This is a genomic window from Salmonella sp. NW177, from assembly GCF_051811585.1.
In the GTDB taxonomy this organism is placed as follows: Bacteria; Pseudomonadota; Gammaproteobacteria; order Enterobacterales; family Enterobacteriaceae; genus Salmonella; species Salmonella enterica.
Map to the genome: position 1 here is coordinate 672,536 of NZ_JAMMZV010000002.1, position 51,964 is coordinate 724,499.

At 50.5% G+C, this 51,964-nt stretch carries 57 protein-coding genes, 2 pseudogenes and 1 other annotated feature (1 of these 60 only partly in view); of the genes and pseudogenes, 42 read left to right on the forward strand and 17 right to left on the reverse strand.

Features of this window, described 5'->3' with window-relative positions; all coding sequences use genetic code 11:
• Nucleotides 1–1,170 carry the 5' portion of a DNA repair protein RecN gene (gene recN / locus NA986_RS09980; RefSeq protein WP_000880958.1) on the reverse strand. Its footprint begins 492 nt before the window's first position, so the window shows 1,170 of its 1,662 coding nt (coding positions 1–1,170); its start codon is at nt 1,168–1,170; its stop codon lies off the left edge, out of view.
• An 85-nt stretch (nt 1,171–1,255) separates the two neighbouring features.
• Nucleotides 1,256–2,134: an NAD(+) kinase gene (nadK, locus tag NA986_RS09985; protein WP_001059155.1), complete on the reverse strand. Its 879-nt coding sequence runs from the start codon at nt 2,132–2,134 to the stop codon at nt 1,256–1,258.
• Nucleotides 2,135–2,257: 123 nt separating this feature from the next.
• Between nadK and grpE the strand changes: the two genes are divergently transcribed.
• Nucleotides 2,258–2,848, forward strand: a complete 591-nt coding sequence (gene grpE / locus NA986_RS09990) for a nucleotide exchange factor GrpE (RefSeq protein WP_001518875.1) — start codon at nt 2,258–2,260, stop codon at nt 2,846–2,848.
• Between the two features lie 34 nt (nt 2,849–2,882).
• Here the strand turns inward: grpE and NA986_RS09995 are convergent, their stop codons facing one another.
• The 3 genes from NA986_RS09995 to NA986_RS10005 form a co-directional block, all read right to left on the reverse strand.
• Nucleotides 2,883–3,488: a DUF6630 family protein gene (locus tag NA986_RS09995; protein WP_001287923.1), complete on the reverse strand. Its 606-nt coding sequence runs from the start codon at nt 3,486–3,488 to the stop codon at nt 2,883–2,885.
• A gap of 120 nt (nt 3,489–3,608) precedes the next feature.
• The gene (locus NA986_RS10000; RefSeq protein WP_127172650.1) at nt 3,609–4,895 is read right to left on the reverse strand and encodes an HlyC/CorC family transporter; all 1,287 of its coding nucleotides are present in this window, start codon (nt 4,893–4,895) and stop codon (nt 3,609–3,611) included.
• 19 nt (nt 4,896–4,914) lie between these two features.
• Nucleotides 4,915–5,706: a cytochrome C assembly family protein gene (locus tag NA986_RS10005; RefSeq protein WP_001537507.1), complete on the reverse strand. Its 792-nt coding sequence runs from the start codon at nt 5,704–5,706 to the stop codon at nt 4,915–4,917.
• Between the two features lie 165 nt (nt 5,707–5,871).
• Between NA986_RS10005 and ffh the strand changes: the two genes are divergently transcribed.
• The 5 genes from ffh to rplS all read left to right on the forward strand — a co-directional run bounded on the left by ffh (nt 5,872) and on the right by rplS (nt 9,501).
• Nucleotides 5,872–7,233 carry a signal recognition particle protein gene (gene ffh / locus NA986_RS10010; protein WP_000460052.1) on the forward strand — a complete coding sequence of 454 codons (1,362 nt, stop codon included), beginning with the start codon at nt 5,872–5,874 and terminating at the stop codon, nt 7,231–7,233.
• A 252-nt stretch (nt 7,234–7,485) separates the two neighbouring features.
• Nucleotides 7,486–7,734 (forward strand): 30S ribosomal protein S16, encoded by a 249-nt coding sequence (gene rpsP / locus NA986_RS10015; RefSeq protein ID WP_000256453.1) that lies wholly within the window; start codon nt 7,486–7,488, stop codon nt 7,732–7,734.
• A gap of 18 nt (nt 7,735–7,752) precedes the next feature.
• Entirely contained in the window at nt 7,753–8,301 is a 549-nt protein-coding gene (rimM, locus tag NA986_RS10020) for a ribosome maturation factor RimM (protein ID WP_000043266.1), read from the forward strand.
• 44 nt (nt 8,302–8,345) lie between these two features.
• Complete coding sequence (trmD, locus tag NA986_RS10025; RefSeq protein ID WP_000469813.1) at nt 8,346–9,113, forward strand: tRNA (guanosine(37)-N1)-methyltransferase TrmD; 768 nt, start codon at nt 8,346–8,348, stop codon at nt 9,111–9,113.
• A gap of 40 nt (nt 9,114–9,153) precedes the next feature.
• On the forward strand, nt 9,154–9,501 hold the full coding sequence (gene rplS / locus NA986_RS10030; protein ID WP_000065257.1) for a 50S ribosomal protein L19: 348 nt from the start codon (nt 9,154–9,156) through the stop codon (nt 9,499–9,501).
• A gap of 156 nt (nt 9,502–9,657) precedes the next feature.
• On the opposite strand, the gene dgcN is transcribed toward rplS, so the two are convergent.
• Together dgcN and NA986_RS10040 are read right to left on the reverse strand one after the other, a co-directional pair.
• The gene (gene dgcN / locus NA986_RS10035; protein WP_001030985.1) at nt 9,658–10,878 is read right to left on the reverse strand and encodes a diguanylate cyclase DgcN; all 1,221 of its coding nucleotides are present in this window, start codon (nt 10,876–10,878) and stop codon (nt 9,658–9,660) included.
• Nucleotides 10,871–11,389 carry a YfiR family protein gene (locus tag NA986_RS10040; RefSeq protein WP_001212379.1) on the reverse strand — a complete coding sequence of 173 codons (519 nt, stop codon included), beginning with the start codon at nt 11,387–11,389 and terminating at the stop codon, nt 10,871–10,873. The genes dgcN and NA986_RS10040 overlap by 8 nt, the downstream gene beginning before the upstream one ends.
• Nucleotides 11,390–11,828: 439 nt before the next feature.
• Here NA986_RS10040 and aroF point away from each other — a divergent pair, with 439 nt between their 5' ends.
• The 3 genes from aroF to NA986_RS10055 are packed head-to-tail and all read left to right on the forward strand — an operon-like array spanning nt 11,829 to nt 14,996.
• Nucleotides 11,829–12,899: a 3-deoxy-7-phosphoheptulonate synthase AroF gene (gene aroF, locus NA986_RS10045; protein WP_001168062.1), complete on the forward strand. Its 1,071-nt coding sequence runs from the start codon at nt 11,829–11,831 to the stop codon at nt 12,897–12,899.
• A 9-nt stretch (nt 12,900–12,908) separates the two neighbouring features.
• A complete protein-coding gene (gene tyrA, locus NA986_RS10050; RefSeq protein ID WP_000225185.1) occupies nt 12,909–14,030 on the forward strand; it encodes a bifunctional chorismate mutase/prephenate dehydrogenase in 1,122 nt (373 codons plus the stop codon).
• Nucleotides 14,031–14,087: 57 nt separating this feature from the next.
• Nucleotides 14,088–14,996, forward strand: a complete 909-nt coding sequence (locus tag NA986_RS10055) for an SMP-30/gluconolactonase/LRE family protein (RefSeq protein ID WP_000210993.1) — start codon at nt 14,088–14,090, stop codon at nt 14,994–14,996.
• Here NA986_RS10055 and pheA read toward each other — a convergent pair.
• The 4 genes from pheA to NA986_RS10075 form a co-directional block, all read right to left on the reverse strand.
• The gene (gene pheA / locus NA986_RS10060) at nt 14,957–16,117 is read right to left on the reverse strand and encodes a bifunctional chorismate mutase/prephenate dehydratase (RefSeq protein ID WP_023181675.1); all 1,161 of its coding nucleotides are present in this window, start codon (nt 16,115–16,117) and stop codon (nt 14,957–14,959) included. The genes NA986_RS10055 and pheA overlap by 40 nt on opposite strands.
• Before the next feature lie 22 nt (nt 16,118–16,139).
• Nucleotides 16,140–16,265, reverse strand: a sequence feature (Phe leader region).
• The gene (gene pheL, locus NA986_RS10065; protein WP_010989056.1) at nt 16,217–16,264 is read right to left on the reverse strand and encodes a pheA operon leader peptide PheL; all 48 of its coding nucleotides are present in this window, start codon (nt 16,262–16,264) and stop codon (nt 16,217–16,219) included. (Overlaps the previous feature by 48 nt.)
• A gap of 162 nt (nt 16,266–16,427) precedes the next feature.
• Entirely contained in the window at nt 16,428–17,420 is a 993-nt protein-coding gene (locus NA986_RS10070) for a phage integrase (protein ID WP_024132356.1), read from the reverse strand.
• Between the two features lie 66 nt (nt 17,421–17,486).
• Nucleotides 17,487–17,792: a helix-turn-helix domain-containing protein gene (locus NA986_RS10075; protein ID WP_000185337.1), complete on the reverse strand. Its 306-nt coding sequence runs from the start codon at nt 17,790–17,792 to the stop codon at nt 17,487–17,489.
• Between the two features lie 97 nt (nt 17,793–17,889).
• On the opposite strand from NA986_RS10075, the gene NA986_RS10080 reads away from it, so the two are divergent.
• The 5 genes from NA986_RS10080 to NA986_RS10100 are packed head-to-tail and all read left to right on the forward strand — an operon-like array spanning nt 17,890 to nt 22,082.
• On the forward strand, nt 17,890–18,228 hold the full coding sequence (locus tag NA986_RS10080; protein ID WP_000661531.1) for a Cox family DNA-binding protein: 339 nt from the start codon (nt 17,890–17,892) through the stop codon (nt 18,226–18,228).
• Nucleotides 18,229–18,253: 25 nt separating this feature from the next.
• Nucleotides 18,254–18,586, forward strand: coding sequence for a hypothetical protein (locus NA986_RS10085; protein ID WP_000645096.1), 333 nt, complete (start codon nt 18,254–18,256; stop codon nt 18,584–18,586).
• Between the two features lie 9 nt (nt 18,587–18,595).
• Complete coding sequence (locus NA986_RS10090; protein ID WP_000681787.1) at nt 18,596–19,165, forward strand: 3'-5' exonuclease; 570 nt, start codon at nt 18,596–18,598, stop codon at nt 19,163–19,165.
• Nucleotides 19,166–19,167: 2 nt separating this feature from the next.
• A complete protein-coding gene (locus tag NA986_RS10095; protein WP_000922120.1) occupies nt 19,168–19,386 on the forward strand; it encodes a ParE family toxin-like protein in 219 nt (72 codons plus the stop codon).
• A 38-nt stretch (nt 19,387–19,424) separates the two neighbouring features.
• The gene (locus NA986_RS10100; protein ID WP_000994501.1) at nt 19,425–22,082 is read left to right on the forward strand and encodes a toprim domain-containing protein; all 2,658 of its coding nucleotides are present in this window, start codon (nt 19,425–19,427) and stop codon (nt 22,080–22,082) included.
• 27 nt (nt 22,083–22,109) lie between these two features.
• Here the strand turns inward: NA986_RS10100 and NA986_RS10105 are convergent, their stop codons facing one another.
• Genes NA986_RS10105 through NA986_RS10115 form a run of 3 tightly spaced genes read right to left on the reverse strand, consistent with a single transcriptional unit; the run spans nt 22,110 to nt 25,233 of the window.
• On the reverse strand, nt 22,110–22,379 hold the full coding sequence (locus NA986_RS10105) for an ogr/Delta-like zinc finger family protein (protein ID WP_001264830.1): 270 nt from the start codon (nt 22,377–22,379) through the stop codon (nt 22,110–22,112).
• A gap of 53 nt (nt 22,380–22,432) precedes the next feature.
• On the reverse strand, nt 22,433–23,452 hold the full coding sequence (locus tag NA986_RS10110; protein WP_000746494.1) for a phage portal protein: 1,020 nt from the start codon (nt 23,450–23,452) through the stop codon (nt 22,433–22,435).
• Nucleotides 23,449–25,233 carry a terminase large subunit domain-containing protein gene (locus tag NA986_RS10115; protein WP_001151938.1) on the reverse strand — a complete coding sequence of 595 codons (1,785 nt, stop codon included), beginning with the start codon at nt 25,231–25,233 and terminating at the stop codon, nt 23,449–23,451. The genes NA986_RS10110 and NA986_RS10115 overlap by 4 nt, the downstream gene beginning before the upstream one ends.
• A gap of 210 nt (nt 25,234–25,443) precedes the next feature.
• On the opposite strand from NA986_RS10115, the gene NA986_RS10120 reads away from it, so the two are divergent.
• The 25 genes and pseudogenes from NA986_RS10120 to NA986_RS10240 all read left to right on the forward strand — a co-directional run bounded on the left by NA986_RS10120 (nt 25,444) and on the right by NA986_RS10240 (nt 45,065).
• Nucleotides 25,444–26,280: a capsid scaffolding protein gene (locus NA986_RS10120; protein ID WP_023375469.1), complete on the forward strand. Its 837-nt coding sequence runs from the start codon at nt 25,444–25,446 to the stop codon at nt 26,278–26,280.
• A gap of 34 nt (nt 26,281–26,314) precedes the next feature.
• Complete coding sequence (locus NA986_RS10125; protein ID WP_001176503.1) at nt 26,315–27,343, forward strand: phage major capsid protein, P2 family; 1,029 nt, start codon at nt 26,315–26,317, stop codon at nt 27,341–27,343.
• A gap of 11 nt (nt 27,344–27,354) precedes the next feature.
• Nucleotides 27,355–28,053 (forward strand): phage terminase small subunit, encoded by a 699-nt coding sequence (gpM, locus tag NA986_RS10130; protein WP_001177276.1) that lies wholly within the window; start codon nt 27,355–27,357, stop codon nt 28,051–28,053.
• 98 nt (nt 28,054–28,151) lie between these two features.
• Nucleotides 28,152–28,604 (forward strand): head completion/stabilization protein, encoded by a 453-nt coding sequence (locus tag NA986_RS10135; RefSeq protein WP_000491223.1) that lies wholly within the window; start codon nt 28,152–28,154, stop codon nt 28,602–28,604.
• Nucleotides 28,601–29,083, forward strand: coding sequence for a phage tail protein (locus tag NA986_RS10140; protein WP_000080871.1), 483 nt, complete (start codon nt 28,601–28,603; stop codon nt 29,081–29,083). Before NA986_RS10135 ends, NA986_RS10140 begins: the two co-directional genes overlap by 4 nt.
• A complete protein-coding gene (locus tag NA986_RS10145) occupies nt 29,080–29,784 on the forward strand; it encodes a hypothetical protein (RefSeq protein ID WP_000606933.1) in 705 nt (234 codons plus the stop codon). Before NA986_RS10140 ends, NA986_RS10145 begins: the two co-directional genes overlap by 4 nt.
• A complete protein-coding gene (locus NA986_RS10150; protein WP_000220184.1) occupies nt 29,781–30,908 on the forward strand; it encodes a DUF2586 domain-containing protein in 1,128 nt (375 codons plus the stop codon). The genes NA986_RS10145 and NA986_RS10150 overlap by 4 nt, the downstream gene beginning before the upstream one ends.
• Complete coding sequence (locus NA986_RS10155; RefSeq protein ID WP_000166745.1) at nt 30,905–31,360, forward strand: phage protein; 456 nt, start codon at nt 30,905–30,907, stop codon at nt 31,358–31,360. The genes NA986_RS10150 and NA986_RS10155 overlap by 4 nt, the downstream gene beginning before the upstream one ends.
• 12 nt (nt 31,361–31,372) lie before the next feature.
• The gene (locus NA986_RS10160; RefSeq protein WP_001154426.1) at nt 31,373–31,669 is read left to right on the forward strand and encodes a phage holin family protein; all 297 of its coding nucleotides are present in this window, start codon (nt 31,373–31,375) and stop codon (nt 31,667–31,669) included.
• The gene (locus NA986_RS10165) at nt 31,666–32,007 is read left to right on the forward strand and encodes a M15 family metallopeptidase (RefSeq protein ID WP_000175558.1); all 342 of its coding nucleotides are present in this window, start codon (nt 31,666–31,668) and stop codon (nt 32,005–32,007) included. The genes NA986_RS10160 and NA986_RS10165 overlap by 4 nt, the downstream gene beginning before the upstream one ends.
• The gene (locus NA986_RS10170) at nt 32,007–32,339 is read left to right on the forward strand and encodes a hypothetical protein (RefSeq protein ID WP_000376378.1); all 333 of its coding nucleotides are present in this window, start codon (nt 32,007–32,009) and stop codon (nt 32,337–32,339) included. The genes NA986_RS10165 and NA986_RS10170 overlap by 1 nt, the downstream gene beginning before the upstream one ends.
• Nucleotides 32,266–32,499, forward strand: coding sequence for a hypothetical protein (locus tag NA986_RS10175; RefSeq protein ID WP_001747519.1), 234 nt, complete (start codon nt 32,266–32,268; stop codon nt 32,497–32,499). Before NA986_RS10170 ends, NA986_RS10175 begins: the two co-directional genes overlap by 74 nt.
• Entirely contained in the window at nt 32,486–32,743 is a 258-nt protein-coding gene (locus NA986_RS10180; protein ID WP_000411500.1) for a putative phage tail assembly chaperone, read from the forward strand. The genes NA986_RS10175 and NA986_RS10180 overlap by 14 nt, the downstream gene beginning before the upstream one ends.
• 47 nt (nt 32,744–32,790) lie before the next feature.
• The gene (locus tag NA986_RS10185; protein ID WP_371061717.1) at nt 32,791–32,934 is read left to right on the forward strand and encodes a DUF6890 family protein; all 144 of its coding nucleotides are present in this window, start codon (nt 32,791–32,793) and stop codon (nt 32,932–32,934) included.
• Nucleotides 32,931–34,898, forward strand: coding sequence for a phage tail tape measure protein (locus NA986_RS10190; protein WP_000811100.1), 1,968 nt, complete (start codon nt 32,931–32,933; stop codon nt 34,896–34,898). The genes NA986_RS10185 and NA986_RS10190 overlap by 4 nt, the downstream gene beginning before the upstream one ends.
• Nucleotides 34,895–35,224 carry a DUF2590 family protein gene (locus tag NA986_RS10195; protein WP_001002797.1) on the forward strand — a complete coding sequence of 110 codons (330 nt, stop codon included), beginning with the start codon at nt 34,895–34,897 and terminating at the stop codon, nt 35,222–35,224. Before NA986_RS10190 ends, NA986_RS10195 begins: the two co-directional genes overlap by 4 nt.
• Nucleotides 35,221–36,405: a baseplate J/gp47 family protein gene (locus tag NA986_RS10200; RefSeq protein ID WP_000136927.1), complete on the forward strand. Its 1,185-nt coding sequence runs from the start codon at nt 35,221–35,223 to the stop codon at nt 36,403–36,405. The genes NA986_RS10195 and NA986_RS10200 overlap by 4 nt, the downstream gene beginning before the upstream one ends.
• Nucleotides 36,398–36,985 (forward strand): phage tail protein, encoded by a 588-nt coding sequence (locus NA986_RS10205; RefSeq protein ID WP_001001824.1) that lies wholly within the window; start codon nt 36,398–36,400, stop codon nt 36,983–36,985. Before NA986_RS10200 ends, NA986_RS10205 begins: the two co-directional genes overlap by 8 nt.
• Before the next feature lie 9 nt (nt 36,986–36,994).
• Nucleotides 36,995–37,960: pseudogene (locus NA986_RS10210) on the forward strand (phage tail-collar fiber domain-containing protein); the annotation flags it as partial.
• Nucleotides 37,961–38,005: 45 nt separating this feature from the next.
• Nucleotides 38,006–39,007: pseudogene (locus NA986_RS10215) on the forward strand (phage tail protein); the annotation flags it as partial.
• Nucleotides 39,008–39,009: 2 nt separating this feature from the next.
• The gene (locus NA986_RS10220; protein ID WP_001215677.1) at nt 39,010–39,540 is read left to right on the forward strand and encodes a tail fiber assembly protein; all 531 of its coding nucleotides are present in this window, start codon (nt 39,010–39,012) and stop codon (nt 39,538–39,540) included.
• Nucleotides 39,530–40,255: a hypothetical protein gene (locus tag NA986_RS10225; RefSeq protein ID WP_000267954.1), complete on the forward strand. Its 726-nt coding sequence runs from the start codon at nt 39,530–39,532 to the stop codon at nt 40,253–40,255. Before NA986_RS10220 ends, NA986_RS10225 begins: the two co-directional genes overlap by 11 nt.
• Nucleotides 40,227–40,772 (forward strand): hypothetical protein, encoded by a 546-nt coding sequence (locus NA986_RS10230; RefSeq protein ID WP_000200791.1) that lies wholly within the window; start codon nt 40,227–40,229, stop codon nt 40,770–40,772. Before NA986_RS10225 ends, NA986_RS10230 begins: the two co-directional genes overlap by 29 nt.
• Nucleotides 40,772–42,475, forward strand: coding sequence for a hypothetical protein (locus tag NA986_RS10235; RefSeq protein ID WP_000977529.1), 1,704 nt, complete (start codon nt 40,772–40,774; stop codon nt 42,473–42,475). The genes NA986_RS10230 and NA986_RS10235 overlap by 1 nt, the downstream gene beginning before the upstream one ends.
• Before the next feature lie 1,117 nt (nt 42,476–43,592).
• On the forward strand, nt 43,593–45,065 hold the full coding sequence (locus NA986_RS10240; RefSeq protein WP_000777801.1) for an ATP-dependent nuclease: 1,473 nt from the start codon (nt 43,593–43,595) through the stop codon (nt 45,063–45,065).
• A 135-nt stretch (nt 45,066–45,200) separates the two neighbouring features.
• On the opposite strand, the gene NA986_RS10245 is transcribed toward NA986_RS10240, so the two are convergent.
• From NA986_RS10245 to bamD, 3 genes are all read right to left on the reverse strand, one after another.
• Nucleotides 45,201–45,587 carry a hypothetical protein gene (locus tag NA986_RS10245; RefSeq protein WP_001156921.1) on the reverse strand — a complete coding sequence of 129 codons (387 nt, stop codon included), beginning with the start codon at nt 45,585–45,587 and terminating at the stop codon, nt 45,201–45,203.
• 157 nt (nt 45,588–45,744) lie between these two features.
• On the reverse strand, nt 45,745–46,083 hold the full coding sequence (gene raiA / locus NA986_RS10250) for a ribosome-associated translation inhibitor RaiA (RefSeq protein ID WP_000178449.1): 339 nt from the start codon (nt 46,081–46,083) through the stop codon (nt 45,745–45,747).
• Between the two features lie 271 nt (nt 46,084–46,354).
• The gene (gene bamD, locus NA986_RS10255; RefSeq protein ID WP_000197660.1) at nt 46,355–47,092 is read right to left on the reverse strand and encodes an outer membrane protein assembly factor BamD; all 738 of its coding nucleotides are present in this window, start codon (nt 47,090–47,092) and stop codon (nt 46,355–46,357) included.
• 131 nt (nt 47,093–47,223) lie between these two features.
• On the opposite strand from bamD, the gene rluD reads away from it, so the two are divergent.
• From rluD to clpB, 3 genes are all read left to right on the forward strand, one after another.
• Nucleotides 47,224–48,204 carry a 23S rRNA pseudouridine(1911/1915/1917) synthase RluD gene (gene rluD, locus NA986_RS10260; protein ID WP_023216379.1) on the forward strand — a complete coding sequence of 327 codons (981 nt, stop codon included), beginning with the start codon at nt 47,224–47,226 and terminating at the stop codon, nt 48,202–48,204.
• Nucleotides 48,201–48,932: a purine nucleoside phosphorylase YfiH gene (gene yfiH, locus NA986_RS10265; RefSeq protein ID WP_000992639.1), complete on the forward strand. Its 732-nt coding sequence runs from the start codon at nt 48,201–48,203 to the stop codon at nt 48,930–48,932. Before rluD ends, yfiH begins: the two co-directional genes overlap by 4 nt.
• Before the next feature lie 129 nt (nt 48,933–49,061).
• Nucleotides 49,062–51,635: an ATP-dependent chaperone ClpB gene (gene clpB / locus NA986_RS10270; RefSeq protein ID WP_001235092.1), complete on the forward strand. Its 2,574-nt coding sequence runs from the start codon at nt 49,062–49,064 to the stop codon at nt 51,633–51,635.
• The last annotated feature ends 329 nt before the right edge of the window (nt 51,636–51,964 follow it).

Consider the following 51,964-nt stretch of genomic DNA (forward strand, 5'->3'; position numbering starts at 1 on the left):
GTGCGGCATCGAAAGTAAATGCATACTTTCAGTGATCAACTGCCCCAGCTCCTGGGCATAAAACTGACGCTGTTGATGCAGCGCTTGCGCCGTTTCCAGCGCTTGTTGGTGATGCTTATTAACCGCCAGCGTTAGCGTTTCCAGCGAATCGGCCTGATCGTCGAGCTGCTGCTGTTCTTCGAGCAGTGACTGATAAAGCTGCGGCAGCGCTTCCGGGCTGACATGATGTTTTCGCGCCAGCGAAATTTGTTTAGCGATGCGCTGTTCAAGTTCAAACAGGCGATTGGGGTCTAAATCCAGACGCTCGCAATAGTGGCGTAATTCATCGCTGGCTTCGGTGAGTTGGATAGTGGCTTCTTCCAGCATATCCAGGATGCCGGAAAGCTTGCTGTCCATACCTACCAGCTCGCTAACCAGTTGTTTTGCGCTATATAACTGGCTTTGCAGGTTAACGTCTTCGCCGTCCGCGAGTAGCGCCAGAGCGTTCTGGCTGGTCGTAAGCAACTGCCCACTGTTGGCCAGCCGTTTGTACTCTTCGTCAATTTGCTCGAATTCGCCGGCCTGCGGATTAAAGTCGTTCAACTCTTTTAACTGATATTGCAGCAGTTCCGCGCGCGCGGCGCGTTCCTGGCTTTGTTGCTGGTGATGGGCGAGATCGCGGCAGCTTTGATGCCATAATTGGTAGCGAGCAGCCATCTGCTGCGCTAAAGCGGCTTCGTTGGCATAGCTATCCAGCAGCGATTTTTGCTGTTCGGGTTTGGTAAGCTGCTGGTGCGCATGTTGACCGTGAATTTGAATCAGCAACTGACCGAGCTCGCGCAATTGAGACAGGGGCACAGCGGTGCCGTTAATAAAGCCCCGTGAGCGACCATCGCTGCTGATAACGCGGCGAAGTAAGCATTCGCGCCCTTCTTCAAGCTGGTTTTCTTCCAGCCAGCGCAATGCCGCAGGCGTGTCTTTCAGCGCAAAGCGGGCACACAAATCGGCACGGGTCGCTCCGCTACGGACCATATCGGCCTCAGCGCGACCGCCCAGACACAGACCCAGGGCATCAATCGCAATAGATTTACCCGCGCCGGTTTCACCAGTAATGACGGTCATTCCGCTCTGAAAATCGATCTCAAGCTCACGAACGATAGCAAAATTGCTGATGGTCAGTTGCGCCAACATAGCTGTTTTCCTGTATGAAAAACCATGACTGTAATTAAATACAGTATAAACTGGTTTTTTATACAGTAAAGAGGCTAACGTAAAATTAGAATAATTTTTTTGACCAACCGAGTTTTGTGCTTAATGTATTGAAATAGCTATAGTCTTTGGGATGTATGAGGTTGAGATGGTAATCGCAGCGGCGAATCAGCACATCTTCTCCTTCCTGAATAGGCAGCGCTATCTGGCTGTCGCAGCTAATTTCCAGATCGCTACGGCGATGCGAAAAACGCAGACGAATCGTGCTACTGCTGTTAATGACTAACGGGCGCGCCGACAAGGTATGCGGGAACATCGGCACCAGGGTGATTGCATCCAGTGAAGGGGTCAGAATAGGGCCGCCTGCGGAGAGCGAATAGGCGGTGGAGCCGGTCGGCGTAGAAATGATCAGACCATCAGATCGCTGTGAAAAAGCGAAGGTTTCATCAATATAAACCTCGAATTCGATCATATGCGCCACTTTTCCCGGATGCAGCACCACTTCATTAATGGCTGTGCTGATACGTTTCTGGCGGTCCTGTTGGCAGACCTGCGCTTCCAGCAGAAAACGTTTTTCGGAGATATAGCGCCCTTCCAGCACATCAGATAATTGTTGCAGGGCGTTGTCCGGATCGAGATCGGTCAGGAAGCCAAGATTACCGCGGTTAATGCCAATCACATTGATGTCATAACGCGCCAGCGTACGCGCTGCGCCAAGCATATTGCCGTCGCCGCCCACGACTACCGCCAGATCCGCCTGTTGACCAATTTCCGCCAGCGTGCCGGTTGGCACATTTTTTAGCTGTAATTCGTGGGCGATTTGTTGCTCCACAATGACCTCATAACCCTGATCGCATAGCCAACGGTAGAGCATTTCATGTGTCGTGAGTGCGGTGGGATGACGCGGATGCCCCACAATGCCGATACACTTGAAATGATTATTCATTTTTCTGAGGTCCTTGTAGCGAAGATTGATGACAATGTGAGTACTTCCCTTGAAACCCTGAATCTGATCCCCATAATAAGCGAAGTTAGCGAGATGAATGCGAAAAAAAACGCGGAGAAATTCATGAGTAGTAAAGAACAGAAAACGCCTGAGGGGCAAGCCCCGGAAGAAATTATCATGGATCAGCACGAAGAGGTTGAGGCAGTTGAACCAAACGATTCTGCTGAGCAGGTGGATCCGCGCGATGAAAAAATTGCGAATCTGGAAGTTCAGCTTGCAGAAGCCCAGACTCGTGAACGCGACACCGTGTTGCGTATCAAAGCGGAAATGGAAAACCTGCGCCGTCGTACTGAACAGGATATCGAAAAAGCGCATAAATTCGCTCTCGAGAAGTTCGTCAACGAATTGCTGCCGGTCATCGATAGCCTGGATCGCGCGCTGGAAGTCGCAGACAAAGCCAATCCGGATATGGCGGCAATGGTCGAAGGGATTGAGCTGACGCTGAAGTCTATGCTGGATGTGGTGCGTAAGTTCGGCGTGGAAGTGATTGCTGAGACCAACGTGCCGCTGGACCCGAACGTGCATCAGGCGATTGCGATGGTGGAGTCGGAAGAGGTTCCGGCAGGCAATGTGCTGGGTATTATGCAGAAAGGCTATACGCTGAACGGTCGTACCATTCGCGCGGCGATGGTGACTGTAGCGAAGGCGAAGTAAAAGTCTGATGGCCGATGTAAAGTCGGCCATTTTTTTAGCTTAAAAAATCCTGCACTTCCAGCCACGGCGTGTTGAAATCCTCTATTTTTTTATATTCGCTCATTGGCAGAACGACCACATTATAGGTGTCAGATCCTTCATTCAGATCAAAAATCTGGAAGCCCCTCTTATTGAGTTCGGTCTGGATGCGCTCAAAGATCTCGTCAAGGTAACGGTCCCCGGCTTCACAGACATCGGAGATTTCATCCTCTTGGGTTATTTCGACAAGAAGATTTCTTAATTCCTCAGAATCCGTCAGGTTTTTTGTGAGTTCATAAAAGCGATCTGCGGCAAAATTAGCCAGTTCGCCTTCTTCATCTTCACCTTTCCAGTCAACGAGGTGAATAAATCCTTCGCCGCGTAGAACTTGTAAAAATGCCTGTGCCAGCTCGTTATTTCCGAGATCGCCACCGCTACAATCCAGGACGTCCTGCAACCCATATTCGTCTTCATCTTCGTCTTCAAAGATTTCAGGTTGCGTCGAAAGTTGAGAGAAAATAGTGGGCCATAAGGTTGGGTTGTGCGATAAAAAAACGTTGGCGACGACGTTGAGGTCGTCTGCAAAATTCTTATCCCATTCAATTACATAATCTTCTGACATAACATCAATATCCTTTCTGAATGCCTGAAAAGACATTATTGCATTGTTAAGTAAATGGCAGGAATTGATGGAATCTTAAAAGACGGCGATAAAAAAGGCGAACCGGAGTTCGCCATTGTGTTACTCCGCCACACTCTCGCGCAGCGGTTTTACCGGTACAACCTTTACCTGCTTAATCATATTTTCCTGTACATCGAGAATATCGATATCGTACTGCTCAATGCGCACGCGCGTGCCAGCAACCGGAATTTCCTCCAGCGCCTCCAGAATCACCCCGTTGACGGTGCGCGCGTCATCTTCCGGCAGGTGCCAGTTAAACGCTTTATTGATTTCCCGGACGTTGGCGGTACCGTCAATAATGACCGAACCGTCGTTTTGCGGCGTGACCTCTTCCGCCAGTGTCGGCGACATCGATGTGGTGAAGTCGCCAACGATCTCCTCGAGAATATCTTCCACGGTGACCAGCCCCTGGATATCGCCATATTCGTTGACGACCAGTCCGACTTTCTTTTTATTGCGCTGAAATTTAATCAGTTGTGTACTGAGCGGCGTACCTTCCGGGACGTAATAGATTTCATCGGCGGCGCGCAGCATCATCTCTTTGGTGAACTCTTTTTTCTCGGCCATTAACCGCCAGGCTTCACGCACGCGCAGCATACTGATGGCGTCATCCAGCGAATCGCGATAGAGCACAATGCGTCCGTGCGGCGAGTGGGTAAGCTGCCGCTCGATAGACTTCCAGTCGTCATTGATATCGATTCCGATAATTTCATTACGCGGCACCATGATGTCATCCACGCTGACCTTTTCCAGATCGAGAACCGACAGCAGCATATCCTGATTGCGGCGAGAGATTTGCGAACGGGATTCATGCACGATAGTGCGTAATTCCTCTTTGCTTAACGACCCGCTGACCACGATGTCCGTTTTAATTCCCATCAGACGCATCAGCAGGCGGGTGATGGTGTTAAGTAACCACACCAGCGGCATCATCAGTATCTGTAACGGCGCCAGCAGGAAGCTGCTGGGATAGGCCACTTTTTCCGGATAGAGCGCGGCGATAGTTTTGGGCAGGACTTCGGCAAAAACTAACACGACAAACGTCAGTACCCCGGTGGCGATAGCCACGCCGGCGTCGCCGTAAAGCCGCATACCCACAATCGTGCCGAGCGCCGAGGCAAGAATGTTGACCAGGTTATTGCCGATCAGCACCAGGCTTATCAGTCGGTCGGGTTTACGCAGTAATTTTTCTACCCGTTTTGCCGAGCGATTACCTTGCTTCGCCATATGGCGTAAACGGTAACGGTTTAGCGTCATCATTCCAGTTTCGGAACCGGAAAAATAGGCCGAGATGACCACCATGATGATTAATATGATAATCAGCGTGGTGGTGGAGATGTGTTCCAGGGGAAACTCCTTTAAAAGCTTAGCTTACAAATTGCTGTAATATGCGGCTACCAAAATAGGCCAGCGTCAGAATACCCGCGCCTGCGACGTTAAACCACACGACCCGCCGACCCCGCCAGCCTTCATGGTAATGCCCCCACAGCAGAACGATATAGACAAACCATGCCACGATAGAGAGCACGGCTTTATCAATATTTTCAGTACTGAACAGGTTATGCATGTAAAACAGGCCGGTACACAGAGTAAGGGTCAGCAGTACGACGCCAATCTGCGTGATATGGAACATTTTGCGCTCAATGCTCATCAATGGCGGCATTTCATTACTAAACGCCAGCTTTTTGTTCTTCAACTGATAGTCGATCCACGCCAGTTGTAGCGCATACAGCGCGGCGATTATCAGCGTCGCGTAAGAGAAAAGCGACAGACCGATGTGCACCATCATGCCTGGGGTCGCTTCCAGATGCGTAATATATTCATTAGGCATAAACGTGGCGAAGGCCAGGTTAATCAGCGCAAAAGCATAGACAATGGGTAGAAGTAGCCAGCCGCGATTACGCGACGCGACAATGGTCATCACCGTGCAGATCATCAGGCTGACCAGCGAACCGACATTCAGCAGGCTCAGGTTTTGTCCACTGTCGCCGCCGGGCAGAATACGCGATTCCAGCGCGACAGCATGGCACACCAGCGCGATGACCGCAGAAAGAATAGCCATACGCCGCCAGCCGCTGTTTTTTTGCAACAGTCCGGGAACGATCAGCGCGAGGCTGAAGGAGTAGGCGACAAGGGCAAGTAAAGCAAAAACGGGCATAGTTGTGTCGACAGTTGACCAGTGAGAAAGAGAAGCAGTATAGCGTTACGTGACCGCAGCTCCAACCGTTGCATAACAACAAAGACGGCTTCATGGTATACTGTGGCGAAATTCTGTAACTGTGTCGCTGCGGCGACCAACCGTTTCCACCCCAGGCGAGAGACAATGTTTGATAATTTAACCGATCGTTTGTCGCGCACGCTGCGCAATATCAGTGGCCGTGGGCGCCTTACTGAAGACAACGTTAAAGAGACGCTGCGCGAAGTGCGCATGGCGCTGCTGGAGGCTGACGTTGCGCTGCCGGTAGTGCGTGAGTTCATCAATCGCGTAAAAGAGAAAGCGGTTGGTCATGAAGTTAACAAGAGCCTGACCCCAGGGCAGGAGTTCGTCAAGATTGTCCGTAGCGAACTGGTTGCGGCGATGGGCGAAGAGAACCAGACGCTGAATTTAGCTGCGCAGCCGCCAGCCGTAGTATTGATGGCGGGTCTGCAGGGGGCGGGTAAAACCACCAGCGTCGGTAAGTTGGGTAAATTCTTGCGCGAGAAGCACAAGAAGAAAGTGCTGGTCGTCTCTGCCGACGTCTATCGCCCGGCGGCGATCAAACAGCTCGAAACGCTGGCTGAACAGGTTGGCGTGGATTTCTTCCCGTCTGATGTCGGCCAGAAACCGGTTGATATCGTCAACGCCGCGCTGAAAGAAGCGAAGCTCAAATTCTACGACGTGCTGCTGGTGGATACCGCCGGTCGTCTGCACGTTGACGAAGCGATGATGGACGAAATCAAACAGGTCCACGCTTCTATCAAGCCAGTAGAAACGCTGTTTGTCGTCGATGCGATGACCGGTCAGGATGCGGCGAATACCGCAAAAGCCTTTAACGAAGCGCTGCCGTTAACCGGCGTGGTGCTGACCAAAGTTGATGGTGATGCTCGTGGCGGTGCGGCGCTCTCTATTCGTCATATCACCGGCAAGCCGATTAAATTCCTCGGTGTCGGCGAGAAAACCGACGCGCTGGAGCCGTTCCACCCGGATCGTATCGCCTCGCGTATTCTCGGCATGGGCGACGTACTGTCTCTTATCGAAGATATCGAAAGCAAAGTTGACCGCGCACAGGCTGAGAAGCTGGCGACCAAACTGAAGAAAGGCGACGGTTTCGACCTGAACGACTTCCTGGAACAGCTCAAACAGATGAAAAACATGGGCGGTATGGCCAGTCTGATGGGCAAATTACCGGGCATGGGGCAGATTCCGGACAACGTTAAATCGCAGATGGATGACAAAGTGCTGGTGCGTATGGAAGCGATCATCAATTCGATGACGCTGAAAGAGCGCGCGAAGCCGGAAATCATCAAAGGTTCCCGCAAGCGTCGTATCGCGCAGGGCTGTGGGATGCAGGTGCAGGACGTTAACCGCCTTCTGAAACAGTTCGACGACATGCAGCGCATGATGAAGAAGATGAAGAAGGGCGGGATGGCGAAGATGATGCGGAGTATGAAGGGGATGATGCCGCCAGGCTTCCCGGGTCGCTAATTTCCCGGCCTGGCTCACTTGCTATTTCGGCACCGGGGTGTGCTCGCCATCCTCACGTACTGCGTGTACGCTGCGGTGGCTGCGCGCACGCCGGTACCGAACTCGCTGCGCCGCCGACGGCCTTCTACAGCAGAGTTATTAACTGTTGATTGCAATTCTCCCAGAAATCAGTAAAATTTTCGGGCTTTTAATATGACGCCGGGCTCCGTTCCTCGATGGGGCCCGGTTGTTTTATTCACACAAGAGGATGTTATGGTAACTATTCGTTTAGCTCGTCACGGCGCTAAAAAGCGTCCGTTCTACCAGGTTGTTGTCACCGACAGCCGTAATGCACGCAACGGTCGCTTCATTGAGCGCGTTGGTTTCTTCAACCCAATCGCTAGCGAAAAAGAAGAAGGCACCCGCCTGGATCTGGATCGCATCGCTCACTGGGTTGGCCAGGGCGCAACCATTTCCGATCGCGTTGCGGCGCTGATCAAAGAAGTAAAAAAAGCAGCTTAATCTGTCACGGTGGTCATGATGAGCAAGCAACTCGCCGCACAAGTACCCGCTGAACCGGTTGTACTGGGGAAAATGGGTTCTTCATACGGTATCCGTGGTTGGCTCAGAGTGTTTTCCTCCACTGAAGACGCCGAAAGCATTTTTGACTATCAGCCCTGGTTTATCCAGAAGGCGGGTCAGTGGCAGCAGGTACAGCTGGAAAGCTGGAAGCACCACAATCAGGATCTGATCATCAAGCTGAAAGGCGTTGACGATCGAGATGCCGCGAATCTTCTGACCAATTGCGAAATTGTCGTGGATTCCTCGCAACTTCCTGCGCTTGAGGAGGGAGACTATTACTGGAAAGACCTGATGGGTTGCCAGGTAGTCACCGCTGAAGGCTACGATCTCGGTAAAGTTATCGACATGATGGAAACCGGGTCGAATGACGTTCTCGTCATTAAGGCGAACCTGAAAGATGCATTTGGTATCAAGGAACGACTAGTACCGTTCCTCGATGGGCAGGTTATCAAGAAAGTCGATCTCGCTACTCGTACTATCGAAGTAGACTGGGATCCTGGTTTTTAAACCACCGAATAAACGGTAATAAATGGCGTTATGGGGATTGGCTTGTGTTTATTGGCATCGTTAGCCTGTTTCCTGAAATGTTCCGCGCAATTACCGATTACGGGGTAACTGGCCGGGCAGTAAAAAATGGCCTGCTGAACATCCAGAGCTGGAGTCCTCGCGACTTCACGCATGACCGGCACCGTACCGTGGACGATCGTCCTTACGGCGGCGGACCAGGGATGTTAATGATGGTGCAACCCTTGCGGGACGCCATTCACGCAGCAAAAGCCGCGGCAGGTGAAGGCGCTAAAGTGATTTATCTGTCGCCTCAGGGACGCAAGCTTGATCAAGCGGGCGTTAGCGAGCTGGCCACGAATCAGAAGCTTATTCTGGTGTGTGGTCGCTACGAAGGCGTAGATGAGCGCGTAATTCAGACCGAAATTGACGAAGAATGGTCAATTGGCGATTACGTTCTCAGCGGTGGCGAACTACCGGCAATGACGCTGATTGACTCCGTCGCCCGGTTTATACCGGGGGTTCTGGGGCATGAGGCATCAGCAATCGAAGATTCGTTTGCTGATGGGTTGCTGGATTGTCCGCACTATACGCGCCCTGAAGTGTTAGAGGGGATGGAAGTACCGCCAGTATTGCTGTCGGGAAACCATGCTGAGATACGTCGCTGGCGTTTGAAACAGTCGCTGGGCCGAACCTGGCTTAGAAGACCTGAACTTCTGGAAAACCTGGCTCTGACTGAAGAGCAAGCAAGGTTGCTGGCGGAGTTCAAAACAGAACACGCACAACAGCAGCATAAACATGATGGGATGGCATAGGCCCCCAAATATCAGTTTACCCAGGATAAGAGATTAAATTATGAGCAACATTATTAAGCAACTTGAACAAGAGCAGATGAAGCAGAACGTACCTTCCTTCCGTCCGGGCGATACCGTGGAAGTGAAAGTATGGGTTGTTGAAGGTACCAAGAAACGTCTGCAGGCATTCGAGGGCGTGGTTATCGCTATTCGTAACCGCGGTCTGCACTCTGCATTCACTGTTCGTAAAATTTCCAACGGCGAAGGCGTTGAGCGTGTCTTCCAGACTCACTCTCCGGTAGTTGACAGCATTGCTGTTAAACGTCGTGGTGCTGTTCGTAAAGCTAAACTGTACTACCTGCGTGAGCGTACTGGTAAAGCGGCTCGTATCAAAGAGCGTCTTAACTAAGAACGCGCTTTCGCAACATCCGAAAGCTTGTAGAAAAGAAGGGGCTGGCATTACGCTGGCCCCTTTTTTATGGGGTTGCTCCACGCCATAGACGGTTGCATGATTAGTCTGGGTCAGTGGTCTCAACGCTGAGTCAGAAACGGCCAGGCCCGTTCCTTAGTTTAGCGAGCGTTCCGCACGCCGGTGTTTAGCCTGATACATATTTCGATCGGCCAGTTCTTGTAGTTTTTCGGCAGTGGCATGTTCCCATGTCAGCGCAAAGCCAATACTCAGGGTCATCGTTATTCGCTGGCCGTTATGCAGTTCAAAAGGTCGATTAAACGCCTGGGATAGCGCTGCGCAAATACGTTGTACTTCATATTCCGAATGTACATCGTAAAGCACCATCGCAAATTCATCGCCGCCGAGTCGGTAAGTCTGATAACGGCTACCACCGAATTCCGCTAATCTTTTGGCAACCTCTATAAGTACGCGGTCGCCTGCCGCATGTCCCCAGGTATCATTAATATATTTAAAGTTATCGCCATCCAGAAATAACAATGCCGAACTGCTACGAGCGGAATTGTCCTTCATCAGCGCGTTAATACAGCTGCGAAATGCCGCGCGATTGGCAAGCCCCGTCAGCGGATCGTGCAGCGCGGTACGTAGTAACTGGGCATTTTTAGCCTGAAGCCGTAGCTGCCATTCTTCCATCTCATCCAGAAGGCTATTGAAATCCTGCGCAAACAGGTGAAATTCCGCAATACGCTCATCAGGTACCCGGCGTGAAAAATTTCGGTTAGTGCGAACGTCGTGTACAACTTCAGTAATATTTTGCAGCGCATCCACAACGCCATTGTGCAAATAACGCGTGAGCAGCAGGGCAATGCCGGATGCCAGCAGAATACATCCTGTCAGCACTGCCAGCGATAGCCAGATAAAATGACCAATAAGGCTGTCGCGGGCGACAAGCCGTACTTCGCCGATGGCCCTGCCGTTGTGCCAGACGGGTTGCGATACCGGCAATGGAAAAAGCCAGTGGCTAATTAAGCCGATGAGCTTATCGTCTGCGGCTCGCGCATCATAGCGCCATGAGGCGATAGTACGGCCATTTTTATCGCGGACCTCCGCCGCTGAAAATTGTCCCTGGCGTCCCAGTGTGGCGAGCGTTTCCGCTGCGGCCGCGTTATCGGAAAATACCAGTGCCGCTTCAAGGCTATGGGCCATTGTGGCGGCGGTCAAATCGAGATTTTTTTGCGCATACTGTTTGAGCGTAAGGACAGACGCAACGCAAATTAATAGCCAGATCAATGTCATTGTAAGCAGCACGCTGATTATACTAATCCGCCGTAGTGTGCGTTTAAATGTTGGTCTGGACAGAGAAAATTCCTTATTCATGCTTTTGATTCCGTGCAAGCATTAATACTTCTGGATTCACTCTCACGCCGCTATGCGAGAGGGAGTCCAGGTTGACGGAAAATTTGACTTCATCATTGTTAATGATCAGACAAAATGCGCTGCCAATAATACATTCGGTATTTTGCTCGGCAATTAATAACAAGGCATTAACTGGATAATGACGCGTTAACTCCACCTGATAAGCTGGCGATTCATTGCCAAAGTAAAAACCATCACAGCGGGCGCTCAGGGCTTCTTGTGTGGTACGGATGACAAGCGGTTGATAAGGGAAAGCCCAGTCAGCCTCTTCGCTAAGTACCCTGACAAAACGCGCAGATGAAAATATGCATAGCCTTGGCGGCCCGGATAACGCCGGCCAGTGTGTATAACTGACGATACCGGAGACGATGGCGCGTACGGATTTCTCTTCTTCCGTGACGCGTTGAGCATACAGAGGCAAGCTTGCTAATAATAGCGATAACAGAAGGATAAATCGGTGAGAAAAACGCATTAACAAGTCCCCACCATCTTCAGTCGTAAAGCATTAAAATACATCCGTGATTGTTTGTAGCAAAATAACATTATTTTGCCATATCGTCATTATGTCTTATTGATAATATGAATAATTTAAGTGGCATCCCTGATATTAAATTCTTGTGATAATGGTATTAATCACCCTATATCAGAAAGTAAAAATATGTGTGCGGACAAAAAATAATCAAAAAATAGCGAGCATCGCTCATTTTACCGCTTTTCTGAGGCTGGGAATAAAATAATTCACTTGTTGTGTAAAGTTTTTGATACGAAATGAAGGGGTTTAATCGATGATTTCGCATGATGTAAAGTTTATTTTACGTAATATGGATTGAAATCTTTACTTTTTGTGGTATGGTTTAAACATCCTCGTGGAGGATCAACTATCGCAAACAAGAAAAGACAGGATCGCCATCATGCAAAAAGACGCGCTGAATAACGTACGTATCACCGATGAACAGGTATTAATGACGCCGGAGCAGCTTAAAGCGGCCTTTCCCTTGAGCCTGGCGCAGGAAGCGCAGATAGCGCAGTCCCGGGGAATCATTTCTGACATTATTGCCGGGCGCGATCCGCGTCTGTTGGTGGTATGCGGTCCTTGTTCTATTCACGATCCTGAAACCGCTCTGGAATATGCCCGTCGATTTAAAGCCCTTGCCGCAGAGGTCAGCGATAGCCTCTATCTGGTAATGCGCGTCTATTTTGAAAAGCCGCGGACTACCGTCGGCTGGAAAGGGCTGATTAACGATCCTCACATGGATGGCTCATTTGATGTGGAAGCCGGGTTGAAAATAGCGCGTCAGCTACTGGTGGAACTGGTGAATATGGGGTTGCCATTGGCGACCGAAGCGTTGGATCCGAACAGCCCGCAATACCTGGGCGATCTGTTTAGCTGGTCGGCGATAGGCGCGCGCACAACCGAATCGCAAACCCACCGCGAAATGGCGTCTGGTCTTTCTATGCCGGTCGGCTTTAAAAACGGCACGGATGGCAGTCTGGCGACAGCGATTAACGCCATGCGCGCCGCTGCGCAACCTCATCGTTTTGTTGGCATTAACCAGGCCGGTCAGGTTGCGTTATTGCAAACCCAGGGAAATCCGCATGGCCATGTGATTCTGCGTGGCGGCAAAGCGCCAAACTATAGCCCGGCAGATGTCGCTCAGTGTGAAAAAGAGATGGAACAGGCGGGACTACGTCCTTCGCTGATGGTAGATTGCAGTCATGGTAACTCCAATAAAGATTATCGCCGCCAGCCAGCCGTTGCCGAATCTGTGGTTGCGCAGATTAAAGATGGCAATCGTTCAATCATTGGCTTAATGATTGAAAGTAATATTCATGAGGGGAATCAGTCTTCTGAACAGCCGCGCAGCGAAATGAAGTATGGCGTTTCCGTCACCGATGCTTGTATTAGCTGGGAGATGACCGATGCCCTGTTACGTGAAATTCATAAAGATTTGAGCGGCCAGCTGGCGGTGCGCGTCGCATAAGAGGTTGTTATGGTTGCTGAATTGACCGCGTTACGCGATCAAATAGATGATGTCGATAAAGCGTTGTTGAATTTACTGGCTAAGCGCCTGGAACTGGTTGCCAAAGTCGGCGAGGTGAAAAGCCGTTTTGGCCTGCCTATTTACGTGCCGGAGCGTGAGGCCTCTATGCTGGCTTCACGACGGGCGGAAGCAGAAGCGATCGGTGTCCCGCCCGATCTCATTGAAGATGTCCTGCGCCGGGTAATGCGTGAATCTTACTCCAGCGAAAATGATAAGGGGTTCAAAACGCTTTGTCCTTCTCTGCGTCCGGTCGTCATTGTGGGCGGCGGCGGACAGATGGGGCGTCTGTTTGAAAAAATGCTCACGCTGTCGGGCTATCAGGTCCATATTCTGGAACAGCAGGACTGGCCGCGCGCCAGGGACATTGTCGCCGATGCCGGAATGGTGATCGTCAGCGTGCCGATTCATGTTACTGAACAGGTCATAGCGCAACTGCCGCCCCTGCCGTCCGACTGTATTCTGGTCGATCTGGCATCGGTGAAAAGCGGTCCGTTGCAGGCAATGTTGACGGCCCATGATGGCCCCGTGTTGGGCTTGCATCCGATGTTTGGTCCGGACAGCGGGAGCCTGGCGAAGCAGGTGGTGGTCTGGTGTGACGGGCGTCAACCGGAAGCGTATCAGTGGTTCCTTGAGCAAATCCAGGTGTGGGGCGCGCGGTTGCATCGAATTAGCGCTGTCGAGCACGATCAGAACATGGCTTTTATCCAGGCGTTGCGCCACTTTGCTACCTTCGCTTATGGGCTGCATCTGGCGGAAGAGAACGTCCAGCTTGAGCAGCTTCTGGCGCTATCATCGCCGATTTATCGACTGGAGCTGGCGATGGTCGGGCGTCTGTTCGCCCAGGACCCGCAACTGTATGCGGACATTATTATGTCGTCGGAGCGCAATCTGGCGCTTATCAAGCGTTACTATAAACGTTTTGGCGATGCGATCGGGTTACTGGAACAGGGTGATAAGCAGGCTTTTATCGACAGTTTTCGCAAAGTTGAACACTGGTTTGGCGATTATGCCAGACGCTTCCAGAATGAAAGCCGTGTGTTATTGCGTCAGGCGAATGACAGCCGACCATAATGATGACATCTATACTAAAAGCCAGCTTTGCTGGCTTTTTTCGTTTAAGGAACCGTTATGACTACGCCGCACGTTTTATTTGATTATGTCGGACATCTACCAGAATGCCCCACATGGAGCGAGGATGAAAGCGCGCTGTATTGGACCGATATCCTGGAACAGGAGATCCATCGTTACCATCCGGCGAGCGGGACGCATAGCGTGCTGGCGTTTCCGGAAGAGGTGGGCTGTTTTGCCTTGCGTGAGCAGGGCGGATTTATTGTGGCCATGCGTCATGCTATCTGGCTGGCCGATAAAAATGGATTATTGCAGCGTAAGGTTTGCGACAATCCCTCTAATACGAAACTGGCGCGTTTCAACGATGGCGGCACTGATGGCGATGGACGTTTTTATGCCGGAACGTTCTGGGCGCCAGGTGACTATAATGGCGCGTTGCTGATGCGGATCGATCATGACCTGACGGCAAAAGTGATCCAGTGCGATATCCAGGGACACAACGGCCTGGCGTTCAGCCCGAATAACCAGTGGATGTATACCTCCGATACGCCGAATGGCGTGATATACCGCACGTTACTTGATAAGCATGGCGAACCGGGCAAGCGTGAACTTTTTCGCCATTTTGGCGAAGGAGAAGGACTTCCCGACGGCGCGGCGATGGATAGTGAAGGGTGCTACTGGAGCGCGATGTTTGACGGCTGGCGCGTGGCGCGTTTCTCACCGCAAGGAGAGCAGCTGGAAGAGTACCGGTTGCCGGTACGTTGTCCGACGATGGTTTGCTTTGGCGGCGCAGATATGAAAACGCTGTTTATTACAACTACCAGAGAAAATATGTCTGCTCAGGAAGTGGCGGATTATCCGCTCTCCGGCGCCATCTTCACCCTGCAGGTAGCCGTCGCAGGGATGAAGAAAAGCCGTTTTATTGAACGTCAGGCAGGTTCTACCGGCACGACGTTTTCGCTGGGATAGCAGCCAAGCACTTTCATTGAGCGCGTGATCTCGCCCAGCTCTTTTAGCGCGCTTTGCATTACCTGCGACTCCAGGTTCGCCTGAATATCGAGATAAAACATCTCTTCCCACGGATTGCCGTGAATGGGGCGCGACTCCAGTTTCGTCATGATGAGATTGTGGTTACGCAGCACCAGCAGCGCTTCGACCAGCGCGCCAGCTTGCTGCCCGGTGGCGATTAACAGAGTGGTTTTTGCCGGAACCTGATCGGAAACGTTGATGGCTTTGCGCGCCAGTACCAGAAAGCGGGTGATATTCTGCGTCTGGTTTGCGGCGATGCGTTCCAGCACCTGTAAACCGTGCAACATGCCGCCTGCCTCGCTGCCGAGCGCCGCGACGCGCGGAGAGTTCGCCTGCGCGACTTTTTCCATCGCTGCCGACGTACTCTCGGTATAGTTGATTTTCCAGTGCGGATAGCGGCTCAAAAACTTACTGCACTGCTGGAACGGCTGCGGATGGCTGTACACCGTTTCGATGGTATTCAGATCCGTAGCGCCGGAAACCAGTACGCAGTGATCGATAGTGACGGTCATCTCACCGACAATCGACAGACTGGTGTGTTGCAATAAGTCGTACACATCGTTGATAGCGCCGGAGCTGGTGTTCTCTATCGGAACCACGGCGTAATCGGCCTGACCGGTTTCGACCTGATGAAAAATATCGGCGAATTTTGCGCAGCCGCTCTCAATAAATTGCTCAAAATGGCGTGCAGCATACTGGCGCGCCGCGAGATGAGAATAGGAGCCTTTCGGCCCAAGAAACGCAATACGTGCCGAATGAGGGTGAGTATTATTCAGATGTTGTTGCAGCAGCGCCTGCTGAGTAAGCACGGAGTCTTCAATGATAAGCTGGAACAGACGGGTAATGTAGTGTGCGTCGAGATGGTGGGCTTTACCGAGATGGATGAGTCTGTCCAGCAGCGCGCGTTCACGATCGATATCCCGAACCGGACGATGCGACAGTAGTTTTGCTTGTCCCACTTCAATCGCCAGCGCGCGTCGTTTTGCCAGTAAGGCCAGTAACTCTTCGTCTAAAGCGCTGATTTTATCTCGCAGCGCCAGTAATGGGTTTTCCGATGTCATAGTGTTGCCTTTTTTGTTATCAATAAAAAAGGCCTCCCGGTGGGGGAGGCCTTCTTGTTCGTCTTCGCATTCTTTATCACATGACGAAACGCCTCCCGGTCAGGGGAAGATAAAAAAGAATGCGAAGAAAAACCGGGTGAGCTTCATAACTGTTTCCTTTGTGTACGTAAGTACAGTACCCGTACTGTTTTAATCCTGTCAACAAAAAACGCGCCCGAAGGTGCGATTGAAATACTTATTAAATAAGACGCTCTTATTTAAATCAATCAGTTATGAGCGCCTTATCAGCCCTAATTACCCCTAAAGTGCCTTAGTTGGTGGACATTATCTGGACACTCCCGCGCATAGGGTTAAACCGTATAGCATCGGATAAATAGTCCGGGGCGAAGTGAGCATACGTCATTGTTTGCTCAATAGTTGTATGCCCCAGGATTCGCTGTAGCGTGATAATGTTTCCACCGTTAATCATGAAATGAGTAGCAAAAGTATGTCGTAACACATGAAGCGCTTGTCCTCTTGGCAGGTCGGGTTTTACCTTACGGAGTACATCGCGAACTCGTTCATAGTTAGTGTCAAACAACTTTCCTGATTTGCGCGTAAGGATGTAGTCAGCTATCTCTTGTGAAATTGGAACTGTCCGGGCCGGGCCAGTTTTAGTCTTGACGAAAGTTACACGATTACTGATAACGTGTTCTGCTTTCAGATTACTGGCTTCGCCCCATCGCGCCCCTGTATTTAGGCATAACACGACAACCCTACGATCATCACCAGTGAGTGCCATTAATAAGTCCCGGATCTCCTCTTCTGACAGGAAGGACATTTCTGTGTTTTCCAGGCGTAGTTTACGCACCTTGTGAAATGGGTTTTCATGATGAAACTCCTCCATATCAATCAGCAGCCTAAACATGCTGGACATAGTACAAAAGTCCCTGTTTACCGTTCCGGCAGACACACCATCATGTAGCCTGCTTGCACGATACTTCATTAAAAAATTACGAGTCAGTTCGTAAACTCTGGGTTCGCCCATTTCACGGTTAATCTTTTCTAGCCGTTTTTTGTATGAGTCACCGTAATTATGGTTTTTACCGTGGTAACTCCACCATAGCGCGATCAAATCAGACAAAAGTCTTCTGTCTGCTGGTTTATCCTGCCACTCTTTATCGTGGAAGTTTGTCAAAACATATTTTTCATATGTCTGAGCTTCTGACTTCCTGTTGAATTTTCGGCGAATCCTCTTTCCTGAAGTTCCGCGCGGTCTTACGTCCACTTCATAACGACCATCATCGAGCTTCTTAATCGACATAGCGAAGCCCTCCGACATCTGAATCATTATGTAAATTATGTGCTAATGCGTATATAAAACAGACAATTAACCAGCCTTCTGGGTGGAGTGGGATGATTTTTTGTCGTCTTGCCCATCAGGGGAGAGAGACGGCGCGACCTGTCCCGCTGCCGGTGCTGTTTTGCCTGTCATTAACCAAAGCGTATATTTTTCAAATCTTGGATGCTGAGTGAACAACATGAGGTTGCCTTCAGTCATCTGTATGCCTTTCACTTCGTAATTAGTTAAAGTGTTGTAGGAAATTCCTATTATTTCAGATAGTTGACTTCTACTTAATCCCTCCGCCTTCCTAATTAATTGGATTTTCTTTCCTGCACTTGACGAGTTGGTCATATGTGACATATCCTTTGCTTGTCAGATGTGACATACAAATACACCCTAGAGCGGATTAAAGCGCCCTAAGAACCCAAACTGACGGAGGATAACACAGATGAAAGAGCTATCCGAAAATGAGATTTCATTACTGGTGACACCAGAACTTTTTGCTACCTACATAGGTAAAACACCGTCTGCGATCCGAAAAATGGCTTCTGCTAATAAGTTGCCAGTTGTACGCATGAAAGATCCTGATAACCCCTCGAAAAAAGGGGGAGAAATTTATATTCATCGTGGCGAATGGGATGATTACGCAGCTTACCTTGCGCAGTCTGCACCGCCTGAGTGGCATAACTGGAAAAACCGCTTATTTACATCTGAACCAGGAATCTTTAAAGAGTGGGCTAAGCGAGTTTTTACGACGAGTAAAACAACAAGCCATAGTAAAAAATAATTTTTTAATTTATTCGGGATTCACTATGAAAGCGAAATACGCCACGCTTATTCGTAGCCTGTTACGTACCTATCGCGAACAGGCAAGTGCTATTGAGAAGGAGTCATTCTCTGTTCATAGCGATGGTATCCAGTTAATGGAGCTAAATTTAAAACTGGCGAAGTGTCTCGAAGGTATGTCTTTAATGGCCAGGTTTAATAATGAATTTGAGGATTATTGTGAACTTCACGAAATTACTATGATGGCTTTTAATGGGAGTATTCCGGTTGATGATAATATTCCAGGCCTCATTTCACTCGCTTCATGCACTGTAAAAAATAATAAATCTGCTGTACAACTTACCGCCGTTCAACGTTAAGGAAATACCATGAAACATTTAATGATTGACCTTGAGACAATGGATAATAAACCAACCGCTGCAATTACTGCTATCGGTGCTGTTTTGTTTAATCCGGAAACGGGTGAAATGGGGGAAACATTCTATCGTCGTATCAGTCTTACAAGTAGCGTTGATTACGACTGCACGATGGGCGCAGATACCGTGTTGTGGTGGCTGCGTCAGTCCATCGAAGCAAAGAGCGAGATTATTAATGATGCGAATTGTCCGCTGGATACCGCCATATCTGACCTTTTCCATTTTATCTGTGAACTCACTGATGCACATCATTTACAGGTCTGGGGTAATGGATCGTCATTCGACAACGTTATTCTTCGTCATGCTGCAAATAAGGTCGGCTTGTTAAGCCCGATGTGGAATTACTGGAATGATCGTGATGTAAGAACAGTAAGTGCACTGGCTAAAGCTCTGGGACTGAATATTAATAATATTATTAAGTTTGAAGGCGTCAAACATCACGCTTTATATGATGCTATCCATCAGGCAAAAATTGTTTCTTATGTCTGGACGTACCTCATGAAAATAGCCAGTGTGAAATAACTATGCTGAAAGTGACCTCTCATGCAAGTGAAAGTGTCATAAATAAGGCATTTTCAGCGCTGACGGAATATTACAACGGCAAAAAGGTTTATCAGGTTATTAAGCCGAATCATTATTTTTCTGTTCATGTCTCCTATCGCTGGCGTCTGCTTAGTAAGAATAAGGGCAGGGACTGGGAATTAATGACGCATGAGCGATATAACAAACAGTATAAAATATAATTTTTGCCTTTCTTTCACTATTCATATCTGGATTATATATGAACGCTACGATACAACGGGACGTTGTGCGCCGCCTTGTCCGTGACTTTGAATTTAAAGAAAAAGATAAATATTTGCAGCAGGGCATATGCCCTGCCTGTCATAAACGTGAGTTATTTACCAGTATTGAGAAACCCTGGATTCTGAAATGTGGCCGTGAAAATAACTGCGGTCATCAGGTCGTTGTTAAAGAGCTGTATTCGGATATTTTTGAAGACTGGTCTAAGCGTTATCAGGACACGCCCGAAACCCCACATGCGGCGGCAGAAGCCTATCTGCGTGAGGCCAGAGGACTGAATACGGAACCACTGAAAGGCAGTTTTACCCAGGGTGCATTTGTGAAGGATGGTATGGGATCTGCCACTGTCCGGTTTAAGTTGTCATGTGGTGCCATGTGGGAGCGTATCATTGACCAGCCGCAGCGCTTCGGAAAACAAAAAGCGAATATCAAAGGAAGCTATGTTGGTCACTGGTGGGTACCGCCTTTTATTAACCTGCTGGAAGTGAACGAAATCTGGATCACCGAGGGCATTTTCAATGCACTGAGTCTTTGTCAGGCTGGCTTACCTGCGGTGGCAACACTGAGCAGCAATAATTATCCGCTGGCCGCGCTGGATACACTGGCCAAAGAATTGGGTGAAAAACCACGCCCGCGCCTTGTATGGGCGTTTGATGGTGATAAGGCCGGTACAAAACACACACTGGCTTTTGCTGCGCGCAGTGATGCAGCCGGCTGGAAAACGCGCGCCGCGCAGCCGATGAAATCATCGTCTTGCCTGGACTGGAATGATTTGCTGCTACGTGACCGTTTCAGTAAATCAGACATAAAAAATTACCGCTATTATGGAGATCTCCTGCTGGCGAAAAGCCCGACTGAAAAAGCCCTTCTTATGCATCAACATAATGAATGGCATTCGTTTTATTTTGAGTATGGCTCACGTATGTACTGGTTTGAGCTGGATCTTGACCGGTACACACGCGCACTGGATCGTATTACCAATACCGGAACCGAAGTCATACAGGAATGGGAGGCCAGAGAAAAAGCTGTTAAAGAGTCCGGATGTGTCACGGAAATTGCCAACTGCTGGCTGACTCCCCTGTATTTCCAGCGTTCTGAACCCACGGACGAGTCCTGGTATTACGTGAAGGTGAATATGCCAAACAGACCGGCTGTGAAAGACACCTTCACAGCAAATCAGCTTACCAGCTCCGCCGAGTTCAAAAAGCGCTTGTTGCATATTGCCAAAGGGGCTGTGTATACCGGAAGTACCAAACAGCTGGATAAGTTTATTCAGATGCGTCTTCCCGAAATCAAAGAGGTTAAAACGCAGAATTTTATTGGTTACAACAAGGATTATTCAGCGTGGTTGTTTAATCGTGTGGCCGTTTGCGATGGCCGGCTGTATGAAATGAATGACGAGGATTATTTCGAAATTAACCATGCAAGCGTAAAAAGCCTGAGTCTTACGCCTGTGCTGGATCTGAATCCAAAGCTGAATGAATTTACCACAGGCTGGATTGACGATATCTGGACGGCGTTCGGTGAAAAAGGATATGTGGCGCTGGCGTTCTGGCTGGGGTCACTCTTTGCTGAACAAATCCGCGAACGTGACAAGTCATTTCCGTTTCTGGAGATTGTCGGCGAACCCGGAACGGGTAAATCAACGCTTATTGAGTTCCTTTGGAAACTCGCTGGCCGTGAAGAATATGAAGGTTTTGATCCATCTAAATCGACGGCCGCAGCGCGCGGACGTAACTTTGCTCAGGTAAGTAACCTGCCGGTGGTGCTAATTGAAGGTGATCGCACCACGGACAACGCGAAACAGCGTGCTTTTGACTGGGATGAACTGAAATCACTGTATAATGGTCGGGCATCCCGCGCAGTAGGCATCAAATCCAACAATAACGAGACATATGAACCGCCATTCAGGGGAAGTATCGTTATCGCACAGAACGCAGATACAGACGGCAGTAAGGCGTTTCTGGAGCGTATTATCCATATCTACACTGACAAACGTGGCCAGTCCATTCAGACGCGACATGCCGCAGAGCGGCTTGAACAAATCCCTGTCAGTCGGGTGTCCGGATTCACGTTACTGGCGGCCATGCGTGAAAAAGAAATTATGGATACGTTCAGCAGGAGTTACGAACGCGCCCGTAATGAACTGGAGTCTGATGCGGATATTCGCCATATTCGTATTGCAAAAAATCACGCGCAGCTGGCTGGTCTGCTGGATGCGCTCGCGATTGTTGTACCGTTGCCGGTTGAGCGCATAGAAAAAACCCGTGCGGCTATCACTGCACTGGCCGTGGAACGCTGCCAGGCACTTAAAAAGGATCATCCTATGGTTCAGGAGTTCTGGGAGTTGTTTGATTACCTGGATGAACTGGCACCTTATGGCATCAATCATTCGTCTGATGAGAATGAAATAGCGGTTAATTTTAACCACATGGAGGAAGTCGCCGCTGCACACCGGCAGCGCATACCTTTTACCTTAACGGAAATCAAAAAGCTGCTTAAAAACGGTAATGAACGCCGTTTCATCAGGCAGGGAACCACACGCAGCGCAGTAAGTGAGCGTCATAATCGCGGTAAAGGGGATATGTCCAGAATGCCTGAGACCTTCCGGTGCTGGATATTTGGTCGAGAGAAATAAAAAAGGCACCGTGTGCGGTGCCATGTGTTATGCGGCCAGACTGGCTTTTAATAAATCCAGCGTCATTTGCTTCTGTTCTGGTGAGAATGAATTAATGATGGTCTGTAACATCATATCGCCTGTCTTCGCACTGGGGCTGAGTGTGTGGGAGAATGTCAGGTTCAGTACAAATGTATGTCCGCACTCCACATCCGTACAGGCGCAATAAATATCTGAAATATGGGGGTGTTTGGGATTGGTTTTTCTGATAACCGCTTTTGCCCCGCACTCCGGACATTTTACTTTCAGTACCCGCATATCCCTCGCTCCGTTAATCTGAAAACGCTGATATTTTAGCCTTTTTCTGGACATTAATCACCTTCCAGCTCACTGTCTTTCAGGAAATTAAGGTACAGGTGGGGCGGTACATCACTTTCCTGCGCCACTGCGGCGCTGAACATACGCTGAATGGGTAAAATCTCCGCTTTACGGTATGTTTTAGCCGCTTTTTCAATATCGCCCATTATAGCTCCGTTGGTGGGGATAATCCCTGCCAGACCTGCCGGAAAACGATGCGCGGTCAGCACGTCCTGGGCGCTGATGCTTTTGATGTTCTGAAACTCATCTTTGGCACTGATATCGCCAATCGGGATAAATTTGATGCCATCCGGATCGCCTTTGGGGATGTTCACAAACATGGTGCTGAAGTTCCCGATCCCCTTCGACTGCTCCAGCTTCTGAATGATTTCTTCTTCCACTTCGTCGGTCATATTCGGGTCGTTGCAATAAATCATGCCGCCCGTGTGACCACCGTTGTGGTAGTAACGCCGGCGAAAAATCGTGGCTTCACCGTTGAGCATGGCGGAGTGGATGCCGCTGATGTAATCCGGAAGACCATAAATGGCCTGTTGCGGGTCGTACTGCCTGAGAAAAATAATATCTTCAGGCGGATAAATTACCGGTTCACCCTGCTGAAGTACAACAAATTCCCCGGTCTTACGCTGGCGGGTATAGAGTGCCGGCAGCGGGTAAAGTGCGATTACATCCCCCCAGCCGTTACGTACCTTGAGAATGGCCACATCACCGAACGTCAGCCAGTCAAACACGGCCGCGCCCAGTTGCTCATGCGTCAGGCCGCCGCCATTATAATTTGCTGTCACCATATTGCGGCGGGCATACAGCACGCCACCGTGCTGCGCGTTCAGGTTTACCAGTTGCGCCAGCGCCAGCCGGTCAATCGGGAGCGTCCAGTGTTCCGCTTCATTGTCATACCAGACGTCTGTATAGTTCGTGCCGGTCGTCAGAATGGGTTCTGGCTTACCCAGCGTGATAAGGCTCATATGGCGCGGTCTGGTAACGGTGCGGCGTTCCCTGTATTTCCGTTTTTTCATGCTGCTTTCCCTAAGTTGCCCCAGCGTGATTTTCGCTGGTTTTCAAAGTTTAATGGTTCGTTGTCAATGGCATGGGCGATAGCCCAGAAGCTGTCAGCGTGGCCGGTTTCAGCTGTGCGGTCGGCGACAAATGTCATGGCGTTACCGCTGGCCGTGGACGTTCTGCGGATGGTCATAAAGCTGGCAGCGATTTCCGTCTTCTCCTTATCCCATTCCACGCGGTTGTCTTCGATAACGTCGATCATCTTCATCACCAGGCGGTTTTTCGTTTCCACGCCGTAGCGGATAGCCACCGCCTGACGCATGGCAAAATGCTGCACATCCTCAAAGACACCACTCCCCAGCCCGGTGATATCAATGCCGATGTAGGTCATGTTGTACTGGCCAAACAGCTTCTTAATTTGTGCCGCCTGCCATTTCCAGTTCATTCCCTGCCAGTGGAATACGCGCAGCACGCGAAATTTTTCGCCCGCCACGATCGGCGGCGCGATAATCACGAAGGTGGATGTGTCCCCGCTGCGTGCAGGGTCATAGCCTGCCCACACTTCACGATTGCCGAATGGCCGTGGCAGGTTTTCGTCATGATCCTCCCAGATATCCGGATCAACACAGCAACGTTCGACGTGGGAGAACGAAAATACGCTGTCCTTGCTGTCCACGAACACGCACATGTACAGCATGTTAAAGGTGTCGCGGTTGTAGCGATTGCGCAGCTTATCGATGCTGGCCAGGTTAAACCCGCCTGCGATCGCGTCTTCCAGCGTGATGATGTAGCGCCACTGGCCATCAGGACATAACCGTCCGCCGTCACGCAGCTCCTTCTCTGTTGGGAACGCCACGCGTGCGCGTTTTTTGTCGCCGCGCTTCCACTCTTCGCCTGTCCAGAACGGGTATGCCTGGTGTGTTTTGCTGCTGGGTGTGGAAAAGTAAGTGGTGCGCCATTTGTCGTGTGTGGCCATTGCGCTGGCCACTTCGTTTAACTTTGCAAAGTTGGGTACCCAGAAATATTCATCACAGTACAGATGACCACTGTATGACTGGGCGGTGTTCTTGTTGGTTGACAGGAAGCGCAGCTCCGCGCCGTTGGACAAACGGATGGGGTTGCCGGTCAGCTCCACGCCGAAATACTGCTCCGCAATGTTGACGATATAGCTGCGGAATACTTCAGCCTGGGCTTTTGAGGCGGACAGGAAGATTTGTGGATCACCTGTCATAACCGCATTCTCAAACGCTTCTATTGAGAAATACCAGGTTGCGCCAATCTGGCGGCTTTTCAGGATGTTCCTGATTTGCTGATGAAGATTGTCGCGAAGGTGTTTCTGGTAGCCGAAAAGGTGCTCCAGCGCGAAACGGTCAAAATCCTCCTGGGTTAAGTGGCTGATATCGTTCTTTTTGTATTTGCCGCGTTTCCGGTGCTTTTCGTCGCCACAGGACTGGCGGGACGCCGGCGCATCACTTTCACTGTGTTTAATTTCTGCCAGCTTTTCCTGATGCTTATTATGCTGTGCACGGAGTTTCACCAGGTGAGACACGAGGCTGTCCAGCTCCCGCAGCTCCAGTTCCGATTTCCCTTCACGTAATGTCAGTGACTGAATACGGCGGTTTAATGCGTCTTCTGTTGATTCATGACTGAGTAATTCCGCCCAGCAATATTTCTCCGCCCAGTAATAGACGATACGTCTGTTAGGCAGATTAAGTTCATCGGCAATTTCCTGCGGAGTATATCGTTTTAAATAGAGTGCCCGTGCAACGCCTTTTAATTCTTCACTGTATTTCGCCATTGGCTTCCTTGCCTTTATGTCAGTACTGTCTTTTCGGTTAAATCCGGAAGCAGTGGTATGTATGAATTATTCAGCAATTTGGTTTTCTTTTTTGAAAATAATTTCGTGGATATACGGATAAGCGACATAACCGAATTATTCCGGAATGAAGTGAATGCGGAAGCTAATTTTATTGGCGATACTGAAAACCGCAGCAGGAAGGGAGGCAATATGTCAGCTTCACAACTGGCAACAAACTGGATTTGTATCGCTACTGCGGGTGAAACGGTTGATAAGCGGGCTATTGAAGAGCAATGGCTACTGGATGCCGCTGAATTATACGACCCCTCTTTGTATACGGCGCTGTTATGGCCGGAGCATTCCCGTAATTTCGGGAATATGGGGGAGGTGCTGGAATTAAAAGCTGAACGTGATGATGAAGGTATTTTGCGTTTATATGCTCGTTTATGTCCTGGTATTTCGTTACTTCAGGCGAACGCCAACGGGCAACTTTTATTTTTGTCGCCGGAATTCACACCGGACGGTAATTTCCGGAACACCGGTAAAACCTATCTGGAAGGGCTGGCAGTCACTGACAGCCCGGCAGGAGTGAGCACCACACGGCTACGTTTCAGCCGCACCAAAGGAAAACGCATCGGCCCGTATAAGCCGCTGGCGTTTGATGAAGTCAGGGAATTTAAAAAGGAAAAGGGAATGTCTAAAGCGAAAAAAGGCTGGCGCCATTTTTTCAGTATTGAAGAACCAGAAGCGACCGCGGAGCAGGAAACATCACAGCCTGATGCTTTACAGGCGCTCGCTGAAGCGCTGGATGCGATTGATAAGCGTGTATCTGCCATTGAAACCCGTTTGGGTGAGGCGGAAGAAGCGGTATCTGATGTCCAGGAAGATGTGGACACCGTTAAGGAAGTGGTGGATACCGAAGATTTTGCGCGCCTGGTAGGGAATCTGCCAGAACTGGTGAAAAACTTCAGCAAGCTGAACAGCAAAGTTACCCAGTTGCCGGATAAAAAATTCAGCAAGGGCAAAAAAGGCTTCAATTTCCTGTAAGGGATAACACAACTTTTCTTTAAGGAAAAAGAATATGCAATTAAATGCGAAAGCCCGTGAGTTTCTGCGCCAGTATCACAATGGTCTGCGTGAATCCTACGGTGCGACCGATGACGACCGCTGGTTTGCGCTGTCAGATCCGAAAGAAACCCAGATGCGTAATGCGCTACTGGAGGAGTCATCTTTCCTGAATCTGTTGACGGTTGCTGATGTGGATCAGTTACAGGGGCAGGTGGTTCCGGTTGGCAGTTCTGGCCTGTATACCGGGCGTGTGCTGGATGGCCGTTTCCGTAAAAAAGTGGGCGTCAGCGGCAATGATTACAGGCTGGTCGAAACAGATTCGTGTGCCGCACTGACCTGGCAATTGCTTTCTGTCTGGGCGAATGCCGGCGATGAAAACGAGTTTTTCCAGCGTGTCCAGGAGTTCACCAATCAGGCGTTTGCGCTGGATATGCTGCGTATCGGGTTTAATGGTACCAAAGTGGCAGAAACCACAAATGCGGAAACCAACCCGAACGGCGAGGATGTGAACAAGGGCTGGCATCAAATCGTTAAAGAGTGGAAGGATGGCCAGCAGATCATCACTGATAAGGTTGTGCTGGACGGTGACGGTAAAGGTGATTACGTGTCGCTGGATGCGATGGCATCCGATCTTATCAATGCCAAAATTCCGGCACAGTACCGTAATGATCCGCGTCTGGTGGTTCTGGTAGGTGCTGACCTGGTGGCGGCGGAGTCGTTCCGTCTGTATCAGAAAGCTGATAAACCCACTGAAAAGATTGCGGCACAGCTGCTGTCTGACAGTATCGCCGGCCGTACGGCTTATGTTCCTCCGTTTATGCCAGGCAAGCGCATGATTGTTACCACACTGCCTAACCTGCATATCTACACCCAGCGCGGTACGCGTCAGCGTAAAGCGGAGTTTGTGGAAGATCGCAAGCAGTATGAAAACAAATACCTGCGTAATGAAGGCTATGCCGTGGAATATCCGGAACTGTATGCCGCATTTGACGAAAGCGCGGTAACGATTGGGGCAACGGCTGCACCGTCAGCAGGCGCATAACGGGGGAAATAATGCAGTTGTCACCGGCACAGCGACACAGCGCGCGTATTGCAGCAGAACGGCTGCTGCGTCAGCAACAATCTCTCGACAGTGAAACCAGTCTGCACGTCCAGATTGCGGCACTGGAAAAGGATGTGGCAGCGGCCGCAGCGATTAGCAACCGTGCGGAGCGCATGGAGTTCAAGCGTGATGTGCTGTTGCCCCGCTGGATGCCGACCGCACAAACCTGGCTGGAAAGTGACAGCATGCATCAGAATCCCGTTTTTGCCTGGTGTGTCATCTGGCTGTTTGATACCGGCCAGTTCGATCAGGCGCTGGACTGGGCGGATGTGGCCATCGAACGGGGGCAGGAAACCCCGGCCGCGTTCGGCAGTGCGTTCCCGGTGTTTGTGGCCGATACGGTACTGGCCTGGGCGGAGACGGAAGCCGCACAGGGGCAGGATGTGGAGCCGTATTTCAGCCGCACGCTGGGAAACGTTATGCAGCACTGGAATGTGTATGAGGTCATCAAGGCCAAATATGTGAAATTTGCCGGTCTGCACCTGCTACGCGATGAGAACGGAGAGCCACGCGCAGCGGCAACGGAAGACAGGGATGTATTGCTCCGGGCGAAGGATTTGCTGGAGCAGGCGAAGGGATTCGACCCTAAATGTGGTGTCGGCACGATGTTGCAGCGCATTGCTGCACGTCTGCGGGCGCTGGATAAGTAATCACAGGCTACCGACCCGAAAGCGGGCGCGGTGGAGGGGAGCGCATCAGCGTATCGCCCGTGGAAACCGGCCAGCCCGCTTTTTTCCGGAGGAACAGGATGTTCAGCGGAACTGCAATTGATTTTGATGATGCCATTCTGACTAATGATGGCTTCTGGCCAGACCTGAGCGTGAAGGATTTTCAGTCCCAGCGTGCTATTCCTGCCGATATCGACGCAGCCACCATCCGTCAGGCGCTGCTGACCGCAGCCGGTGAAATCAATGATGATCTGGTCAGGGTAGTGGCGGATTGTCGCCTCAGTGGCCATGCAAGCGCGGCGGACGTTCCGGGCGTTGAGATTGACGGTGAAAATCTGTTGTGCGCCCGTTACCGCAAGGCTGTTTTTGCCCGCGCCAAAGCTGACCTGATGGGCGAATTTGCGTCTGTTGGGCGCCGTGAAAGCCATCCTGGGCAGGAAAGCGATGAAACCCGCTCCAGTCTGATAGCGGAATCCACGCTGGCGGTACGGCGTATCAAAGGGCTGAAACGCATCACGGTGGCCATGATATGAGCCAGCTTACCGAATTAACGGATTTTCTCATTGCGAACATGCCCAGACGGGCAATGCAGGGATTTGACAGCCAGATGGATGAAATCGCATTCATCCCGGCACAGCGTGACACCGGGCTGGGGCAGTATCGCATTGCCATCATTCGTTATAACGCCGTGCTGACGTGGGAGCGTTATCCCTACCGTGAGTACGATCCCAAAATTCTGATGGCGTTATTTATGTCGTGGCTTTGTCAGGATGAGCGGGCGCTCTTTGAGGAAACCGGCATTGATGCCGAATTACCTGAATTTGATATCGAAACCATCGACCAGGAAACCGCCATTATGGTGGTGACGCTGCCAATGGTGGAGGAACTGAATCTGATCCCCGATCCCAAAGGTCAGATCCCGTTTGATGGCCAGCGCTGGAAGCTGGCAAACCCCGAAGTCTGGACGGCGGATGAGGTGACGGTGATCCCCGTCAATGAGGGGGATGGATGATAAATGGCGAACTGAACCAGGAACAGTTCCGCCAGCTACAGGAGGCGCTGAAAAAGCTGGATTTGCCTCCTGCCAGACGTCGCCGGCTGTTGTGGCGCATGGCGAAATACGGCGTGGAAGCCGCAGCAAAGCGCAATGTGCGCAACCAGCAGTCACCGGAGGGGGATAAGTGGCAGGGGAGACAGACCCGGCGTAAAGGCAAGATGTTGCGCAATATGCCGAAACTTATCCGCATCCGTGAAATGCCGGAAACGGATTCCGTCAGGTTGTATCTGGCTGGTGGCCATTACCGGAATGCGAAGGGAAATCTGCCTGCCGGCGTGGTGGGTTATGTCCAGCAGAATGGCATGAGCGTAACCGTCAACCGCAGGCAGGTGGAAGGCCGTGAGCAGGGGGATAAACCTGCATCACTGCGACAGGCGAAACGTCTGCGTAAGGCCGGGTATAAAGTCAGGCGCGGCAAGCGCTGGCGTAAGCCCGGTTATAAGGAAATACAGGAAAAAATGACCGCCAGACAGGCAGGTTTGCTTATCCGGATACTGGAGGACAAACCGGTCAAAACATCCTGGCAGATTGATTTACCTGCCAGGGCGTTTCTGGGGATAGGTCAGGATGATTTTAACAGATCGCTGGCACGACAGCTTCAGGCTATCGGGTTCGGCTGGGATGTTAACGCGCAGGATATCAGGGGGAGAGCATGACCTGGCCAATCGTAACCGTTAACCAGGTAAACCAGTTACTGGGTGAAACCAAAGAGGTGGAACGCACGTTGCTGTTTATCGGTACGGGTACCAAAAATGTGGGAAAAACTCTGGCTGTTAATGCACAGAGTGACTTTAACGCGCTACTGGGTGAGGGAAACAGTCCGTTAAAAAGTGATGTACTGGCTGCACTGGCGAACGCCGGGCAGAACTGGTGGGGGTTCATCCATGTGCTGGCCGCTGACAGTGAGTCAGGGGCGTGGGTTGATGCCGTCAAAGCTGCACAGGTTTCCTGTTCGGTGGAAGGTGTGGTGCTGTCGGATGATGTGGCTGCAAAAGAGCAGATTAACCAGGCGGCAACGTTGCGATCCGAACTGATTGCAAAATACGGTCGCTGGGTGTGGTTCATTCTGGCCGTACAGGGTATGCAGGAGGATGAATCACAGGCGGATTATCTGAAACGTCTGTCCACCCTTCAGCAGGGTATTGCTGAAAAAGCGGTGCAGCTGGTTCCGCGTCTCTGGGGGAATGAACCGGGTGTTCTGGCCGGTCGCCTCTGTAATCGCGCTGTTACCATCGCTGACAGTCCGGCGCGGGTAAAAACCGGGCCGTTACTGAATCTGGGCAGCGATGAACTGCCGAAAGATGGGGCAGGGGCAACGCTGGGGCTGGCTACCCTTCAGGCGCTGGAGGCACAGCGCTACAGCGTGCCGATGTGGTATCCGGACTATGACGGCTTTTACTGGGCTGACGGTCGCACGCTGGATGTGGAAGGAGGTGATTATCAGTCCATTGAGACGCTGCGTATTGTGGACAAGGCCGCCCGTCGTGTCCGTCTGCTGGCTATCGGTAAGATTGCCGATCGCTCCCTGAACAGTACACCGGGAAGCATTGCCGCACACCAGACGCTGTTTGCCCGTCCGCTGCGTGAAATGTCCACGGCGGCCAGCATTAACGGTGTGTCATTTCCGGGCGAAGTGAAGCCACCGCAGGACGGTGACGTGACCATTGTCTGGAAGAACAAAAAGGCGGTGGATATCTACATTGTGGTGCGTACGTATGAAGTACCACTGCAAATCACCATCAGTCTGTTACTGGATGCGAGTCTGGAGGCCAGCGCATGACCAAACGTATTTCAGGGATGTCCTTTGACGTCTACGTGGACGGCGACCTGATCCACATTGAAAAAATTTCGCTGGATATCACCGACAACAGCGCCGCAGCTCAGACACGCGGTGTACCTGACGGCTATGTCGACGGCGATGTGGCCGCAGAGGGTGAAATTGAAGTCAGTTCAAAAGTGCTTCAGGTACTGACGGCCAAAGCCCGTTCAGCCGGTTCATGGCGGGGCATTCCCCCTGTGGACTTCCTTTTTTACGCCAAAGCCGGCAGCGAAGAAATGAAGGTGGAAACCTTCGGTAATAAGCTCCAGCTCAATAGTGTACTGGATGTTGATCCGAAGGGCAGCAGCGTGTCCACCCATAAAATTAAATACTTCGTGACCAGTCCGAAGTTCGTCAACATCAACGGCGTTCCGTATCTGGAAGCGGAGGCCACGGAAAACCTGATTGGATAAGGGGCAGCAGGGATGCAGGACTATGAAAAGGGATTTATTGCCCTTGTGGTTATGGGGGGGCTGATTGCACTGGGGAAACTACTTAACAGTGACGAGCCGATTACCCTTCGTCTGGTGGCCGGCCGTGTCATTGTCGGGGCCGGGTTATCTGTTATTGCCGGCGTTGCTCTTTACTTTGTACCAAATATTCATCCGCTGGCATTGCTGGGATTTGGTTCTGGTCTGGGGATTCTGGGACAAAACGTGGTGGAAGCATGGTTACGTAAACGTGGATTTGCCGGAATTTTGGGCAAGGGGGTGACAAAGTGACACTGAGCGAAAAACAACAGTTGTTTACCATTATGGTGGCAAATCTGATCCACTGGGCAGAAGAACACGGCTACCGGCTGACGTTCGGGGAGGCTTACCGCACGCCGGAACAGGCGGCGCTGAACGCTAAAAAGGGTAGCGGTATTACCAACAGTCTGCATACCCGGCGTCTGGCGGTGGATTTTAACCTGTTTGTTAACGGCCAGTACCAGACCCGCACAGAGGATTACCTGCCGCTGGGCGAATACTGGGAGTCACTGGGCGGCAGCTGGGGCGGGCGCTTCAAATCCAGGCCGGACGGCAATCATTTCAGTCTGGAACATGACGGGGTTCGCTGATGGATCGTGTGGTAGCGGGCTGGCTTGTGACGGTTGTTCTGGCCTTCTGGGCAGGCTGGAAGGCGGCTAACTGGCAGCGTGACAGTATCGATCTGGCCATCAGCCGGTCAGCCAGCGCTACCGGGGAAACGCTGGCGAGCGTGGCCAGTGAATCCGGGCGAAAACTGGAAGAACAACTGGAGGCTTTGAAAAATGCGCCGCCGCGTGAAATTCGTACGGAGGTGGTTAAACCGGTGTTTACTAACGTGTGCCTGTCTGATGACTTTGTCCGCATGTACAACGACGCCGTCACCAGTACCGAACGTACGTTATCAGGAAAACCTGAAAACTAAATGTGCCACGCAGCTGCCGCGCCTGAATGGCACGCAGGGAAAAGATGCGGCGGAATTACTGACACTTTATCTGGAGTTATACGGGCAGTGTGCTGCACGTCATAACACGCTGGTTGATGAAATTAATTTAAGAGAGAATATTATTTATGGAAAAAATTAATCTGGTTGTATGTAAGAAAGAAATTACGTTTGAACCAAATCAGACGGCTTATAATAAATTCATCAATGAAATGGCGATGGATAATAAAGTGGCTCCAGCCCATAGTTATCTTATGCGTATTGTTGTACCAGAGTGTAAAGAAGCGCTGGAAGATATTCTGAAACGTCCGGGGGCAGCGCTTCAACTTGCAGGGAAAATCAATGAACTTTATGCGCCAGAACTGGAAATTGAAGTAAAAAACTGACAAAGCGAGTCCGGTCAATCGAACAGAACGGACTCGAACAATATCTGATTTTACGGCGTCATTATTTACCGCACGGTCAGGATTCCGTGGATGATATTTCCGCCGCTATCTGGCTGGATAATCGCCACTGGGAAAATACGCGCATAGCGGTTGCTAACGGAATAAGCACCGCATTTAAAGGTTCAGGATGAAACAGTTAGATTTTACATTAAGCCTGATTGATAAACTGACGCGCCCGTTAAAGCAGGTGCAGAGCAGTGTCACAGGCTTTGCGGAAAAATCGAAAGCGGCCTTTACGCAGATTGGGGGCGGTGCGCTGGCTTTAGCCGGCACAGGGATGGCCATCAAAGGGGCGTTATCGCCGGCTATTGAGATGTATGACGCACTGAATGACGCTGCGGCAAAAGGGATTGATGATCAGGCTTTAAAGGCTGTCCAGCGTGATGCGCTGCGGTTCAGTATGACCTACGGTGCCAGCGCGGTGGAGTTTGTTAAGTCCACAGAAAATATTAATGCCTCCATTGCCGGCCTCGCCGGTAATGAGCTGCCGAAAGTGACAAAAGTTGCTAATACCCTGGCATTTGCCCTGAGATCCACATCTGCCGAAACGGCGGAATTTATGGGGCAGATGTTCGGTAACTTTTCCGCTGATGCGGAGCGTCTGGGCAAGGTTCAGTTCGCTGAGCAGCTGGCCGGAAAAATGGTGTATATGCGCAAGGTCTTCGGTACCGAAATGGGCACTATCAAAGACCTGATGGAAGGGGCGCGGGGCGTTGGTACCAACTACGGCGTCGGACTGGATGAACAGCTGGCCGTACTGGGGCAGCTTAACCGCACGCTGGGAACGGAAGCCAGCAGCGCTTACGAAGGCTTCATGACCGGAGCCATTGAGGGCGGTAAAAAGCTGGGGCTGTCCTTTACGGATGCCACCGGCAAAATGCTGTCCATGCCTGAAATGCTGATCAAGTTACAGGGCAAGTATGGCAAAAGTCTGGAAGGGAACCTGAAAGCACAGGCGGAGCTGGATGCGGCATTTGGTGACAGTTCGGCGGTGGTGAAACACCTGTACGGCAATGTGGCCTTACTGCAACGTAACATCACTGAGCTGGGCGGTTCTGACGGGCTGAAGCGTACACAGGAGATGGCCGGCAAACTGGTGAAACCGTGGGATCGCTTTGTACAGATCCTTAAGTCTGTTCAGACCGTCATTGGACTGACGTTGATCCCCGTTCTGTATCCGGTGCTGAACCGCCTGGCTGATATGGGACAGACCTTTGCCCGCTGGATGCAGTTGTTTCCCAACATTGCGCGTGTTATCGGTTATGCGGCTATGGCGTTGTTGGGGTTTGCTGCTGCCGGCGCAATAGCTAACATCGTTCTGGGCGTCTCAAAACTTATTAAGCTGGGTGCGATTGCTCTCTGGAAGACACTGACTTCAGTCACGAAGATATACACCGCCACCGTCTGGATTGCCTCAAAAGCTGTAGCGGCATGGAATCTGACGCTTAAATTTCTGCGTGGTACGCTTCTTGCGGTTCGTATGGCGGCAATTATGGCCGGAATTGGCATAAATCTGATGAGCTGGCCGGTTCTGCTGGTTATTGGTGCGATTGGCCTGCTGGCAGCAGGGTGTTATCTGCTGATTAAACACTGGGACGATGTACAGGCGGCGGTGATGAATACGGCAGCGTTTACCGCTGTGGCTGGCGTTGTCGAATGGCTTGCCGGTGTGTTCTCGACGGCATGGCAATGGATTAAGGACGGCTGGAACGGCTTTATTAATCTGCTGACGGGATTTTCACCTTCACAGGCATTAAGCGGGATGGCCGGTGGTATTGTATCCATGTTTGATAATATCTGGCAGTCCGTTAAAGGTAGCTTCCTGAAATCATGGAACTGGATTGTAGAAAAGTTGAATAAAATACCCGGTGTCAATATTTCGCTGGCTAACGAGTCACCTCCGGCACTGACAACAAATACGCTTTCTACTGGTGGAGAATTAAAAGGAATTGATAAAGGTGGTATTAGTAAATCTGTTAGTAATAACTCAAGGGTTGTGACGGATAACAGTCGGAAAATTAATACTGTCAATATCTATCCAAAAGAAATGATAACGCCGGGGCAGTTAATGGAGTTTCAGGAGCTGGGCGTATGAATGAAATCCTGTATGTTGATTTATTAATTCAGGGAAATGACTTTGTCCTGAATACCGGTAATGAACCTGAATTATGTAATAACCGTAAAAGTATCGGGCAGGACATTATTCATTCCATTATTGAAAGCGGTCTGGCGACGGAATTAATTGCCGAGAGAAGCCCGACCATGCGGGCAGATATTTTTACCCGTATGGAATTACTGATTGAGGATGATGAACGTATCGTTCCGGGAACAGTGGAAATCGGTGAAGAAAGCCGGACACGGTTGTGGATCACGGCCAGCACTTATGACTTCGGCGGAATATCGGTACAGGTGGATTTATGACGGAAAAGCCACAGGTTGACTTTGAAGAGGTGGTGAAAGCCAGCGGTATGCCGGTGACGGAAGAAGAGATTCGCGATCGCTTTAATGCCATTGCGACGGAGGAGGGAATTATCACGAATACCTCCCGTATGTCTCCGTTCTGGCGACTGGTCACGGCCATTGTAACCGCGCCGGTGATGTGGCTGAAGGAGGTTTTGGTCTCCACCGTACTGGCCAATATGTTTGTGGCCACGGCCAGTGGAAGCATGTTACGGCTGCTGGCATGGGCGGTGAATATCACGCCGAAGCCCGCCAGCGCTGCACAGGGCGTTATCCGTTTTTACAAGGAAGACGCCAGCGCCGTGGTGACGGTGAAGGCCGGAACGGTGATACAGACAGAACGTATTAACGGCAGGGTGTATGAACTGGCCATCACGGAAGATGTGGTGATTGCCTCCGGTACCGCCAGCGCACTGCTGCCGGTAAAGGCAACGGGAACGGGCGGCGCATATAACCTTGCGCCGGGATATTACCGCATTCTGCCGGTGGCCGTGGACGGCATCAGCCATGTGGCCAGTGAAGAAAACTGGCTGACCGTACCGGGCGCGGATGAGGAAAGCGATGATGAACTGCGTGAGCGTTGCCGTAACCAGTTTAACCTGGTGGGCAACTACCATACGGACGCGGTATACCGGTCGATGATAGCCGGTGTTGCCGGACTGAGCATTGACCGGATTTTCTTTGAGCACGAAGCACCGAGGGGGCCGGGGACAGCCAACGCCTATTTATTGCTGGACAGCGGCGTGGCTTCTGCGCCGTTTGTGGATGCCGTGAATGACTATATCAACACGCAGGGGCATCACGGCCACGGGGACGATATGCAGTGTTATGCCATGCCGGAAACCCTGCACGATCTGGCGGTCACTGTCTGGGTCAGGAACCTGAACAACATCAGTGATGATGAACAGAAGCGCCTGAAGGACGGTATTGAAAACCTGATCCGGTGCGCCTTCCGGGAAAATACGGACTATGACGTCAGAAGGACGTGGCCGTATTCACGGTTCTCCTTCTCGCAGCTGGGGCGCGAAATCCATAAAAATTTTCCGGTAACAGAATCGCTGAATTTTTCGCTGGATGACATTGCCAGTGAGCTGAATGTGCCGCGCCTGAAATCGCTTGTGGTGAGTATTGAGAATGAATGAGTTCATGAAAAAACTGGCCGGAATGGTACTTCCCTCCTGGATGGACAGGGGCGAGCCGCGAAAACTGCTGCAAACGGCGCGTCGGTTCTGGGCGGAAGTGTACGGCTGGGTGACGTGGCCACTGAACCAGTTTGATCCGCTGACCTGTACACCGGCGTTACTTAACCTGCTGGCGTATGACCGGGACATTTCCCGCTTTGACGGGGAGCCGCTGGAACTGTTCCGCAGGCGTGTGGCGTATGCCTTCGTGAATGCGCGTGACGCCGGTTCTGTTGAGGGATTTATCAGTATCTTTGAGCGGCTGGGGATCGGGTACGTTGAACTGATGGAGCGCCAGCCGGGAATTGACTGGGATGTGATTCAGGTTCGCGTCACGGACAGCCAGATTGCGACTAACACGCAGCTGATGATCCAGATTATCCGGCAGTACGGGCGGACATGCCGCCGTTACCAGTTTGAAGTGATCACGTCCGAACGGCTGACTATCCGGGCGGGATGGGATCAGGGGGAATATGTGGTTTATCCGGCAGCACTGAGCGGTACGGAAACCAGCAGCGCAACGTACAGCGCAGGGTTATAAGGGGATTATATGTCACAGACAACAATCACACTGGCATTTGAACAGTGGAAAGCGCAACAGGGCACCACGGGGGAGCCTGTTCTGCTGGATGAATTTGTGTTCGCTAATGTGCCGGCACTTGACCCGGATCAGCCGGTTGACCGCAATGAAACCCTGCCACCGGCTGAACAGATTGTTCACCGGCAGGCCGTCAGCCGTAAGGGCGTGGTGAATGACAACGCTGTGGTGCATTCCGTCGTACTGGGGGCTGATGTGGGGGATTTTTCCTTTAACTGGATTGGTCTGATTAATAAGGCCAGCGGTACGCTGGCAATGATTGTTCATGCGCCATTACAGCAAAAACTTAAAACAGCTGAAGGGCAACAGGGGAACGTGCTTACACGCTCGTTTCTGATGGAATATAACGGCGCACAGGCTGAAACCGGAATTAATACGCCTGCTGAGACCTGGCAGATTGACTTTACCGCGCGTATGGCCGGAATGGACGAGCGCCAGCGCCTGGAAAATATCGACATCTTCGGGGCGGCGGCGTTTTTTGGGGACGGCTATCTGGTCGGGAAAAGCGGGAATCAGTTTTATGTGACCAAAGGTACCGGCTATGTGGCAGGTCTGCGCACAACGCTTGCAGAAAACCTGAATATTACCGTGACAACCAGGCCAGTCAAAGTCTGGCTGGATGTATGCTGGACAGGAACGCTTACCAGCGTGTGGGGTGTGCAGTCCCGTATTACGGTTGCTGACAACCTGGCGGATTATGTGCAGAACGGCGTACAGCATTATGTGTTTGCGGTGGCGGGTATTGATGAAAACGGCAATATTACGGATTTACGCCCGAAAGGGACACTGAATGAGCAGCAGGCCAGCGATGCGCTGAGAAAACATGAGCAATCCCGTAATCATCCGGACGCCACTACCAGCGCGAAGGGGTTCACTCAGTTAAGCAGCGCGACAGACAGCACCAGTGAAGAACAGGCCGCTACGCCGAAAGCAGTCAAGATTGCTATGGATAATGCCGCAGCACGACTAGCGAAAGACAGGAACGGATCGGATATTCCTGATAAACCTCTGTTTGTTCAAAATATTGGACTGGGAAATGTGCTTTTCAAAGGTGATGGCAGGTTCCTCGCGGGAACATTTGTCAGTGACGCAATTGACCGAACATCAATTGGTGCCAGGGCGGCTACAGGCTGTCAGTTTATGCGCGCACATCAGGCACCTGATGCGCCAGACCTGGTAAGTTTCTGGCAAATTATTACCCTTAGCGAGGTGGTAAGTCCGACCACTGTTGTGGATGTTCTTGCAGTCAGTGGCAATAACGTATTGTTTGGTCACGGTACAGGAGCAGGTATTACCTCATGGCGTCATGTGGCGATGCTGGAGGGGGGCGCCTTTACGGGGGGGATTTCTGCTCCAAATATGCGTGGCGATACCCTGGTTACGGTTGGGGATGGCACTGGTGGGATGGCTAAAGGTGACGTTGATGGTGCAGGTTTTAATGGTAACAATCTGAACATTAAGTCATGGAATGGTATTGGATTTCAGAACTCAGAAGACCTGGCTATCCGGGCATATATCAGCACCCGACTCGGTGTTATCGCAGCTGCTGAAAATTTGCAGGCCGGAAATGCGATATTCAACAAAAACGGCGATGTTTACGGCGATATATGGGGCACAGGCAGCGGGCCTGGCTGGTTGAGTGCGTATATTGCAGGCAGACCGTTACGACAATACATCACCATGGTCGGTGTGTACCAGAACGACAAAACAAAGCCATTTATGCTTCATGATGATGGTTCTGGTGTATTCCTTGCTACAACTGACATGCTAAGTGGGTATGTTCAGTCAATTCGATTCGGTGCCGTTGAGCATGGAAACTTATATCGTTCGCCCGGATTTGCAGACCAGTTAGGTTACGTCATTACAGGTGTTGAGAATGGAGACTCGAACGATACACCAGACCGGATCCAACGACGCTTGTTACAGCTTAAAGTGAATGGTCAGTGGTATACGGTAGGGACATAAAAATGAGACATTTTAAAAAATTCACTAAAACAACGGAATTAACCCCTGTTCAGCAGGAGTTATCAGAGAACTGCAGCGTTCAGTTTATCCACGATGAATCAGGTGTTGACTGGTATGTGCTACAGAAATTATTTCAGCCAGACACACTGAAAATACAGTATGACAAAACAGGTCTGATTATTGCTGCGGATAAAGATGCAACAAAGTTATTTCCGCTGAATTGCTCTGTTGTGGAACTCGCTGATACTGATATTCCTGATGGTTTCCAGGCTGGTAATTTTACCTATAGCAACGGCGTTATCGCACCTGTTCAGGTTGATTATGTTGCTTTAGCGACAGCAGAACGCGACCGGCGCATGGCGTCGGTCACGTCAAAAATCAATCAGCTTATGGAAGCGCAGGATGATAGTGATATTACTGATGCCGAGCTGGTCGAACTTTCCGATTTACGTGAAGTGCGTACAAAATTGCGCCGTCTGGATCTGACTGGTGCGCCAGATATTGACTGGCCGGAGGTACCGGATGTGGCGTGAAGCGCGTCTGGCTTTTACGGATTCTCTGGCTGCGCTGGATTGTTCTGTCGTTCCGGCGCATCCGTGGATTCACGGTCTGGGGCAGCAGACAGATAACGGGGCATACCTGAGTCCGGTCAATGCAATCCATTATCTGGCGGAAAGGCTGGCCGGAACGGGAGGCAATACCGATGTGGTGATCATGATGGTAACGGGACAGACCCATGAAAACTTCATGAAGGGGCTTAACAGCCTGGTGGATGTTTTCCCCGCGCCCGCATTCACCCAGGTTAGACGTCTGGCTGAGTCTGCGGCGACACTGGCTACTGAGAAAATGCAGATCCCCGCGAAAGCCGGGGCAGGACTGCCGGTTGCCATTCCGCTGTCCGTTCCGACCAGCAGGGCAGCGTTATCCGCTGCCGCTATCAGTGAGGCGCAGAAAGCGGCTGGCGCCGGATTCAGCCTGGAAGGGCTGAAACAACAGCTGGGGGAATTTACGCAACTGCGTGACAACCTGATTAACGATGTGGCCAGCGGCCTCGCTGATTTACAGGGGAAAAGCGCCAGGGCATGGGTATTTACGGCCAGTGGCGACACCGCCGCCACCCTTCTGGCGCTGGTAAAGGACATTCCGCAGCCTTCAGCCGTTTATACTGCGGCAATCATGCTGGCCGGAAAAAATCTTGATGGAATAAGGGGCATGATTCATGACGTCGATCCCGACACTGGCGCTTAATGGTGAGGCCATACTGCTGAAAAACATGCGCGTGACCGTTTCCCAGCAGTTTCAGGATAAAGACCAGTCCGGTCAGACCAGCGCGACCACCAAATCAGAGCAGGGGGCAAAGGGCAAAGAGCTGCGTATCAGCGGCGAAATACCCTTTAAAAACCCGGAGATCCTGAAGCGTATTTTTGAACTGGCCAGCGCCACCGATGCAGACGGGAAACGCATGAAATACCGCGTTGCGCATGAGGTGGCCAGAGCGGTGAATTTTCGTGAGGCCACCTTCAGCGGAATGCTGGATGCGCCGCAGCAGGACGGAAAAATGGCCTGGCTGGTCACGTTCACCCTGGCGGAACATGTCAGCGTGCAGGAGAAGCGGGAAGCCAGGGCAACCGGTAAAACAACGGCAAAAAAACAGACGGCCAGCAGTACGGGACAATCCGCTGGTCAGAATGCCGGAGAGGATGAAGAAAAACTGACGTGGTTTGAACGCAGGGTGCTGAAGCCCGTCAATGACGCTTTGGGTTAATGATGAAACCAGTAAAACGCCTTTACCTTTCAACGGATGAAATACACCTGGCTGACGCCAGTCTGGTGCTGGAGCTGAACAGCTGCGGACGTGGCTTTATTACGGCACAGACGACCACAGACTACACCGGCAAACTGGTACGGCTGGATGTGGGGTATTCCGGTTTACTTCTGCGCTGGTTTACCGGCTATGTGGAGCGCTCACAGCCTGCCGAAAACGGTTATCAGCGTCTGTTTGTCCGCGAGCTGGCTGGCGTGTTTGAGCGGATGTGGCCATGCTCATTTCAGCATCCCACACTGCGCGATGTGGCCGGATGGCTGGAGGAAAACAGCGGGATCAGCATTGCGGTACCGGATGTGCCGTACAGTGATAAACCGATCCCCCATTTCACCCATAACGGGACGGGATACCAGCTGCTGAATAACCTGGGCAGGGCATTCAGTATCACGGATTACATCTGGTATCCATTGCCGGATGGTTCGCTGTATGTCGGCGGCGCAGAAAAGGCGCTGTTTGCCGGACGCCCGGTAGAAATCCCGGCAGAGTTCAGCCAGGGAACGGCGGGCGGTAATTCCATGACATTGCCGGTGATCCAGAGTCTTCGTCCGGGCGTGGACGTGAACGGGGAACGCGTGACCAAAGTTCATCTGGCGAATGACACAATGACCATCACGTGGACACCACGGAACCGCGCCACAGGTCAGCCATTGCAGAAAACACCGGCGCAGCGTCAGATAGAAAGCCATTACCCGGAACTGGCTTCAGGTCTTCACCTGCCCAAACTGGCCAGGGTGGTGGCACCCAGCGAGGCCGTAAAAAGCGGTAATTTTGCCGACCCGTTCCGGCCACGGTACGCTGTTGACGTGCAGCTGCTTGACGCGGACGGCAACCCGGACAACCAGACGCCGGTATATTCCGCCGTACCGCTGCCAGTGCCAATGGCCGGTAACGATTCGGGAATGTTCCAGTTTCCACCGGAAGGAACGCTGGTAGAAGTGGCGTTTACGGGCGGCAGACCGGACAAGCCCTTTATCAGGCAGACGCTGCCGGATGGCACCAGTCTGCCGGACATTAAGCCCGGCGAACAGCTGCAACAGCAGCGAGCGGAAGTCTCGCAACGCGTGACACAGGCAGGAGACTGGGTACGCCAGACGGATCAGACCATCAGTGAAACATCGATGGCGCGGACGGTGAAAGCCGACACGGAACGACGAGAACTGGTCAGCCGTGAAACCACGGTGAAAGCCACGGATAAAATCACAGTACTGGGTACCGCCACGCTGATGGCCGGAGCCATACAGCAGGTCAGTGCTGGCGACTTCAGCCAGGCGGTAAAAGGAAACCGGCTGGCCAGTATTACAGGAAATGAAGAAACCGAAATCGCCGGGCAGCTGTCCACGAAAGTGGCCGGCGCCATGAATGTTGATGTGGGGGGAACCCTGACAGAAAAGATTGCCGCATTACGTAAATCTGTGGCGGCGGGCGGTCAGCAGATTATGGGGCCAACCGTGCATATCGGTAGCGAGGGCGTAAATACGCTAACTATGATGCTGGACACCATTGATTTACTGGCAGAGCTGGCGCAGCAGTGCGCGAGCCATTCGCACCCCAGTGTCGGTACGCCGACGAACGCGGGCGCATTTAACCAGACGGCAGCGAAGGCCGGACAGACCCGGAGCAAGTACCAGAACATCATCGCCTGATTCTCTCTTTTCAGCCCGCATAATGCGGGCTTTTTTATCCCCACTTTCAGACCGTATCAGACGCATTTTTAGCGTCGTTAATATCTGCCCCCGTTCATCCATTACCTCATTTGTTTCAGTGGCACAGCAAGCCGCTGCGGCTGTCTGTTGGCGACGAAATAACGGCGGAAGTGACGAAAACGGCGCTACACCGCACCCGCCTGCGGTTTTCGTGTTGAGAATGATTTCAGTTTTTCCGGTGGTACAAAACACATCGCCAGACCGTGCCAATGCTGGAGGTTTGACGGCCGATCGCTAACTGAAATGTGTGAAACAGATTTCAAAGATTACAGTTTTTGTGCGATTACCGGCCGTGGGTGAAAAATGCCGGTGCCGGACTTCATGCGGGATTAACAGCGATTACGTGACTTTTTACGTAACAACCGCATCGGAATCACGTAAGGGCGGGGAAGTGCCCAGACCTTATATGACGCGCTCTGGCGCGGAATGGCAGTGAAATGCGGAACTGAAATACTTTGCACAGCCTGAACCATCGCCATACCTGCAATAACGTACACGCTCCAGTGCTCAAATCACTAACAGATAGATATACAAAACTACCAACAAATCAGGGGGATTTCTGACCAATCTGGGCATTTTCAAAATTTGATGGGGGGCATCGGAAAACCGTCACAAACGTCACAAGATTTAAAAGTATTATCTATCTATATGATATTTAATAATAAATAAGCATATTTAAAACCATCACAAGAGCATCACAGAAGCATCACAGTGTGACGGTATTAAAACATCACAACTCTGTTTTATAACTCATTGAATTTATTGAGTGTGATGGTTTGCGTTACGTTTTGTGATGGTTTTACCGTCACAACATTTATTGTTTAGAATCATTATGATAGGGTTTCTTTTTGTAAGGTGTGATGGTTGTGACGGTTTTCCGAGGGAGCTTCCAATATTATGTTATGCGATGTTTTTATTCTTTAACGGGGATTTAATATCTTGGTAAGAGAGAAAATGATGTAAGTTCTGTTAATATTTATACTGGCTACAAATATAGTATCCATATGGTATTAATAGTATGGTTATAATTTTTTATGATTAAAACTAAGGGACTAAAATGAAATTATCTCCAGCAGAATTAAAGTTAGAAAAGGATAAGGTGCAGGATAATAAATTCAATCAATATGTTAAACGTATAACACTAAAAAATGTCAGGGGATTTGATGAGGAAATTGTAGAGTTTAAAACCCCCGTAACTGCGCTTATTGGTACCAATGGCGGCGGGAAGTCGACGATATTAGGTGCTGTAGCCCTCGCTTATAAAAATGTTAAGCCAAGTAAATTTTTCCCTAAATCATTTTATGGCGACGATTCAATGAGTGATTGGGAGATTGGTTTTGAATTGATTGATAAGCCTATTTCAAAAGATAAAAACATTAACAGAACTGCAAAGTTCAAACAGATGAAATGGCGTAGAGATAGTTTTCCGGAGCGAAATGTTGTATATGTAGAAATACAACGAACAGTCCCTGCTGGTGAGCTAACTAAATTCAATAAGTTTTTATCTGGTGATTCAATTCAATTTGAAGTGAAAAACCTTAATCCTGATACAATAAAATATTGCACTGCAGTTTTGGATAAAAAAATAGAAGATTATAAATGTGTAATAAATAAGAATGATCCAACTTCTAGAATGTTTGTAGGCAAGGCGTTGAATGGTTCTGGTTATTCTCAGTTCCATTTTGGTGCAGGTGAAGCCTCAATAATAGATACTATTGATAGAATTGAAAATGCTACCGATAATTCTCTTATCTTGGTTGAAGAAATTGAGAATGGGTTGCATCCTGTCGCGGTAAGATTGTTTGTTAATTATTTGACAAATGTCGCGAAGCGAAAAAAACTGCAGATAATATTTACAACACATTCACAGGATGCAGTGAATGAGCTTGAGCCAGAAGCCGTTTGGGCCTCCATTAATAAAAAAGTTTGGAATGGTAAACTAAGCATTGAAAGTTTACGTGCTATTACGGGGCAGAAGGTAAATTCGAAGGTTATATATGTTGAAGATTCTTTTGCAAAAGAGTGGGTTGAGAATGCGATAGATAGATATCTTCCAAAATTAGCTTCAACAATAAAAGTTTATACGGCTGGCGGATATCCTAGTGTTGTTAAGGTTAGTCAATATCATAATGAGAACCCTACCATTAATTATCCTTCTATTGCCTTAGTTGATGGCGATATTAAAGGACGGCAGGGAACTAAGGAATTGCCTGAAAATGCAATGTTTATCGGGGACGACTATCCTGATGCTATAGTCTATCATTATATTGCTAAAAACATAGAAGAACATGCTTCAGTTTTAAGGCAAAGATGTTTGTTAACAAGATTTGATGCTGAAAAAATCAAGGCGGCTGTTGAAAGTGTAATGAATTCGGCATGTGATCATCATGTTTATTTTACTAGATTAAGTGATAAATTGGATTTTACATCTGAGTTGTTTATTAGGGCGGGTATGATAGATTTATTCAACGAGCACAACTCTGAGTTTTGGTCGCCAATCATGGACTTCATTAAAAAAGGATTGGATTGAATGGTTGAGAGTGAATTTATAAATATAGACTGGGATGATTTGTAAAGTCCGTACTACAATTTAATTAGAATTAAACTAATAAGATAAAGCCTCATTAGTCGAGGCTTTATCTTATATATGACCTTTTTCTTAACCTTATTTATTGTCTTGCTTTGGTGCAACAACCACTGATGCCAGTTTATCGATCAGACGTTCGCACGCTTCAACATCCTTCAGACTGCGCAATTTAACCTTTGCTATTTTAGGTTCATAGTCCCCGGTACAAAGATTCAATTCGATTTCAACATCGTTCCTGTTTAGCAATCCCATAATAACCCCTGCTAACTTCCTTGCCTGAGTGGCCACTTCAAAGATGAGATTAAGTCTATCCGGTGCATTGTTGGAAAAGCAAATAGTTTTACTAACGTCAAACCCGTTACTTTTGAAGTAATCTTGTATTGAAGCTGAAAGTTCAGGAGGGCAGGCAAGCCGAACGCCGGCCAGTTTTGAATGATGTAGTGGTGCTCCTTCTAACTCTTGCATTTTAGACTCCATATGAAAAAACCCCAGATTCGGGGTTTTTTGTTATCGATGTGGTCGATATGTGGACGTTGGTTGAAATAAATCCTTTTATTTCAGTGAGATACTGTGAAATAAAACGCGCCCGAAGGCGCGTTGGCGATACACTCAATGTAAGGGACTACTCTTCTTCTGCTTCGACGAAGCTGGCATCTTTCACCGATGCGGTGGCACGACGGGCTTCGCCTTTGTGCTGCACTTTATTGAGCTGCCGTTCCAGCTTGTTGATCAATTCATTAATAGCGGTGTACATATCTTCGTGTTTTGCGCTGGCGACCAGATGTCCGTTCGGTGTATTAATGGTGGCGTCAGCAATAAAGCCCTGTGGCTCTTTAGACAGAATGATATGAGGATTAATCAGGTGAGTTTGCCATTTTTCCAGTTTGGCGAGACGGTCTGCGACATGTTGGCGGATTGCCGGAGTAATTTCCATTTGTTTACTGGTAATGTTCATTGTCATAAATTTTACCTCTTGTCTTTCCCGTCTTGGTGATTCCAGCATACCGTTCTTAATGTCAAAATGTGTGATGTAAATCACATTATTTTGTCACTTTTTGTCAAGGCGAACTTTTTGTGAGGCATCGCAGGAAGAAGCGATCTTTTACTTGAGGAATGGCTGAAAGCAGGCCATATTTGACTGGATGCGTTGCAGTGAAATCATTTCTGTTGCATCAGATATCGAATAAAAAAACGGCAGCCGGAAGGCTGCCGTTTTGCTTGTTGGTATTGCTTCAGGTGTTTTTGCTGTTAGCGGCAATAATTTTCGCGACTTTGTCAGCCTGCGCATTCAGCTGCATCTGACGATAGGCGTTTTCCATCAGCGGCAACGCATCGCGCGTGGCCTGCGTATCAGGATAATTGCGTAGCATACCTTCTACCCGGTTTACGACCGCAACCCATGCGCCGCGCGCGGTATAGTACTCTGCGACGGAATATTCATATTTCGCCAGACGGTCTTTCAGGAATACCAGACGCTTAGTGGCGTCGGTGGTGTACTGGCTATTAGGATAGCTGCGTACCAGTTTCGAAAAGTCATTGAACGCCGCCCGCGCATGTTGCGGATCGCGATCGCTGCGATCGACGCCAAAGAAACCCTGCAGCGCGCTATCATCCAGCGCCATGTTCGTCAGGCCGCGCATGTACATGACATAGTCAATATTAGGGTGCGTTGGATTAAGACGCATAAAACGATCGATAGCGGCCTGCGCTAGCGGCAAATCGGCGTTTTTGTAATAGGCGTAGATAAGATCCAACTGCACCTGCTGAGAATACGGTCCGAATGGATAACGATTATCTAACGCTTCCAATTGCGTTATTGCCTGTTTCCAGTTACCGTCCTGCAGCTTTTGCTGAGCAGTCGCGTAGATTTCATTCGGCGGATTATCGGGCACCTCTTCCTTTGAACCCGAGCAACCCGCCAGAAACAGGCTCAACGTGGCTGCTGCCACCAGATATTTCATGCGCGTCATGACGTTTTGACTTTCCTCAAAATGTTTTACGGGAGATTCTCTGTTCCTGCTCCCGGTTAAGACCAGCTACAATAGCACACTATATTAAACGGCAAAGCCGTAAAACCCAACGTTAAACGAAGAAGCTGTATATGGCACAACGAGTACAACTCACCGCAACGGTCTCCGAAAACCAACTCGGTCAACGCTTAGATCAGGCTTTGGCCGAAATGTTCCCGGATTATTCACGTTCGCGTATAAAAGAATGGATTTTGAATCAGCGCGTGTTGGTCAATGGTCAACTTTGCGATAAGCCAAAAGAAAAAGTGTTAGGCGGCGAGCGGGTGGCTATTGATGCGGAGATCGACGAAGAGATTCGTTTTGAAGCGCAGGATATCCCGTTAGATATTGTTTATGAAGATGACGATATTCTGGTTATCAACAAACCACGCGATCTGGTGGTACATCCTGGCGCGGGTAACCCGGACGGTACGGTACTGAACGCGTTGCTACATTATTATCCGCCGATTGCGGATGTTCCGCGCGCGGGCATTGTGCATCGTCTGGATAAGGACACGACGGGGCTGATGGTGGTGGCCAAAACCGTTCCGGCGCAAACGCGCCTGGTGGAGTCTTTGCAGCTGCGCGAGATCACCCGCGAATATGAAGCGGTCGCGATCGGACATATGACGGCGGGAGGAACGGTGAATGAACCCATCAGTCGTCACCCGACCAAACGTACCCATATGTCGGTGCATCCCATGGGCAAACCGGCGGTGACCCACTACCGCATTATGGAACATTTCCGTGTGCACACGCGTCTTAGGTTGCGTCTGGAGACCGGGCGTACGCACCAGATCCGCGTGCATATGGCGCATATTACGCATCCGTTAGTGGGCGATCAGGTCTACGGTGGTCGTCCACGTCCACCGAAAGGCGCATCGGAAGAATTTATTTCCACGCTGCGTAAGTTTGACCGCCAGGCGCTGCATGCAACGATGCTGCGTCTCTACCATCCTGTATCGGGTATCGAAATGGAGTGGCACGCGCCGATTCCACAAGATATGGTGGACCTTATCGATGCGATGCGCACCGATTTCGAAGATCATAAAGATGATGTGGACTGGTTATGAATGCACTGATTGTCCCGCAGTGGCCGCTGCCGAAAGGCGTCGCAGCCTGTAGTTCTACCCGTATTGGCGGGGTGAGTTTACCGCCTTACGACTCGCTGAATCTGGGCGCGCATTGCGGCGATAACCCGGAGCATGTTGAAGAGAACCGCAAGCGTCTGTTTGCGGCGGGCAATCTGCCTTCGAAACCTGTCTGGCTTGAACAGGTTCACGGTAAAAATGTGTTGAGGCTTACCGGGGAACCTTATGCCTCCAAACGTGCGGATGCGTCTTACAGTAATACGCCAGGAACCGTCTGCGCGGTAATGACGGCAGACTGCCTGCCTGTGCTATTCTGTAACCGTGAGGGAACAGAAGTGGCGGCGGCTCATGCGGGCTGGCGCGGATTATGTGAAGGCGTACTGGAGGAAACTGTCACCTGCTTTGCTGACAAACCAGAAAATATCATCGCCTGGTTAGGTCCGGCGATCGGCCCGACCGCGTTTGAAGTGGGGCCGGAAGTGCGTGACGCATTTTTAGCAAAAGATGCGCAAGCCGATAGCGCATTTTTGCCGCACGGGGAAAAATTTCTGGCGGATATTTATCAGCTTGCACGCCAACGTCTGGCGAATACCGGCGTTGAACATGTCTATGGCGGGGATCGCTGCACCTTTAGCGAAAGTGAGACTTTCTTCTCTTATCGTCGCGACAAGACGACAGGTCGTATGGCAAGTTTTATTTGGCTGATATAACCTAAAGAATCAAGACGATCCGGTACGGGTAACTTTCTTTTCACATAATTCAGGTCATTCACCTTGAATAATTGAGGGATGACCTCATTTAATCTCCAGTAGCAATTTTGACCTGTTATGGGAGGAGTTATGCGTCTGGATCGTCTTACTAACAAATTCCAGCTTGCTCTTGCCGATGCCCAGTCGCTCGCGCTGGGGCACGACAACCAATTCATCGAACCTCTTCATTTAATGAGCGCCTTGCTGAACCAGGAAGGGGGATCGATACGTCCTTTATTAACCTCCGCCGGCATTAATGCTGGCCAGTTGCGCACCGCTATCGATCAGGCGCTGAGCCGTTTACCGCAGGTGGAAGGCACCGGCGGCGACGTACAGCCTTCTTCGGAACTGGTACGCGTACTGAACCTTTGCGACAAGCTGGCGCAAAAACGGGGGGACAATTTTATTTCGTCAGAGCTGTTTGTTCTGGCGGCGCTTGAGTCTCGCGGCACGTTAACCGATCTGCTGAAATCAGCCGGTGCGACCACGGCCAATATCACTCAGGCAATTGAACAGATGCGCGGAGGTGAAAGCGTGAACGATCAAGGGGCTGAAGACCAACGTCAGGCCTTGAAAAAATATACCGTCGATCTGACCGAGCGGGCTGAACAAGGCAAGCTTGACCCGGTAATTGGTCGTGATGAAGAAATTCGCCGTACCATTCAGGTACTGCAACGTCGTACTAAAAACAACCCGGTGTTAATCGGTGAGCCTGGGGTCGGTAAAACGGCCATTGTTGAAGGGCTGGCGCAGCGCATTATTAATGGTGAAGTTCCTGAAGGCTTAAAAGGTCGTCGCGTGCTGGCGCTGGATATGGGCGCGCTGGTGGCCGGGGCGAAATATCGCGGCGAATTTGAAGAGCGTCTGAAAGGCGTGCTGAACGATCTGGCGAAACAGGAAGGCAACGTCATCCTGTTTATCGATGAGCTGCACACCATGGTTGGCGCAGGTAAGGCCGATGGCGCCATGGACGCCGGGAATATGCTGAAACCGGCGCTGGCGCGCGGGGAACTGCACTGTGTGGGCGCCACCACGCTGGATGAATACCGTCAGTACATTGAAAAAGACGCGGCGCTGGAACGTCGTTTTCAAAAAGTGTTTGTCGCAGAACCTTCAGTGGAAGACACCATCGCTATTCTGCGTGGCCTGAAAGAACGTTACGAGCTGCACCACCATGTGCAGATCACTGACCCGGCGATTGTGGCGGCGGCAACATTATCTCACCGCTATATCGCCGACCGTCAGTTGCCGGATAAAGCTATCGACCTGATCGATGAAGCGGCATCCAGCATTCGTATGCAGATTGACTCTAAGCCGGAGGAGCTGGACAGACTCGACCGCCGCATTATTCAGCTCAAACTGGAACAGCAGGCGTTGATGAAAGAGTCTGACGAGGCGAGTAAAAAACGTCTCGATATGCTGAATGAAGAACTGGACGATAAAGAGCGTCAGTACTCTGAGCTGGAAGAAGAGTGGAAAGCGGAAAAAGCCTCGCTCTCCGGTACTCAGACGATTAAGGCTGAGCTGGAGCAGGCGAAGATTGCCATTGAGCAGGCGCGTCGCGTTGGCGACCTGGCGCGAATGTCTGAACTGCAGTACGGCAAAATTCCGGAGCTGGAAAAACAGCTGGAAGCCGCGACCCAGTCGGAAGGTAAAACCATGCGTCTGTTACGTAACAAAGTAACGGATGCGGAAATTGCCGAAGTGCTGGCGCGCTGGACCGGTATTCCGGTTGCCAGAATGCTGGAAGGCGAACGTGAAAAACTGTTGCGTATGGAACAAGAGTTACACAGCCGTGTGATCGGGCAGAATGAAGCCGTTGAAGCAGTATCGAACGCCATACGTCGTAGCCGCGCGGGGCTGTCCGATCCGAACCGTCCGATTGGTTCCTTCCTGTTCCTTGGGCCGACGGGGGTCGGTAAAACCGAACTGTGTAAAGCGCTGGCTAACTTTATGTTTGACAGCGACGACGCGATGGTGCGTATCGACATGTCTGAGTTTATGGAGAAACACTCCGTGTCTCGTTTGGTCGGGGCGCCTCCGGGATATGTCGGCTATGAAGAAGGCGGTTATTTGACAGAAGCGGTACGCCGTCGTCCTTATTCCGTCATCTTGTTGGATGAAGTAGAAAAAGCGCATCCGGATGTATTCAACATTCTGTTGCAGGTGCTGGACGACGGTCGGCTGACTGACGGGCAGGGGAGAACGGTCGACTTCCGTAATACGGTGGTCATTATGACTTCTAACCTCGGTTCCGATCTCATTCAGGAGCGCTTTGGCGAACTGGATTACGGTCGAATGAAAGAGATGGTGCTGGGTGTGGTTAGCCAAAACTTCCGTCCGGAATTTATCAACCGTATTGATGAAGTTGTGGTATTCCATCCGTTAGGTGAGCAACACATCGCTTCTATTGCTCAGATCCAGCTGCAGCGTCTGTACAAACGTCTGGAAGAACGTGGTTATGAAATCCATATCTCCGACGAGGCGCTGAAACTGTTGAGCGCCAACGGTTACGATCCGGTCTACGGGGCGCGTCCGTTAAAACGTGCTATTCAACAGCAGATCGAAAACCCACTGGCGCAGCAAATCCTGTCTGGTGAACTGGTTCCTGGCAAAGTGATTCGCCTTGAAGCCAATGATGATCGTATTGTGGCAGTGCAGTAAGTCACAAATTTGAATAAAACGGGCCCTGACGGGCTCGTTTTTGTTTAAAAACCAGGCGAAAATAGGCTTTTGGTTCAAATGTTGTTTGAAAAGTGAACGGTTGAGCTTTTTTTTGCATTTAGGTCTTGTCAGGCTCTAATAACTCCCTATAATGCGCCACCACTGACACGGAACAACGGCATACAGGCCGCCGGGTTAGAAAGGCTTCGTTAAGAAGTGTGTGAGGAAAGCGAAAATAAGGGCTTGACTCAAAAAGAGGAAAGCGTAATATACGCCACCTCGCGACGGTGAGCTGAAAGCCGCGTCGCACCTGCTCTTTAACAATTTAT

Bases quoted from the DNA above. Each gene is read 5' to 3' on its own strand.
- nadK (WP_001059155.1), bottom strand. From the start codon at position 2,134: ATGAATAATCATTTCAAGTGTATCGGCATTGTGGGGCATCCGCGTCAT.
- grpE (WP_001518875.1), top strand. From the start codon at position 2,258: ATGAGTAGTAAAGAACAGAAAACGCCTGAGGGGCAAGCCCCGGAAGAA.
- NA986_RS09995 (WP_001287923.1), bottom strand. From the start codon at position 3,488: ATGTCAGAAGATTATGTAATTGAATGGGATAAGAATTTTGCAGACGAC.
- NA986_RS10005 (WP_001537507.1), bottom strand. From the start codon at position 5,706: ATGCCCGTTTTTGCTTTACTTGCCCTTGTCGCCTACTCCTTCAGCCTC.
- ffh (WP_000460052.1), top strand. From the start codon at position 5,872: ATGTTTGATAATTTAACCGATCGTTTGTCGCGCACGCTGCGCAATATC.
- rpsP (WP_000256453.1), top strand. From the start codon at position 7,486: ATGGTAACTATTCGTTTAGCTCGTCACGGCGCTAAAAAGCGTCCGTTC.
- rimM (WP_000043266.1), top strand. From the start codon at position 7,753: ATGAGCAAGCAACTCGCCGCACAAGTACCCGCTGAACCGGTTGTACTG.
- rplS (WP_000065257.1), top strand. From the start codon at position 9,154: ATGAGCAACATTATTAAGCAACTTGAACAAGAGCAGATGAAGCAGAAC.
- dgcN (WP_001030985.1), bottom strand. From the start codon at position 10,878: ATGAATAAGGAATTTTCTCTGTCCAGACCAACATTTAAACGCACACTA.
- NA986_RS10040 (WP_001212379.1), bottom strand. From the start codon at position 11,389: ATGCGTTTTTCTCACCGATTTATCCTTCTGTTATCGCTATTATTAGCA.
- aroF (WP_001168062.1), top strand. From the start codon at position 11,829: ATGCAAAAAGACGCGCTGAATAACGTACGTATCACCGATGAACAGGTA.
- tyrA (WP_000225185.1), top strand. From the start codon at position 12,909: ATGGTTGCTGAATTGACCGCGTTACGCGATCAAATAGATGATGTCGAT.
- NA986_RS10055 (WP_000210993.1), top strand. From the start codon at position 14,088: ATGACTACGCCGCACGTTTTATTTGATTATGTCGGACATCTACCAGAA.
- pheA (WP_023181675.1), bottom strand. From the start codon at position 16,117: ATGACATCGGAAAACCCATTACTGGCGCTGCGAGATAAAATCAGCGCT.
- NA986_RS10070 (WP_024132356.1), bottom strand. From the start codon at position 17,420: ATGTCGATTAAGAAGCTCGATGATGGTCGTTATGAAGTGGACGTAAGA.
- NA986_RS10075 (WP_000185337.1), bottom strand. From the start codon at position 17,792: ATGACCAACTCGTCAAGTGCAGGAAAGAAAATCCAATTAATTAGGAAG.
- NA986_RS10080 (WP_000661531.1), top strand. From the start codon at position 17,890: ATGAAAGAGCTATCCGAAAATGAGATTTCATTACTGGTGACACCAGAA.
- NA986_RS10085 (WP_000645096.1), top strand. From the start codon at position 18,254: ATGAAAGCGAAATACGCCACGCTTATTCGTAGCCTGTTACGTACCTAT.
- NA986_RS10090 (WP_000681787.1), top strand. From the start codon at position 18,596: ATGAAACATTTAATGATTGACCTTGAGACAATGGATAATAAACCAACC.
- NA986_RS10095 (WP_000922120.1), top strand. From the start codon at position 19,168: ATGCTGAAAGTGACCTCTCATGCAAGTGAAAGTGTCATAAATAAGGCA.
- NA986_RS10100 (WP_000994501.1), top strand. From the start codon at position 19,425: ATGAACGCTACGATACAACGGGACGTTGTGCGCCGCCTTGTCCGTGAC.
- NA986_RS10105 (WP_001264830.1), bottom strand. From the start codon at position 22,379: ATGCGGGTACTGAAAGTAAAATGTCCGGAGTGCGGGGCAAAAGCGGTT.
- NA986_RS10110 (WP_000746494.1), bottom strand. From the start codon at position 23,452: ATGAAAAAACGGAAATACAGGGAACGCCGCACCGTTACCAGACCGCGC.
- NA986_RS10115 (WP_001151938.1), bottom strand. From the start codon at position 25,233: ATGGCGAAATACAGTGAAGAATTAAAAGGCGTTGCACGGGCACTCTAT.
- NA986_RS10120 (WP_023375469.1), top strand. From the start codon at position 25,444: ATGTCAGCTTCACAACTGGCAACAAACTGGATTTGTATCGCTACTGCG.
- NA986_RS10125 (WP_001176503.1), top strand. From the start codon at position 26,315: ATGCAATTAAATGCGAAAGCCCGTGAGTTTCTGCGCCAGTATCACAAT.
- gpM (WP_001177276.1), top strand. From the start codon at position 27,355: ATGCAGTTGTCACCGGCACAGCGACACAGCGCGCGTATTGCAGCAGAA.
- NA986_RS10135 (WP_000491223.1), top strand. From the start codon at position 28,152: ATGTTCAGCGGAACTGCAATTGATTTTGATGATGCCATTCTGACTAAT.
- NA986_RS10140 (WP_000080871.1), top strand. From the start codon at position 28,601: ATGAGCCAGCTTACCGAATTAACGGATTTTCTCATTGCGAACATGCCC.
- NA986_RS10145 (WP_000606933.1), top strand. From the start codon at position 29,080: ATGATAAATGGCGAACTGAACCAGGAACAGTTCCGCCAGCTACAGGAG.
- NA986_RS10150 (WP_000220184.1), top strand. From the start codon at position 29,781: ATGACCTGGCCAATCGTAACCGTTAACCAGGTAAACCAGTTACTGGGT.
- NA986_RS10155 (WP_000166745.1), top strand. From the start codon at position 30,905: ATGACCAAACGTATTTCAGGGATGTCCTTTGACGTCTACGTGGACGGC.
- NA986_RS10160 (WP_001154426.1), top strand. From the start codon at position 31,373: ATGCAGGACTATGAAAAGGGATTTATTGCCCTTGTGGTTATGGGGGGG.
- NA986_RS10170 (WP_000376378.1), top strand. From the start codon at position 32,007: ATGGATCGTGTGGTAGCGGGCTGGCTTGTGACGGTTGTTCTGGCCTTC.
- NA986_RS10175 (WP_001747519.1), top strand. From the start codon at position 32,266: ATGACTTTGTCCGCATGTACAACGACGCCGTCACCAGTACCGAACGTA.
- NA986_RS10180 (WP_000411500.1), top strand. From the start codon at position 32,486: ATGGAAAAAATTAATCTGGTTGTATGTAAGAAAGAAATTACGTTTGAA.
- NA986_RS10190 (WP_000811100.1), top strand. From the start codon at position 32,931: ATGAAACAGTTAGATTTTACATTAAGCCTGATTGATAAACTGACGCGC.
- NA986_RS10195 (WP_001002797.1), top strand. From the start codon at position 34,895: ATGAATGAAATCCTGTATGTTGATTTATTAATTCAGGGAAATGACTTT.
- NA986_RS10200 (WP_000136927.1), top strand. From the start codon at position 35,221: ATGACGGAAAAGCCACAGGTTGACTTTGAAGAGGTGGTGAAAGCCAGC.
- NA986_RS10205 (WP_001001824.1), top strand. From the start codon at position 36,398: ATGAATGAGTTCATGAAAAAACTGGCCGGAATGGTACTTCCCTCCTGG.
- NA986_RS10220 (WP_001215677.1), top strand. From the start codon at position 39,010: ATGAGACATTTTAAAAAATTCACTAAAACAACGGAATTAACCCCTGTT.
- NA986_RS10225 (WP_000267954.1), top strand. From the start codon at position 39,530: ATGTGGCGTGAAGCGCGTCTGGCTTTTACGGATTCTCTGGCTGCGCTG.
- NA986_RS10230 (WP_000200791.1), top strand. From the start codon at position 40,227: ATGACGTCGATCCCGACACTGGCGCTTAATGGTGAGGCCATACTGCTG.
- NA986_RS10235 (WP_000977529.1), top strand. From the start codon at position 40,772: ATGATGAAACCAGTAAAACGCCTTTACCTTTCAACGGATGAAATACAC.
- NA986_RS10240 (WP_000777801.1), top strand. From the start codon at position 43,593: ATGAAATTATCTCCAGCAGAATTAAAGTTAGAAAAGGATAAGGTGCAG.
- NA986_RS10245 (WP_001156921.1), bottom strand. From the start codon at position 45,587: ATGCAAGAGTTAGAAGGAGCACCACTACATCATTCAAAACTGGCCGGC.
- raiA (WP_000178449.1), bottom strand. From the start codon at position 46,083: ATGACAATGAACATTACCAGTAAACAAATGGAAATTACTCCGGCAATC.
- bamD (WP_000197660.1), bottom strand. From the start codon at position 47,092: ATGACGCGCATGAAATATCTGGTGGCAGCAGCCACGTTGAGCCTGTTT.
- rluD (WP_023216379.1), top strand. From the start codon at position 47,224: ATGGCACAACGAGTACAACTCACCGCAACGGTCTCCGAAAACCAACTC.
- yfiH (WP_000992639.1), top strand. From the start codon at position 48,201: ATGAATGCACTGATTGTCCCGCAGTGGCCGCTGCCGAAAGGCGTCGCA.
- clpB (WP_001235092.1), top strand. From the start codon at position 49,062: ATGCGTCTGGATCGTCTTACTAACAAATTCCAGCTTGCTCTTGCCGAT.